Below are 54,855 nucleotides of genomic sequence, written 5' to 3'. Positions count from 1 at the left end.
CACGCCCACCGCCACCACTCCGCTTCGACAGGAGCCCACGCCATGGCCATCGAGGTCCGCATCCCGACCATCCTCCGCACCTACACCGACGGCGCCAAGGCCGTCGAGGGCCAGGGGGACACCCTCGCCGACCTCTTCACGGACCTGGAGAGCCGCCACACCGGCATCCGGGAGCGGATCGTCGACGGCGACCAGCTGCGCCGCTTCGTCAACGTCTACCTGAACGACGAGGACGTCCGCTTCCTGGACGGCATCTCCACCAAGCTCACCGACGGCGACAGCATCACCATCCTCCCGGCCGTCGCCGGCGGCATGAACTGATGCGCTTCGACAGCCCGCTCGCCGCGGTGGGCAACACCCCGCTCGTCCGCCTGCCGCGGCTGTCACCCTCGGACGACGTCCGCATCTGGGCCAAGCTGGAGGACCGCAACCCCACCGGCTCGATCAAGGACCGCCCCGCGCTCCACATGGTCGAGCAGGCCGAGAAGGACGGCCGGCTCACCCCCGGCTGCACCATCCTCGAACCCACCAGCGGCAACACCGGCATCTCCCTCGCCATGGCGGCCAAGCTCAAGGGCTACCGCATCGTGTGCGTCATGCCGGAGAACACCTCCCAGGAACGGCGCGACCTGCTCGCCATGTGGGGCGCCGAGATCATCTCCTCCCCGGCGGCCGGCGGCTCCAACACCGCGGTCCGCGTCGCCAAGGAACTCTCGGCCGAACACCCGGACTGGGTGATGCTCTACCAGTACGGCAACCCCGACAACGCGGGCGCCCACTACGCGACGACCGGCCCGGAGATCCTCGCCGACCTCCCCTCGGTCACCCACTTCGTCGCGGGCCTCGGCACGACGGGCACCCTCATGGGCGTCGGCCGCTACCTGCGCGAACACGTCGAGGGCATCAGGATCGTGGCCGCCGAGCCGCGCTACGACGACCTCGTCTACGGCCTCCGCAACCTCGACGAGGGCTTCGTCCCCGAGCTCTACGACGCGTCGGTCCTGACCACCCGCTTCTCCGTCGGCTCCGCGGACGCCGTCACCCGCACCCGCGAACTCCTCCAGCAGGAGGGCATCTTCGCGGGCGTCTCCACCGGGGCGGCGCTGCACGCCGCGATCGGGGTCGGCAACAAGGCGGTGAAGGCGGGGGAGACCGCGGACATCGTGTTCGTCGTGGCCGACGGGGGCTGGAAGTACCTGTCCACCGGCGTGTACACCGCGCCTACCACGGAGGCGGCGATCGCCGCGTTGCAGGGCCAGCTCTGGGCGTAGCCGTTTCCGGGGGCGCTGCCCCCGGACCCCCGCTCCTCAATCGCCGGAGGGGCTTGATTGTGCCCCCGTTGCCGCAGATCTGCGGCAACGGGGGCTTTTTCATTCGCGCCGCGAAACCCAGCCCGGCTGCGAAACCCAGCCCCGCCGCGAAACCCAGCCCCTCCGGCGTTTGAGGAGCGGGGTCCGGGGCAGCGCCCCGGTTTAGGGAAGGGGCGGGTAGGGGAACAGGCCCGCCGCAGGCGCCCCCACCACCCGAACCGGTGACAGCGCAGGTGAGTTCCCCCACAACGACCCGCCCCAAAGGAGCGACCCGCTCCCCCGCGCCTTACGCTCAACAAACCGCACCGCGAGAACCGCACGAACCCTCCCCGTTCCCACGTCTCGGAGGTTCACGCTCCATGAAGCTCACCGTCGTCGGCTGCTCCGGCTCGTTCCCCTCCACGGGATCGGCATGCTCGAGCTACCTCGTAGAGGCCGACGGCTTCAGGCTGCTCCTCGACATGGGCAACGGCGCCCTCGGCGAGCTGCAGCGCCACGTCGGTCTCTACGACCTCGACGCCATCTTCCTCAGCCACCTGCACGCCGACCACTGCATCGACATGTGCGCGTACTTCGTCGTCCGGTACTACCCGCACGGCGGCGACCGCCCTGCCCGCATCCCGGTCTACGGCCCGGACGGCACGGAGCAGCGGCTCACCACCGCGCACGCGGACACCCCGTCCGACCACGCGATGAGCGAGGTCTTCGACTTCCACACGCTGAAGCCGGGATGGTTCGACATCGGCCCCTTCTCGGTGCGCACGGAGAAGCTCCGCCACCCGGTCGACACGTTCGGCATCCGCATCGAGCACGGCGGCTCCTCGCTCACGTACTCCGGGGACACCGGCACCTGCGAGGCGCTGGACGAGCTGGCCGAGGGCACCGGCCTCTTCCTCTGCGAGGCGTCGTTCGTGCACGGCAAGGAGGACATCCCGGACCTCCACCTCAACGGCCGCGAGGCCGGCGAGGTGGCCGCCCGGGCCGGCGCCGGACGCCTGGTGCTCACCCACATCCCGCCGTGGACCGACGCCGAACGCAACCTCGCCGACGCCCGCGAGGTCTTCGACGGCCCGGCGGAACTCGCGGCGCCGGGCGCGGTGTACGAGATCTGAGCGGTGCCGCTCGTACGCGTACGACGAAGCCCTCACCTTCCGCCGGGAAGGTGAGGGCTTCGGGCTGTCGGGCCGGACCTACTTGGTCAGGTCCTCGACCTCTTCCTCGGGCTCGCGGCCCGGGGTGGTGAGGTTGAACTTGGTGATGGCGAAGCGGAAGACCACGTAGTAGATCACCGCGAAGACAAGACCGATCGGGATGATCAGCCACGGCTTGGTCGCCAGGTTCCAGTTCAGCGCGTAGTCGATGAAGCCGGCCGAGAAGGTGAACCCGGCGTGGACACCCAGGGCCCAGGTGACGGCCATCGAGATCGCGGTGAGGACCGCGTGGATCGCGTACAGCAGCGGCGCGATGAACATGAACGAGAACTCGATCGGCTCGGTCACACCGGTGACGAACGAGGTCAGGGCCAGGGAGACCATCATGCCCATGACGGCCTTGCGGCGCTCGGGGCGGGCGGAGTGCGCGATGGCGATGGCGGCGGCCGGGAGGCCGAACATCATGATCGGGAAGAAGCCCGACATGAACTGGCCGGCGGTCGGGTCGTGGGCGAAGAAGCGGTTCAGGTCACCGTGCACGATGGCGCCGGTGGCGTCAGTGAAGTCACCCAGCTGGAACCACGAGACCGTGTTGACGAACTGGTGCATACCGACGGGGATCAGCGCGCGGTTGATCAGGCCGAAGAGGCCGGCACCGAAGGAGCCGAGACCGGTCATCCACTCGCCGAAGTTGGATATGCCGTCGCCGATGGGCTCCCAGACCAGGCCGAAGAAGACACCGAAGACCACGCCGACGAAGGCCATGATGATCGGGACGAGGCGGCGGCCGTTGAAGAAGCCGAGCCAGTCCACCAGCTTGGTGCGGTGGAACTTCTGCCACAGGATCGCGGTGACGAGACCCATCAGGATGCCGCCGAGGACGCCCGGGTTGTTGTACGTGGCGGCCGTGTCCGCGCCCTTCTGGACCACCGCTTCGGTGACCGGGAAGGCCTTGAGCACATTGCTGTACACCAGGAAGCCGACCAGTGCCGCGAGGGCGGTCGAGCCGTCCGACTTCTTGGCGAAGCCGATGGCGACACCGATGCAGAAGAGCATCGGAAGGTTGTCGAAGACCGCGCCGCCGGCAGTGGCGAACACGGACGCGACCTTGTCCCAGCCGAGACCGTCGTCACCGAAGACGTCGGGCTGGCCGAGGCGGAGCAGAATGCCTGCCGCCGGCAGCACCGCGATCGGCAGCTGCAGGCTGCGACCCACCTTCTGCAGGCCCTGGAACAGGCCGGAGCCCCGCTTCTTCGCGGGGGCCGCCGTAGCGGTGGCCGTACTCATCAACTTCCTCCAGTAAGCAAGGCGCCGCCGGGGACAGGGGGTTTTGGGTGGGCGACGACTCGAGGAACGGGACGCGTAGGCGTCACGTGGTCTGGACCACTGAGTGGTGTAGACCAGTTGTAGCACGGTGAGGGATAGATAAGGAACCTGCGATTTGCGACTACTTCGCAGCAGCCTCCGCATACGCACCGTGACATGCGAAAAGCCCCCGGACCGCATGGTCCGGGGGCCGCGCTCACAAGGTCAGTGACCTTGCATAAAGGCTACTTCGTGAGGTTCCTCTCGATGTCCTCCTCCACCTCCTCGGGCTCGCGGCCCGGCGTCGGCAGGTTGAACTTGGTGATCGCGAACCGGAAGATCACGTAGTAGACGACCGCGAAACAGAGCCCGATCGGGATGATCAGCCAAGGCTTCGTATCGAGGTGCCAGTTGACGACGTAGTCGATCAACCCCGCCGAGAAGCTGAACCCCGCGTGCACGCCCAGCGCCCAGGTGACGCCCATCGACACACCGGTCAGGATCGCGTGCACCCCGTACAGCAGAGGGGCGACGAAGAGGAACGAGAACTCCAGCGGCTCCGTCACACCCGTCACGAACGACGTCAGCGCGACCGACAGCATCAGCCCGGCCACCTCCTTGCGCCGCTCGGGCCGCGCCGTGTGCGCGATGGCCAGCGCCGCCGCGGGCAGCCCGAACATCATGATCGGGAAGAAGCCCGAGGTGAACTGCCCGGCGGACGGGTCCCCGGCGAAGAAGCGGGAGATGTCGCCCTGGACCGTGCCTCCGTCGGCCCCGGTGTAGTCGCCCGCCTGGAACCAGAAGAACGTGTTCAGGAACTGGTGCATGCCGATCGGGATCAGCAACCGGTTCGCGAACCCGAAGATCGCCGCGCCCCACGCACCCAGGTCGATCAGCTGCTTGGCGAACCAGGTCAGCGCGTCGCCCACCGGCTGCCACAGCAGCCCGAACAGCACGCCCAGGATCACGCAGAGGAAGGCCATCAGGATCGGGACCAGCCGGCGGCCGTTGAAGAAGCCGAGCCAGTCGACCAGCTTCGTGCGGTGGTAGCGCTGCCAGACCACGGCCGTCAGCAGACCGATGATGATCCCGCCCAGCACGCCCGGATTCTGCGGCACCCCCTCCGGGACGTCCTTGGTCACCGAACCGTCCACCGGGAACGCCGTCAGCACCCCCCGGTAGACCAGGAAGCCGGCGACGGCCGCGAGCGCGGTCGAGCCGTCCGCCTTCTTCGCGAAGCCGATCGCGACACCGATGCAGAAGAGCAGCGGCAGGCCCAGCTCGCCGTCGAGGATCGCGGTTCCGCCGTTGAGGAGGACCTTCGCGAACTTGTCCCAGAAGGCGCCGTGCAGGGAGGAGTCGAAGAGATTGCCGAGGCTGACCAGCAGACCCGCCGCAGGAAGCACGGCCACCGGCAACTGCAGGCTGCGGCCGACCTTCTGCAGGCCCTGGACCGGCCCGTTCCACCACTTCCGCTGCGGTACTGCGGCCGCGTTCGAACTCATCGGCATCCTCCCGGGACACGCCTGGTTTGGCGGTTGTCGCAAACTGGTGTAGACCAGTCGCGATACGGTGCGGAGCCCGGCCGTGAGGCAGGACGCCGGTGATCGTCATCATTGAGGACCGTGCGGTTGCCCGCCCGTGAAGTTGGGCCAACCGTGCGTTACCGTGACGAAACGGACCCGTGGTGGGCCGTCCCACACACATGAGGAACCAGGGAGAAGGCCATGGCCAGCAAGGCTGAGAAGATCGTCGCCGGGCTCGGCGGAATCGAGAACATCGAAGAGGTCGAGGGCTGCATCACCCGCCTCCGCACCGAGGTCATCGACCCCAGCAAGGTCGACGAAGCCGCGCTCAAGGCCGCCGGCGCCCACGGCGTCGTCAAGATGGGCACCGCGATCCAGGTCGTCATCGGCACCGACGCCGACCCCATCGCGGCCGACATCGAAGACATGATGTGACGACCGCCTGAACCCCGCCCCGCAGGCCCCGCCCACCCCGGACGGGGCCTGCGGCGCACCGGAAAACGAGGCCCCCGCCACCCGATAGGCTCGGCGCCATGTCTCGTATCGACGGCCGCACCCCCGACCAGCTCCGCCCCGTCACCATCGAACGCGGATGGAGCAAGCACGCCGAAGGTTCCGTACTCGTCTCCTTCGGCGACACCAAAGTCTTCTGCACCGCCTCCGTCACCGAAGGCGTGCCGCGCTGGCGCAAAGGCAGCGGCGAGGGCTGGGTCACCGCCGAATACTCCATGCTGCCCCGCTCCACCAACACCCGCGGCGACCGCGAATCCGTACGCGGCAAGATCGGCGGCCGCACCCACGAGATCAGCCGCCTCATCGGCCGTTCCCTGCGCGCCGTCATCGACTACAAGGCCCTCGGCGAGAACACCATCGTCCTCGACTGCGACGTCCTCCAGGCCGACGGCGGCACCCGCACCGCCGCCATCACCGGCGCCTACGTCGCCCTCGCCGACGCCATCGCCTGGGCCCAGGGCAAGAAGATCATCAAGCACGGCCGCAAGCCACTGACCGGCACCGTCTCCGCCGTCAGCGTCGGCATCGTCGACGGCACCCCCCTCCTCGACCTCTGCTACGAGGAGGACGTCCGCGCCGAGACCGACATGAACGTCGTCTGCACCGGCGACGGCCGCTTCGTCGAGGTGCAGGGCACCGCCGAGGCCGAGCCCTTCGACCGTACGGAACTCAACGCACTGCTCGACCTCGCCACCGCCGGCTGCGTCGACCTCGCACGGCTCCAGAACGAGGCCCTGGCCACCACGCTCGGCGCCTGAGCCCGCCTGAACTCACCGCCCGAAAAGGCAAAGAAGCAACCAAGTCCCGGCCGACGGCGTCGATACGCATACGGGCGCACGGATCGAACCGTGCGCCCGTCCGCGTATCCGCACCCGGGGAGGGACCCACCATGGCCACGCGCCACCGGCACCACCGCACCGCACTGGCCGTCACCGCCGCACTCATCACCGTCACCGCGGCGGCGGGCTGCGGCGCCCTCGACAAGACACTCGACTGCGTACGCACCGCCGACGCCATCGCCACCAGCGTCGACAACCTCCGCCAGGCCGTCTCCAACGCCTCCGACGACCCCACCCAGGCATCCGAGGCCCTCGACGACATCCAGAAGGAACTCGGCAACCTCGGCGACAAGACGGACGACGCCGACCTGGGCAAGGCCGTGGACGACCTCCAGGCAGGCGTCACCAACGTCCGCGACGCCATCGACAACGGCGACGCGACCCCGGACATCACCCCCGTCACCGACGCCGCCGGCGAGATCGCCAAGGTCTGCACCCCCTGACGCGAAGAGTCCCGGCGACACATGGCCGCCGGGACACCGACGGGACCTCAGGACGAGGCGAGCCCCTTCCAGAAGACGTAGTGGTGACCGGCCGCGAAGTCCGTCCGCCCGATGTTCCCGGACGCGAGCCGCTGCACGTACTCCCCACCGTTCGTGAACCGCTGCCACGCCGGCAGCCCCGGACCGCCCATCCGCCCGGTGCTCGCGAACCGGCTCCAGTACCCGACCACCGTGTCCGACAACTCCGCCTGCGCCGCGTCCAGCGGCTCGAAGAGCTCGTTCTCGAACAAGTAGGCGAGGTCGGTCATGTGGCTCGTACCCAGGGAGAAGCTCGCCGGACGCGGCACCCCCCGGAAGTACGGAGCCGACTCCTCGGCGAACTCGTACGCGTACACCGACGTATGCCGCGCCAGCGCCCGCTGCGTGTCCAGCGCCGCCGTCGACCACTCCGAATCCGTGAGCGCCGCCGACAACGCCACAGCCGGAGCCGGATACCGCTCCGCCGGGTACTCGGCCAGCACCGCCGGGGCGTCCGCCTTGAACCGCTCCGCCACCTTCTCCGCGTACCTCTCGGCGGTCATCGGCCGGCCCGTCGAAAGCTCCTCCATACCGGCCAGCCCGCTCATCTCGTCACGCGTCGAACCGTGCAGCACCGGCACCCGCGCGAACCGCCCCGCCGCGATCGCCCGCGACGGCGCCTCCGGCACCACCTCACCGTCCACCACCGGCCGGAACCCGTCATGACCCGACGCGGACGCCTTGACCAGGTCGGCCGTCGACAGGCCCCGCAAGCAGGAGTCGACCTCCTCCCCGTCCTTGCACCCGGCCGCCGCGACGACGGCCTCGCCCTGCTCCTCCGCCCGCGCCCGCGTGAACGAACCGTCCGGCCCGACGCACCCCGCGCTCTGCAGGATCGCCTTGTGGAACAGCCCCCGCGCCCCCGGTGACACCATATGGGCGCACACGCTGTAGGCCCCGCCCGACTGCCCCATGAGCGTCACGTTGTCCGCGTCGCCACCGAACGCACCGGCATTGCGCGCCACCCACCGCAACGCCGCCTGCTGGTCGAGCAGCCCCAGATTCGCCGGAGCGCGCAGACCGGGCGCCGACAGGAACCCGAACGCCCCCAGCCGGTAATTGACCGACACCACCACCGCACCCTGCCGCGCGGCCGCCAGCTTCGCCGCGCCGTAGCTCGCCCCGTCCCCGTACGCGAAGCTCCCGCCGTGGATCCACACGATCACCGGCCGGGGCCGCGCCGACCGCCCCGCCGGCGTCGTCACATTCAGATACAGGCAGTCCTCGCTGCCGCCGCCCGCGATCGAGATGGGCTGATCCGTCGGTTGCGCGCACGCGCTCCTCGGGGCGCGGGCATCCAGCGTGGCCGACCACGGCCGGACCGGCTGCGGCTTCTTCCACCGGAGCTCGCCGGTCGGCGGAGCCGCGTACGGGATGCCCTGGAACGTACGCACCGTGCCGGTGACCGTCCCCTGCACGGGGCCTTCGGCGGTCACCACCCGGGAGGGGAGACGGCGCTCCGAGGCGTCGGCGACCGGCGCCAGTGCCGCCGTGGCGAGTGCCGCGCCGACGACGGTCGCGGCGAGGGCGGTGACACGGGACTTCAGGGGACTCATACGGACTCCAGAGCTCGACGTGATCTTCGGTGCGCCAACGGGGCCAACATAGCCAGCAGTTGGGCGAACGTGCAAGACGCTTGTATGAGGCGATCGCGCAAAACGTCTGCGTCAGGCGGTCGCCCCACGCCCTCGGACGGCCCTAGGATGCGGCGCATGAGTATGGGAAACCGGGAAAAGCTGCTGGAAGCGGCCAGGAAGTGCCTCTTCGAGAAGGGGTACGAGCGCACCACCGTCCGCGACCTCGCCTCTGCGGCCGGCGTCAGCATGGCGGCCATCGGCTACCACTTCGGCTCCAAGGAGGCCCTGCTCAACCAGGCACTCTTCGAGGCGCTCGACTCCGGCGGGCAGGCATTCGGGCCGGCCGAGCGGGACGGCGACCCCGGGGCGCTCTGGAGCCGCCTCATCGAGGCGTTCTCAGCCAACAAGACGTTCTGGCTGGCGAACCTGGAGACGATCCTGCGCGCCCAGCGCGACCCGGAACTGCGCGAGCAGGTCGCCGCCGGGCTGCGGCACGGGCGCAGCGGCATGGCGTACGAGGTCACGGGCACGCCCGAGGACGAACTCTCCGAGGAGACCGTGCGCACCCTCGGGTCCGTACAGCTCGCCCTGGTCGGCGGCCTGATGATGCAGCACATCACCGACCCGGAGTCGGCCCCCACCGCCGACGAGGTGCTGGCCGGCATCCGCGCCCTGGCCGCCTGCCTGCCCGACGAGGCGTGAGGCCGGGCCCGGCGATACTGGTCGCATGACCCGTCTCATCCTCGCCACCCGCAACGCCGGGAAGATCACCGAACTCCACGCGATCCTCGCCGACGCCGGCCTCACCCACGAACTCGTCGGCGCGGACGCGTATCCGGAGGTCCCCGACGTCAAGGAGACCGGCGTCACCTTCGCCGAGAACGCCCTGCTCAAGGCCCACGCCCTCGCCCAGGCCACCGGCCACCCCGCGATCGCCGACGACTCCGGCCTCTGCGTGGACGTCCTCGGCGGCGCCCCCGGCATCTTCTCGGCCCGCTGGTCCGGCACCCACGGCAACGACCGCGCCAACCTGGACCTGCTCCTCGCCCAGCTCGGTGACATCTCCGACCCCCACCGCGGGGCCTACTTCGCCTGCGCCGCCGCCCTCGCCCTCCCGGACGGCACGGAACGCGTGGTCGAGGGCCGCCTGACCGGCACCCTCCGCCACGCTCCCGCCGGCGGCTACGGCTTCGGCTACGACCCGATCCTCCAGCCGGACGGCGAAACCCGCACGTGCGCGGAACTGACCCCGGCCGAGAAGAACGCGATCAGTCATCGCGGGAAGGCGTTCCGGGCGCTGGTGCCGGTGGTGCGGGAGCTGGTGGGCTGACGCACTGATGCCCGGCCCCGCGAACGGGGCCGGGCACCTTGCTGTCGGTACGCCCGGTCGGATTCGAACCGACATACACGGCCACCTAAAGGCCGCCGCTCACCGATGGCGTACGGGCGCATACCGTCGCAAGCCTACCGCCTCGGGGTGGCTCAGTGGGTGCGTTTGGAGAATGTCGCTGTTTGGCTGTGGCACGAGGGGCAGAGGTAGCGGAGGTTTCGGAGTTGGTTGTCCGACCTGTCGCCATTGATGTGATCGATCTCCAGGACGAGGCGTTTCCCCCGCCACGACTCGCCGGTTCCGCATACCGCGCAGGCGCGTGGAAGCCCCACGTCGTCGAGCGCGCGTCTCAAGAGGGAAGTCCGGGCTCGGGAGGCGCCGTCCCCCAGGACGAGGATCTCCTCAGCCGGTTTGCGGTTCGGGGAGCGCGTCCCCGCCGAGTGGCCTTGCCCGACGAAATGAGTAGTCGACAGTTGGTATCTCGCGATGTCCCGCTTCAGGCGGATGCGAGCGCCGCCGTTGTCGACGTGTCCCAACGCCTTCAACACGGCGGCGAGGCTCCCGGACTCGGCAACCGCGGTTTCCAGCTGCTCGCGCGGGACGGAGGGCGCCCCGTGCCTGCGCCCGCTGGTGAAGTGGGACGTATCTATGCCGAGTCGATCGAGCTTCGCCCGCACGTATCCGTACGGGCTGTCGCTGGGCGGCAAGCCCATGTACTCGAACATCTCTCTGATGCTGGACGAGTTGGCGGCCGCTTCGGCGAGGAGCGCGGACGTGTAGGCCGTGCGCGCCCGTTCGGGAAGAGGTTCATCCACGAAGTGGGAGGTGTCGATGCCGTAGTGCCGGAGCCGGTCGCGTACGTATCGGCATGTGCGGCTGCCCAGTGGCGCGTCGAGCCCACGTACCAGATCGACAAGACTGGTCGCCGTGGCTGCGGCCTTTTCGAGGACACTGCGTGTGTACTTGCCGCTCACGCCGTCCTCGTCCGGTTGCGTCCGCGGTAAGTATCGGTTGCCGCGTGGCAGTTGGGACACAGGGTGCGGAGATTCGCAGGACGGTTGTCCCACCAGTCGCCGTTGATGTGATCGACTTCAAGTCGAAGTGGCTGACCCTGCCACTCGCCCGGGTTGTCGCACTCTGCGCACGCGTCGATCACCCCCGTGTGTACCAGTTCTCGGCGCAGCCGTTCGCCGGGGGTCCGGCCGTCGTGCGGGTCGCCGAGAACAAGGGGGTTCCCGCGAGCTCCCTTGGGGCGGCGTGGTGGCGTGCGCACGAAGTGGGATGTGTCGATGCGGAGAGCGGCGATGCGGCGGCTGATATGCGTGTGATTTCCCCCCACCGGATTGATGCCGAGACGGCGCACGACCTCCGCCACGCTCGTGGAATTGGCCACCAGATCGCGCAGCCTCTCTTCGGTGTGACGCACCCTCGTGTCGGCGAAGTGCGAGACATCCACACCCCACTCCGCGACCTTCTGCCGCAGGTAGCTCCGCGCTCCCGGAGTCGGCGTTCCGCCGCACCACCGCACGGCGTCATTGATGTTCGTCGTCATGCGCGCCGCCTCTTCAAGCAGCTCGCGCGTGTACCGAACCCGCACGTTCCCCTCCGCATCCGGCCGCCCGTTCGCGGCCTCGTACGGAGTAACGAACCGGTTATCGGAACGTCACGTCCGATATCCGACAAGATGCGGAACGGCCCGTACCGCTTCGAGGGGAAGCCGTACGGGCCGGGCCGCAATTCCTCCCGCGCTGCCGGTTCAGCTCCGCTTCGCCCAGTAGTCCACCAGCATCTCGGTCGGCCAGGCGGGCTCACGGACCACGCCGAGCGGCCCCATCGCGGTGAAGAACGGTGACACGTCGTAGATCTTTGTGCCGACCACCGCGTCCAGATCGGTCACCCGAAGCCGAAGGCCGTCAACTTCCAGCAGACGAGGGAAGCTCTGAGCCAGCTGGTTGGGGCGCCGATGGTTGCGGTGTGCGAACGTTCCCGTGGCCGGCCACTGCGTGTTCCCCCGCGGGCTCCGTGCGTGGTACTCGACATCGTCAGGTGATGCCTGGTCGAAGTGCCACACCACCACCAGGTGGGAGAACTCCTCCAAACCCTGCACGGAGTCGATGGGGAACTCTGTCTTGTCGAGCTGGATCACGGACTCGACACCGCCCCAGTAGTCATCGGTCACCTCGGTTCGGCCAGCGACGACTTCCCCGATCGGAATGATCTCCAAGGCCATGGTCCCGTCCTCTCGACTCGGATGTACGGACGCTGTCGATCAACCTACTTGGGCGAGATACGAGGCCGCGCGGGCGTCGAGGACCCCCACCGCAGGGATGCCGCGTTTGCGGTAGGGCGACAGGAGATGCCGCATGTCGACGACTCTCTGCCTGGCGCGACCGGAGTAGATCCCGTCCTCCATCGCGTCCAGAACGCTGGCCCACGTTGCGCATGCCTCTTCCACGCCGCCCTGGGCGATCTGCGTCGCGCCCATATACCCGAGGGTGACCGCGTGCGTGCGCCGGAACGCAGCACCGCGTGTACGTACGGAACGGCGAAACTCCTTCACTGCCCGCTGGTGGTCGCCCATGTCACGCAATGTGCAGGCCGTCTCATGGGCGAGGGATGCCTCTCCGAAGAAGAACGTCCGGTCAGGCTCCTTGATCCCGTCATGTGCGTTGGAGAGGTCGTCTTCGGCTCGCAACAGAGCCTTAGCCGCCCGGTCGTTGTATCGGTTCGCTGCGAGAGCCCGTGCGTGCACCACGCCCAGGAGCGCTCGTTCTCGCGGGGTGGCGGCTGCGTACCGCTGGCCGTGCACAGAAGCCTGCGCGAGTTGAAGAGCTTCATGACGAAACCCCATGTCGAGCGCTTGGTGGGCCATGGCTCTCAGGATGTGCCCGCTCAAGGGTGCGTCGCCGGATCGGGCTGCCAGTTTCACCGCGATGCTGAATCGCTGGAGGGCAACAGCATGCTCACTGTTGTCGAAGGCCATCCAGCCTGAGACGCTGTTGTCTTTCCGAGTCTGACGACTGTGTTTTCGCTGGTCAGGGGTAGGGCGGCGTTGATGTGGGAGTGATGGGTCGTCGTTTCGTCGCTCTCGTGGAGGTCGCGGATGCCGTCGGTTGTCGGACTGCTGGAACAGCACGAGCTTGCCGCTCGTCGTCGTGTGGACGGGCTGCGTGAGGAAGCCGACCGTATCCAGGCCGAGCTCGCGATGGCCGAGCAGGAGTGGTCGGAGTGGACGATCGCCCGCGAGCGTGTCGGTGCGGTGCTGTCCGCGCCGGGCGGTGACTCAGCCGGCGTGGTCGCCACCGACGTGCCAGAGGGGGCCGTGACGGAAGCCGAGGTGGAGGCGTCTGCGCCTCTGGTGGTGAAGGCGAGGTCACAGGTTCCGGTGTGGCGCGAGGGGCTGGACTGGACGGCACTGTCGGTGGACTACCAGCGCATCCTGGCCGCGCTCGAGGATCAGGTCCGTCTCGGTCAAGGGCCGCTGACCTGTCAGGAACTGGCCGCCGCGTTCGGCATGGATGTGGTGTCGGCCAAGGTGGAGGGCTGCGGTCGAAGGCGAAGCGCCTGGTCGCGCGGGGCTGGCTGGCCGAGCCGGCACCGGGCCGGTTCACCCTCGCGCGGAGCGTGAGCGGGCCAGGCGGCGGGTCATGATCATGGTCATCGACCAGTAGATCATCGCCTCGGAGCTGGTGGTGGATCGTTCGAAGTCGCGTGCCAGGCGGCGGCTTCGCATCAGGTGGGCGAAGAGCCGCTCGACGATCCACCGTTTGGGCAGCACCACGAATCCGCGCATGTCGTCGCTCCGCTTGACGATGGCCAGGACCAGCGCGAGGGCGGTCAGGCAGTGCTTGACGAGGCTGCCGGTGTAGCCGCCGTCGGCCCAGACGAGTTCCAGCCGGTGATGAGCGCCGGCCACCTGGGCGAGTAGTTCCTTCGCGGCAGCGCGGTCGCCGATGTCCGCGCTTGTGACCATCACGCCCAGCAGCAGGCCGAGGGTGTCGACCACCACGTGCCGCTTGCGGCCGTTGATCAGCTTGCCGCCGTCGAAGCCGCGGCTGTCGGCGCCGACGACGGCGTCCGCCTTGACGGACTGCGAGTCGATCACGCCGGCCGTCGGTTCCGCGTCCCGGCCCGCTTCCTCGCGGACCCGGCCGCGCAGCCGGTCGTGGAACTCTCTGACCAGCGCGTGGTCGCGCCAGCGGCGGAAGAACGCATAGACCCGGTCCCACGGCGGGAAGTCGGCCGGCATCGCCCGCCACTTCGTTCCGTTGTCGACCAGATAGCGGATCGCATCCAGTATCGCCCGGTGGCAGTACGCCTCCGGCTGCCCGCCCCGACCTCGCATCCACCCCGGCACCGGCAGCAGCGGCCGGACCACGGCCCACTCCGCGTCCGTCATGTCCGAGGGATACCGCCGAACACGCTCTGGATGGTCGGCCGCATTCCCGAACCGGTGAGCGACACAATCACACGACAGGGCAGCCGAGTTGAACTTCACCGGCGCGAGCACGTACAACTGCGGCAACAGGGTCTCCTGGATCTCGGTTGGCTTCGCAACCCCGAGCTACCAAGAGGCCCTGCCTTCATGCCCACAGCCGGCCACGGTCACCCGAACGAGACGCCCGTTCGACGCCCACCCCTCACGATCGGAACGACAACAGCTACTGACACCCTCGCAAGGCGCTTCCCGCTCGTGGCCCGCCCACGTCCTTCATGTCTTCCACTGCCTCAGCGCATCCAGGCCCTTTCCCTCCTCGCCGACTCCGCGGCAGCTCAAGGCGACCTCGGCAAGGCGTCCACCGTTTACAACCAAGCCGCTTTGGTTGCCTCCGACACCGGTGACACGGACACGGCCCGCGCCTGGTGCCGACAGCATGCTGCGGCCTATCTAAACGCGGCCCCCCTCGGAGCCGCAGACGCGATCCGAGCCTTGGAGCCCGTCGCCAACCTCGCCCGACTTCAACTCCGGACCGGTAACGCAGACGCGGGGTACCAACAACTCGAGTCCCTTTTCGATGCTGTCGCTGCTGGCCAGTCCGCGCCCATTTACGGCGTGACCGTTCCCGCGAACCTCGTGTCCACGGCACAGGACCGCCGCGAAGTCACCACTTGGCTGTGGGCCGTCCTACTGGCCGACGGGACCCGCGCACTGACCAGTGCCGGCCGCTGGGGCGAAGCGCTGTCACACGTTCAACGCCATCGCGGTCTTGGTCGCCGAATGCTCGACGGGCGGCAAGTAGCTGTGCTTACAGCGCTGTTGAACGCGGACACAGCGCACGCCAAGCATCTGCTGATCCACACGGAACCGGGCGACGTCTGGGAAGCCGCTGTCACGGACTGCCTGACGGTCCTCTGCCTCCGCAGCAGCGGCCTGGAATGGCGGCGCTCTCTGCGTAACCTCGTCGACGCCTACCTCGCTCTTCCTGACCATGAAGGGCTGGCAGCCTGCCGATCTCGACTTGGGCTGGTGATTCTGGACTTGGTGGGCTCACCAGAGAACTCCGCTGCCAGGGAGATCGTGGCCGATCTCTGCCGCCGCGCCGCGGGAACCGGGGACGGCTACGCCGCACGCGATGCGCTCTCACACCAGTTCACCCGCGAACTGGCCATGGACGGCGAAATGAAGGCATGCCTTCGGCTCCTCAGCTCCTGCGCGCTCAGTGCCGGAGAACTGCCCGCCCAGGAGCGGGCCCAGCTCGCCGAAGCCGTGCGCCGAGGCGATCGAACGATCCGCGCGCGGTTCAGGTCTGCCAAGACATCGGAGACTCTCTGATGGCCGAGCACCCCGTGCGCGCTCTTCGACGCGGCAACAGCGGGTTCGAGGATTCGTTTCGTCCAGCGGGCACCCTCGCGCTTGAAGCGGCTGGTGTCCACTCCCATCTTTCGCATGCGTTCCCGCAGGTAGGCCCGGGTGCTGCTTCCAGGGGCGATCTCCGCATCCGGCCGCCCGTTCGCGGCCTCGTACGGAGTAATGAACCGGTTATCGGAGAGTCACGTCCGATATCCGACAAGATGCGGAACGGCCCGTACCGCTTCGGGGGAAGCCGTACGGGCCGTGGCCGGGCGGGTCGGGTCAGAACTTCGGGTCGGGGCTCTGGGCGTGGACCAGTTCGGCTGCTTCCTCTTCCGTCTCGACCGACGGCGGGGAGCCGTCCAGCGGTTTGTTCGCCGTCTCCTTCATGCAGGCCACCGCGATCACGCCGACCAGGGCCGCCGCCATCGAGTAGTACGCCGGCATCAGGTTGGTGCCGGAGACGCTGATCAGGGCCGTGATGACCAGCGGGGTCGTACCGCCGAAGAGCGACGCGGAGAGGTTGTAGCCCACCGAGAGGGAGCCGTAGCGGACGTTCGTGGGGAACAGGGCCGGGAGCGCCGCCGACATCGTGCCGAGCATGCAGACCAGGGAGAGGCCCAGCATCGCCATGCCGATGATGATCGCGGGGATGCTGCCCTGGCGGATCAGGAGGAAGGCGGGCAGCGACAGGATCAGGAAGCCGAGCATGCCGGTCATGAGGAGCGGCTTGCGGCCGAAGCGGTCGGAGAGTTTGCCGACCTGGTTGATGATCAGCATCAGGAAGACCATGACGCCGAGCAGGATGAGCAGGCCGTGGGTCTCGCTGTAGCCGAGTTCGTCGGAGAGGTACGTCGGCATGTACGACAGGAGCATGTAGTCGGTGATGTTGTACGCGCCGACGAGGCAGATGCAGAGGATCAGCGTGGGCCAGTAGTCGCGGAAGATCTTGGCGAGGTCGCCCTTGGCCGTGGTCTCGACGCTGTCCGCCGCTTCCGTGGCGTGTGCCGTGCCGCCCTCCAGTTTCTGGAAGGCCGGGGTCTCGTCGAGGCGCAGTCGCAGGTAGAGGCCGACGAGGCCGAGCGGGCCGGCGACGAGGAAGGGGACGCGCCAGCCCCAGGACTCCATCTGGGCGTCGTTGAGGAGGGCGTACAGCAGGGTCACCAGGCCTGCCGCGCCGACGTAGCCGGCCAGGGTGCCGAATTCCAGGAAGCTGCCGAAGAAGCCGCGCCGCTTGTCGGGGGCGTACTCGGCGATGAAGGTCGAGGCGCCGCCGTACTCGCCGCCGGTCGAGAAGCCCTGGAGCATGCGGAAGAAGATCAGCAGGACCGCGGCCCAGACGCCGATGGTGGCGTGGGAGGGGATGAGGCCGATCGCGAAGGTGCCGATCGCCATCAAGATCATGGTGAGGGCGAGGACCTTCTTGCGGCCGATCTTGTCGCCCATCGGTCCGAAGAACATGCCGCCGAGGGGGCGGACGAGGAAGGCGACGGCGAAGGTGGCGAAGGAGGAGAGGAGCTGGGTGGTGTCGCTCCCGGAGGGGAAGAAGACGTCGCCGAGGGTGGCGGCCAGGTAGGAGTAGATGCCGAAGTCGAACCACTCCATCGCGTTGCCGAGGGAGGCCGCCTTGACCGCGCGCTTGACCGCCTGGTCGTCCGTGATGGTGATGTCGGTGCGCCGCAGCTTGGGGTTCTGACGCTTCCGGATGGCACGGAACAGCGCGGGGTGACGTTTGACCGCTTCCGGGTCGGCCACCTGGTGGGGGTCGGAGGCCGCCATGGCCGGTTCCTTTCCTCGGCAACTGTTACAGGAAAGGCTTCTGCGCGGACATGGCGGCCGCAAACCGGTTCAGCGAAGGAATGGGATGTCCATCACATGATTTCGGCCATTCGGCTCAGTGGATGGCTCGTTTCAGGCTGTTCCGTGCGGCTTGTGGACCGGCCCTGCCGCCCCTCAGATCTTGAGGTCCTTGATGATCTTGGCTACGTGGCCGGTGGCCTTCACGTTGTAGAACGCGTGGGCCACCTTGCCGTCCTCGTCGACGACGACCGTGGACCGGATGACACCCGTCACCGTTTTGCCGTAGAGCTTCTTCTCGCCGAACGCGCCGTACGCCTCAAGAGTCTCCTTGGCCGGATCGCCCACCAGTGTGACCTTGAGGCTCTCCTTCTCGCGGAACTTCGCGAGCTTCTCCGGCTTGTCGGGGGAGACGCCGATGACGTCGTAGCCGGCTTCGGCGAGCAGGTCCAGGTTGTCCGTGAAGTCGCAGGCCTGCTTGGTGCAACCGGGGGTAAGAGCGGCGGGGTAGAAGTAGACGATGACCTTGCGGCCCTTGTGGTCCGCGAGCGAGACGTCGTTGCCGTCCGCGTCGGGCAGGGTGAAGGCGGGGGCGGTGTCGCCGGGCCTGAGGCGCTCGCTCATGGTTCTCCTCGTTGGTACGTGGGGTCTACGGGACCGAGAGTAATGGGGGTGCCGCCGGGTGCGGATGCGGCGGAACTGACAGACTGTCGATGAAGGTTTACCGGACGAGGACCACGGAGGCGGCGCGGTGTCGGATGCCAGGACCCCTGCGCAGATCGAGGCGGACATCATCAGCAGGCGCGAGCAGCTTGCGGTGGTACTCGATGAGATCGGGGTGCGGGTGCACCCGAAGACGATCATCGGTGACGCGAAGGCGAAGGTCGCCGGGACCGTGGACCGGACGGCCGGACGGGCGTACGTGGCGGTGAACCGGGCCGTGTCGGACGTGAGGGCCCAGTTCGTGTCGCCGTCGGGCAGCCCGCGCCTGGAGCGCGTGATCCCCGCGGCGCTGCTGGCGGTGGGCGTGGTCGGGCTGGTCGTCGCGTCCTCGCGGCGCGGCAGGCGCTGAGGCCGGGTGCTGGGACCGGGCGTCGAGACCCCCCTGACGCGCGGGCGCCCCGTGGCCCGGTAGGTTGCGGGGCGTGAGCGAGAACACCGACGACAAGCTGCCCATCCGGATGCTGCACGACCGAGTGCTGGTCCGGTCCGAGTCGCCCGAGGGCGAGCGGCGTTCCGGCGGGGGCATTCTGATTCCCGCGACGGCCGCGGTCGGCCGTCGGCTGGCGTGGGCGGTGGTGGTGGCGGTGGGGCAGAACGTGCGGACGGTCGAGCCGGGTGACCGGGTGCTGTTCGATCCGGAGGACCGGGCGGAGGTCGAGGTGCGGGGTGTGGCGTACGTGCTGATGCGTGAGCGCGACCTGCATGCGGTTGCCGCGGACCGGTTCGAGGGTTCGGAGGATTCGACCGGGCTGTATCTGTAGCCGCTGGTCGTATGCGTGGAAGGGCCCGGTGACGGTTGTCACCGGGCCCTTTGTCTGCCCTTTGCTACGGTGGAAATACCCCGACGAGACGCGCCGTACCGGGTTCCGCAAAGACGACGCACCCGTGTTGTTCGCGTGTTCTGTCTCGTCGGAGGTGCTGTCGTGGCGTGGGTTCTGCTGGTCGTCGCCGGTCTGCTGGAAGTGGCCTGGTCGATCGGGATGAAGTACACCGAGGGGTTCACCCGGTTGTGGCCGAGTGTGTTCACGGGCCTGGGGATCGTGGCGAGCATGATGCTGCTGTCGCATGCGGCCCGGACGCTGCCGATCGGTACGGCGTACGGGGTGTGGGTCGGGATCGGTGCGGCGGGTGCCGCGGTCCTGGGCATGGTGGTGCTGCACGAGCCGGTGACGGCGGCCCGGATCTTCTTCGTGTGTCTGCTGCTGGTGGCGGTCGTGGGGCTGAAGGCCACCTCGGGGCACTGAGGCTTCAGGGCCGGGCGCTGGGTGCGCGGGTGCCGGGGGCGCGGGTGCCGCGGGGTCCTTCGAGGAAGCCCTCGTCGCCGCCCGCGTCTCCGCCGTCGCCGTCGGTGTCCCCGCCCCCGTCCTCGTCGCCGGTGTCGGTTCCGCCGTCCGTGGTGCCGCCGGCCGGGGTGTCGGTGGTGCCGGGGGTGGTGCGCGGGGCGGACGGGGTCCGGGACGGTGTCGTGGACGGGGTGCGGCGGGGGGTGGCCGTGGGGGTGCGGCGGCCGGTGTCGCCGGGGGCGGTGCCCTCGTCGGTGGGCAGCGCGGTGTCGTCGGTGCCCTTCTCGACGTCGAGGTCGAAGCTTTGGGCGGGGGTGCCACGCAGGGCGGTCCCTACGTATGTGGCCCAGGTCTCGGCGGGGGCGCCGCCGCCGTTGATGCGGGGGAGTCCGAGGGCGCCGTAGAGGGGTTTCTGGGCGCCGGTGTCGGGGTTCTGGCCCATGACGGCGATGACGGTGGCGAGGTCGGGGGTGTAGCCGGCGAACCAGGCGGCCTTGTCCTCCTCGGCGGTGCCGGTCTTTCCGGCGGCGGGGCGTCCGGCGCCCTGGGCGGCGGTTCCGGTGCCGCCGTCGACGACGCTGCGGAGGATGGAGGTGGTGGTGTCGGCGGCCTGGCGGCTGACGGCCTGTTTGACCGTGCGGCGGGGGAGGGTGACGCTCTCGCCGTCCTTGGTGATCTTGCTGACGAGGACGTGGGCGCCGTGTTTGCCGTGGGCGGCGAGGGTCGCGTAGGCCTCGGTCATGTCGAGGACGCTGGCGGTGGCGACGCCGAGTGCGATGGAGGGGGTGGGGGTGAGGTCGGAGGTGTCCTTGGGGATGCCGAGGCTGATGGCGGTCTGGCGGACCTTCTCGGGGCCGACGTCCTCGGCCATCTGGGCGTAGACGGCGTTGACGGACTTGTCGGTGGCGGTGCGGACGGTGATGGGGCCGTAGCTGCGGTCGTCCTCGTTGGCGGGGTCGTAGCCGGTGGGGCCGTCGGGGCCTTCGACCATGCGTTTGTTGGTGCCGTCGTAGATGGTGCTGGGGGTGATGCGGCGGCCGTCCTGGGTGGTGGAGTCGTTTTCGACGGCGGACGTGAAGACGAACGGTTTGAAGGTGGAGCCGACCTGGTAGTCGCGGCGGGTGGCGTTGTTGACGTACTGGCGGGTGTAGTCGATGCCGCCGTAGAGGGCGACGACGTGGCCGGTGGCGGGGTCGATGGAGGCGCCGCCGACGCGGACGTTGCGGTCGGCCGCGCGGTCGTCGTCGGTCTTCGACATGACGGTGTCGTCGACGGCTTCGACGAGGGCGTCCTGTTTCTTCTTCTGGAGGGTGGTCGTGATGCGGTAGCCGCGGGTGGCGAGGGTCTTCTCGTCGAGGATGTCGTTGTCGACGAGGTAGTCCTCGACGGCCTTGACGATGTAGCCGCGCTGGCCGGAGAGGCTGTTGGCGGGCTTGACGGGGCCGGGTACGGGGAAGGTCGTCGCGGCGCGCTGTGCGGGGGTGAGCCACTTCTCCTTGACCATGCCGTCGAGGACGTAGTTCCAGCGGGCGACGGCGGCGGGTTTGTTCTCGGGGTGGGCGACGACGTCGTAGGCGCTGGGGGCGTTGAGCAGGGAGGCGAGGTAGGCGCCTTCGGCGGTGGTGACGTCGCCGATGTTCTTGCCGTAGTAGGCCTGGGCGGCGGCCTGGATGCCGTAGGCGTTGCGGCCGAAGTAGCTGGTGTTGAGGTAGCCCTCCAGGATCTGGTCCTTGGACTGTTCGCGGTTGAGCTTGATCGAGATGAAGAATTCCTTGGTCTTGCGGACGACGGTCTGTTCCTGGCCCAGGTAGTAGTTCTTGACGTACTGCTGGGTGATGGTCGAGCCGCCCTGTTTGCCCTTGCCGGTGAGGGTGTTCCAGCCGGCCCGGAACATCGCCTTGATGTCGACGGCGCGTTCGGAGTAGAAGTCGCGGTCCTCGGCGGCGAGGACGGCGTGCTGGACGGTGCGGGGGACCTGGGCGAGCTTGATGTTCTCGCGGTTGACGTCGCCGTCGCGGGCGATGACGCTGCCGTCGGCGTAGAGGTAGACGTTGGACTGGGCGGTGGCGCTGGCGTTGGCCGGGGGGATGTCGACGAGCTGGTAGCCGGCGAAGAAGCCGCCGATGACGATCAGGGCGAGGAGCAGGATGCCGCCGAGGGCCATGCGCCAGGTGGGGATGAGCCGTCGCCAGCCGGTGCGCTTGGGGCGCTTGGTCCTGCCGGTCTTCTTCGCGCCGGTGTCGCCGCCTGCCGGGGGCCCTTCACCGGCGGGGGCGGCGGCGTCGGCAGGCAGGTCCCTGGGGGCCCAGCCCGGGGGGTCGGTGTCTCCGTTCTGCTGCTGTGGCTCGTCGCTCATGTCGGTGCAGACTCCTCGGCCGCGGTCAGTTATCCCATAGTGCCCTTTTTCGTCCCATATCCCTTGGATCGACGGCCGAAAAGCGGTCGCGGCGGCCGTTGTCGCCGGACTAGGGTTCTGCGCTTTGGTGTCCACGCGCGGTGCGGCACCCGTTGACGGGGAGGCGGTTGCTGTGCGGCTGTACGCGGTGGTGGCGGCGGGTGGTTTCCGCCGCTATGCCACCTATCGGATCGAGACGGCGGCGGGGGTGTTCACCAACACCGTCTTCGGTTTCATCCTGGCTTACACGTACGTGGCGTTGTGGGACGAGCGGCCCCGGCTGGGCGGTTACGACATGCCGGAGGCGCTCACGTTCGTGTGGCTGGGTCAGGCGTTGCTGATGACGTGCGTGATGATGGGCGGCGGTTTCGAGGACGAGCTGATCGAGCGCATCCGTACGGGCGACATCGCGGTGGACCTGTACCGTCCGGTCGACCTCCAGCTGTGGTGGCTGGCGCAGGACTTGGGACGGGCCGCCTTCCATCTGCTGGGGCGCGGGATCGTGCCGATGGTGCTGGGTGCGCTCGCCTTCGATCTGGCGCTGCCGGGGTCGCCGGGGCCGTGGCTGGCGTTCCTGGTGTCGGTGGCGCTGGGTGTGGTGGTGAGTTTCGGGATCCGCTATCTGGTGGCGCTGTCGGCCTTCTGGCTGATGGACGGGGCGGGTGCGGCGCAGATCTCCTTCCTGGCGGGGATGTTCTTCTCGGGGATGCTGCTGCCGCTGACGCTGTTCCCGGGGTTGCTGGGCGAGGTGGCGCGGCTGTTGCCGTGGTCGACGATGCTCCAGGTGCCGGCCGATGTGTTCCTGGGCAAGCACACGGGCTGGGGTCTGGTGCGGGTGTACGTGTTCCAGGCGTCGTGGGCCGCGGTGTTGCTGCTGGCGGGGCGGATGGTGCAGGGCGTGGCGACGCGGAGGGTGGTGGTCCAGGGTGGCTGAGGTGGTGGAGGCGTCCGTGGCGGAGGCGCCGGGGGCGGTGTTCGTTCCGAGGTCGCGGGCGGCCGAGGGGGTGCGGGCGTACGGGCTGATCGTGTCGATGTGGCTGCGCTCGACGATGGCTTACCGGGCGTCGTTCCTGATGACGGCGTTCGGGAACTTCGCGGCCACGGCGTTCGACTTCGTGGCGATCATGCTGATGTTCGCGCACGTGGATGCGCTGGGTGGTTACACGCTTCCGGAGATCGCACTGCTGTACGGGGCGTCGGGGACGGCGTTCGGTGTGGCGGACCTGCTGATGGGGTCGATGGACCGGCTGGGCCGCCGGGTGCGCGACGGCACGCTGGACACGCTGCTGGTGCGGCCGGTCCCGGTCCTGGCGCAGGTGGCGGCGGACCGCTTCGCGCTGCGGCGGCTGGGGCGGATCACGCAGGGGCTGCTGGTGCTGGGCTACGGGCTGGTGGCCGTGGACATCGACTGGACCGTGGCGAAGGCGGTGCTGCTGCCGTTGATGCTGCTGAGCGGGTCGGTGATCTTCGGTTCGGTGTTCGTGGCGGGCGGGGCGTTCCAGTTCGTCGCGCAGGACGCCTCGCAGGTGCAGAACTCGTTCACGTACGGGGGCAACACGCTGCTGCAGTACCCGCCGACGATCTTCGCTAAGGACCTGGTGCGCGGGGTGACGTTCGTGGTGCCGCTGGCCTTCGTGAACTGGTTTCCGGTGCTGTACGTGCTGGGCCGGGAGCTGCCGCTGGGGCTGCCGGACTGGGTGGCGTTCCTGCCGCCGGTGGTGGCCGCCGCCTGCGCGGCCGGGGCGGGCCTGGCGTGGCGGACGGGGCTGCGGGCGTACCGGAGTACGGGAAGTTGAAGCGGGACGGGAGAGGGAGCGGCATGAGTACGGATACGGAAACGAGTACGGCCGGGCGTACGGGCGCCGGGGCGGCTTTCATCGAGCTGGACCGGCTGGAGAAGGTCTTCGACGTCCGCCGCCGGAAGGGTTTCCTGCGTGGCGAGCGGCGTCAGGTGCGGGCGGTCGACGGGATCAGCTTCCGGGTGGAGCGCGGCGAGATGGTCGGCTACATCGGGCCGAATGGTGCCGGGAAGTCGACGACGATCAAGATGCTGACGGGCATCCTCACCCCGAGCGGCGGTTCGCTGCGTGTCGCGGGGATCGATCCTTCGCGGGAGCGTACGCGGCTGGCGCACCGGATCGGTGTGGTCTTCGGGCAGCGCACGACGTTGTGGTGGGACTTGCCGCTGCGGGACTCGTACCGGCTGATGCACCGGATGTACCGGGTGCCGGACGCGCGGTTCCGGGCGAACCTGGACCGGTGCGTCGAGCTCCTCGACCTGGAGGAGTTGCTGGACGTGCCCGTGCGGCAGTTGTCGCTGGGGCAGCGGATGCGCGGGGACATCGCGGCGGCGCTGTTGCACGACCCGGAGGTGCTGTACCTGGACGAGCCGACGATCGGGCTCGACGTGGTGTCCAAGGCCAAGGTGCGGGGTTTTCTGCGGGACTTGAACGCGGAGAGCGGGACGACGGTGCTGCTGACGACCCATGACCTGACGGACATCGAGCAGTTGTGCAGCCGGGTGATGGTGATCGATCACGGTCGGCTGATGTATGACGGGGCGCTGGCCGGGCTGCACGAGGTGGGGGAGAGCGAGCGGACGCTCGTGGTCGACCTGGAGCGTGAACTCCCCCCGATCCGGCTGGAGTCGGAGCCCTCGGTGCGGACGGTGAAGGTGGAGGGGCCGCGTCAGTGGCTGGCCTTCCCGGCGTCGGCGGCCCCGCTGGTGGCGCGGATCGCCGCGGAGTACCCGTTGGCGGACCTCTCGGTGCGGGAGCCGGACATCGAGGCGGTCATCGCGAAGATGTACGCGCGCGACCGGCCCGGGGAGCCGGTGACGTGAGCACACGCGTTCAATAGGCTGCACGGTATGACGAGCGAACTTCCTGAGATGCGGGCCTCCGACGCCGAGCGTGAACGTGTTGCCGAGATCCTTCGGGAGGCGGTGGCGGAGGGCCGGCTGGAGATGGAGGAGTTCGACCAGCGTCTCGGCAGCGCGTACAAGGCCCGTACGCACGGGGAGTTGGAGCCGCTCGTCCGTGATCTGCCGGCCGTGGGTTCCGCGTCGTCGTCGCCGGCCGTGCGGCCCCGGTCCGGTTCGGCGGCCCGCTGGTCGGAGCGGATCGGGAAGCCGGCCACGTCGAGCGGTGCCTTCGCGTTCTGGGGCGGGTTCGGCCGCCGGGGCAACTGGACGGTCGGCCGGGTCTTCACCGCGTTCGCGATGTGGGGCGGCGGCAACATCGACCTGCGCGAGGCGAACTTCGAGGACCGCGAGACCGTGATCCGCTGCTTCACGATCATGGGCGGTATCCATGTGACGGTCCCGCCGGATCTGCACGTGGACGTCCGGGGCATCGGCATCATGGGCGGCTTCGGGGAGGACGCCAGGGACGAGGCGGTCCCCGCACCGGACGCGCCCCGGGTCCGGATCACCGGGTTGGCGCTGATGGGCGGTGTCGGGGTGGAGCACAAGCGCGGCAAGGCGGAGAAGCAGCGGCTGCGGGAGGCGCGGCGCGAGCGGGGCCGGCTGGAGAAGGGCGACCGGTAGGAGGCCGCCCCCTCCCGCCCCCTCAGAGCGCGTCGGTCGTCGCCCTGGTCCCGAGCAGCGTGTCGACGTCGATCAGCGCCGCCAGTCGCGCGTAGCCGGCGTCGTTCAGGTGCAGGTGGTCGCCGGAGTCGTACGCGGGGCGCAGCCGCTGCGGGTGGGCCGGGTCGCGCATCGCGAGGTCGGAGTCGATGACCTCGTCGAAGATCCCGCCCGCCCGGATCTCCGCGTTGACGCGCTCGCGCACCTCGTTCTGCGCGGGTGCCCAGGTGTGGTAGCCCCGGTACGGCATGAGGGTCGCGCCGATGACCCGCAGGCCGCGCGCGTGGGCGCGCCGGGTGAGGCCGCGCAGGGCGTCGGTGATCCGGTCGGGGTCGGTTTCCTTCGGGTGGGCCTGCACGTCGTTGATGCCGAGCGCGATGACGACCGTCTTCACGCCGGAGACGCCGAGGACATCGCGTTCGAAGCGGTCGAGGGCGCGCGGGCCGGTGTTGTCGTGCAGCAGGCGGTTGCCGCCGATGCCCTCGTTGACCACCGCGTACCGGCCGTCCAGCCGGTCGGCGAGGACGTCCGGCCAGCGGGTGTTCGCGTCGGTGGTGGAGCCGGTGCCCGCCGTGAGCGAGTCGCCGAACGCGACGAGCGTCGCGGTCGCCCTCGCGTCGCCGCGTACGTCCACGGCGGTGAGGTAGCGCCACTGCGTGGTGGACCAGGTGCCGTGTTCGTCCTCGGTGTACGAGGTCTGGTGGCTGTTGGGGTGCGTGGTGACCGGGCCGTCGGCGGTGGGGGTGCGCAGGGTGACCACCAGGTCGGCGTCGGCGGTGACCGGGACGGCGACGGCGTCGCTGACGGTCTGCCCGCCGGCCGCGACGGTGACGGACGGGGCCCCGCGGAACGTCACGGGGCGGGTGTTCACGGTGACGTGGTCGATGAGCAGGGGTGCCGTGCCGAAGAGGTTGGACAGGGTGAGCCGGGCCTCGGCGCCGCCGACGCTGGTGTGGACCACGTTGCGGATGAGGCGCCGGCTCCGGTCCTGCGCCTGTGCCGGGTCGGCGACCCCGAGGACGGGGGCCGCCGCCCAGGTGGCGAGCCAGTGCCCGGAGGCGTGCGCCGGCGCGGCAGGGGTCCGGGCCACGCCCTGTGGGGCGGTGGCTGCGGCGGCCGTCGCCCTGTCCCCGGTGAACAGCAGGGAACCGGCGAACGCCACGGCGGCGGCGAGCACGGCGGTACCCGTCACTAGGGCGATGAGCAGGGCGTACCCCTGGCGCCTGGGCATGGGCGGTGTGTCTCCTTGCGGAAAAGAGGAAAGAGGGGGAGTGGACCGGTTCCCATGATGCGGCAGGGCGCGGGGAACTCGACGTGCGGCCCGGGAGTAGGTCAGGTAGGCACAATGCGTAGCGGTCGCCGGGGGCTGTGCGTACGCGGACGGGTGGAGTGGATGGAACGGATCGATGGGACCGGGCGGACCGAGCGGGGCGAACTGCCCCCGGCGCCCGGTGGGAGGGCGAGGCCCGCGGGCCTCGCCTCGTTCGCGTACACGGCGGCGGACGAGGAGAAGCGTCGTGGCGTACGCCGTATGAAGACCACGGCCACCGGCCTCCTTCTGCTGGTCGCGCTGGTGTACGTCCTCGCCACCTGGGCGAAGAACGAGGGGGTGGGCGGCTGGCCGGGCTTCGTCGCCGCGGCCGCCGAGGCGGGGATGGTGGGTGCGCTGGCCGACTGGTTCGCCGTCACTGCTCTCTTCAAGCGTCCGCTCGGTCTGCCGATTCCGCACACCGCCATCATTCCCACCAAGAAGGACCAGCTGGGGGCCTCCCTCGGTTCCTTCGTCGGCGAGAACTTTCTCTCCGGGGACGTCGTACGTGACCGGATTCACTCCCTGGGCATCGGTGGCCGGGTCGGCGGCTGGCTCGCGGAGCCGGCTCACGCGGACCGGGTCACGGCCGAGCTGGCGACCGCGCTGCGCGGGGCGCTGACCGTCCTGCGGGACGCGGATGTGCAGGCCGTCGTCGGTGAGGCGATCACCCGGCGGGCCGACGCGGCGGAGATCGGCCCCGGGCTCGGCAAGATGCTGGAGAAGGTCGTCGCGGACGGCGGCCACCGCAAGCTCGTCGACCTGGTCTGCGCCCGGGCGCACGACTGGCTCGTGGTGCACGGCGACTCGGTGATGGACGCGGTGCAGGGCGGGGCGCCGGGCTGGACGCCCCGGTTCGTCGACAAGCGGGTCGGGGAGCGGGTCTACAAGGAGCTGCTCCGCTTCGTCACCGAGATGCGGGACATGCCGGGCCACCCGGCGCGCGGCTCCATCGACACGTTCCTCGCGGACTTCGCGGCCGACCTCCAGACCGATTCGGAGACCCGGGACCGGGTGGAGCGGCTGAAGTCGGAGATCCTGGGCCGCGGCGAGGTCCAGGACGTCATCGCCTCCGCCTGGGCGTCGGTGCGCGCGATGGTGATCGCGGCGGCGGAGGACGAGCAGAGCGAGCTGCGGCTGCGCGCCCGGGCCTCCCTGATGTCGCTGGGCGCCCGCCTGGCCACGGACGACCGGCTCCAGGGGAAGCTGGAGGGCTGGCTGGAGGACGCGGCGGTGTACGTCGTGACGACGTACCGGGCGGAGATCACGTCGCTGATCAGCGACACGGTGGCCGGCTGGGACGCGGATCAGACGTCCCGCAAGATCGAGGCCCACATCGGGCGTGACCTGCAGTTCATCCGGATCAACGGCACGGTGGTGGGGGCGCTGGCGGGCCTGGCGATCTACACGGTGTCGCGGGCGCTGTGGGGGTGAGGGGGCCGCGGGGCGGGGCCGCGTGAGGCGGCGGGGCCTCGGAGGCGGGCGGCCCGGGGTCGTGGGCGGGCGCCTTGGGGTCGTGGGCGGGCGGCCCGGGTGCGTGGGCGGGCGGGCCGTTCAGGTCCGGCCCGCCCCGTCACCGCGCCCGGAGGGCGCCCCGGCTCAGGCCGCCCGGCGGGTGACTGCCCAGGACGCGGCGGCGATCGTGCCGGCCACGGTGAAGACGGCGGGCCAGGCGCCGACCTTCTTGGCCAGCGGGTGCGAGCCCGCGAACGCGGCCACGTACGCGGTGGTCAGCGCGGCGGCGGCGCGCGGGCCCGCCTGCCGGTTCCACTCGTACGCGGCGACGCCGCCCGCCGCCGCGAGCGCGACCCCGCCCAGCGGCCGCTTGCGGGTCCACCGCGCGACGGCGTAACCGCCGACCAGTCCGCCCGCCGCCACCGCCGCTGCCGGCACCTTCGCCATCGCAGCCACCTCCGCCTTCGTCCACGTCATGGGGCGCGCCCGCGCGCACGCGTACGCGCCGGTCGCCTGGCGCCGCACCGGCGCCCGGATCGAGGCTAACTCGCGCCCCCGCCCTCCCGGTGCCGAGGGGGTGCACAAGCGTTTACCCTGAGGGGTGAACAACCGTGCACCCCCTCCCTCGTCGCCGAGCCCGCAACGGAGAACCATGCCCGCGGACATACCCGCCCCCGCGCCCCCCGCGACCCAGGCCCCGCACCCGCGCTTCGCGATGGGTGTGCTGGCCTTCTGCGGGGTCGTCGTCGCGGTCATGCAGACGATCGTCGTCCCCCTCCTCCCGCACATCCCCGAGCTGACCGGCGCCACCCCGGCCGCCGCGAGCTGGCTGGTCACCGTCACGCTGCTCACCGGTGCGGTGTTCACGCCCGTCCTCGGCCGGGTCGGCGACATGTACGGCAAGCGGCGGGTGCTCGTCGCCTCGCTCGCGGTGCTCGTGGTCGGCTCGGTGCTGTGCGGGGCGAGCTCCCACATCGGGGTGCTGATCACGGGCCGCGCGCTCCAGGGCGCCGCCATCGCCGTCGTACCGCTGGGCATCAGCATCCTGCGCGACGAACTGCCGCCCGAGCGCGTGCTGTCCGCCGTCGCCCTGATGAGCTCCACCCTCGGCATCGGCGCCGCCGTCGGCCTGCCGATCGCCGCGCTGGTCGTGGAGAACTTCGACTGGCACACGATGTTCTGGGTCTCCGGCGCCATCGGCGTCCTCGACATCGTGCTCGTGCTGATGTACGTACCCGAGTCCCCGCTGCGCAGCCGCGGACGCTTCGACGCGCTCGGCGCCCTCGGCCTGACCGGCGCGCTCGTCTGCCTGCTGCTCGCGGTCACGCAGGGCGGCGACTGGGGCTGGACCTCGGGCCGGACGCTCGGACTGCTCGTGGCGGCCGTCGTGGTGGCGCTGCTCTGGGGGGCGTACGAGCTCCGCGTCGCGACGCCCATGGTCGACCTCAGGATCTCCGCCCGGCCGGCGGTCCTCCTCACCAACATCGCGGCCCTGCTCATCGGTTTCGCCTTCTACGCGAACTCGCTGGTCACCGCCCAGATGGTGCAGGAGCCCAAGGCCACCGGTTACGGGCTCGGCGCCTCGCTCGTCGTCAGCGGTCTGTGCCTGCTGCCGGGCGGTGTCGCCATGGTGGCGCTGTCCCCGGTCTCCGCCCGGATCTCCGCCAAGCACGGCCCCAAGGTCAGCCTCGCGCTCGCGGCGGGGATCATCGCCGCCGGTTACGGGGTGCGGTACTTCACCAGCCACAGCCTGTGGCTCATCATCGCGGGCGCCACGGTCGTCGCCTCCGGCACGGCCATCGCGTACTCGGCGCTCCCCGCCCTCGTGATGCGCGGCGTCCCGGTCAGCGAGACCGGGGCGGCGAACGGCCTGAACACCCTCATGCGGTCGATCGGCCAGGCGTTCTGCAGCGCGACGGTGGCCGCCGTCCTCGCCAACATGACCTTCCAAGCCGGGGGCAGGACCGCCCCGACGCTCCACGCGTACCAGCTGGTCTTCGTGATCGCGGCGGGCGCCGCGCTGCTGGCCCTGCTGGTCACGCTCATGCTGCCGGGCGGCAGGCCCGCCGGGGCGGGTACGGTCGAGGAGAGCCGCAAGGCGCCGGGCACCCTGACGGGCGGTGCGCGGCCGGCGGGAATCCAGGAGGGCGCATGACCGGCGGCCAGGCCACCGCGACGACCCCGGCCACGGACAGCGGCACGGGCCGCGACGCCATCCTCCGCTCGGCCCGTCGGGCGTTCACCCAGCGCCCGTACGCGGAGGTGACGATCCGGGGGATCGCGGCGGACGCCGGGGTTAGCCCGTCCCTGGTGGTCAAGCACTTCGGCCGCAAGGAGGAGCTGTTCAACACGGTGGCCGACTTCGGACCGGCCGCGGCGGTGCTCTTCGACGCCCCGCTCGACGTCCTGGGCCGGCACATGGTGGTCACCCTGATCACGCGGCGCCGGGCGCTCCAGTCGGACCCGTTGCTGCGGGTCGTCTTCTCCCTCGGCAACCAGGACGAACGCTCCCTGCTCCGCGACCGCTTCCACGAACAGGTCACCGACGCGCTGACCGCCCGCCTCCCCGGCGAGGACCGCGCCCTGCGCGCGGAGCTCCTGGCCGGGCACCTGCTGGGCCTCGGCGCGACACTGAGCCTCCACCGCGAGGGGGCGGGGGCATCCGCGACACCGGAGCGCATCGCGGACCTGTACGCGCCCGCGCTCCAGAGCCTGATCACGGGCTGACCCCGCGCGGTAAGGTCTGGGCCAACCGATCAGGGGGGGTCGCATGCCTGTCCGTACTCGTACCCGTGCCCGCATACGCGCGAGCCTGGCGGTGACCGCCGTACTCCTGGCGACCGCCACGGCCTGCTCGGAGGCGACGCCCTCGCAGGGCCCCGGCGCCGACGTCCCGTACGTCGCCCCGTCGGTGAACGCCGCCGCGGCCGACGCGCAGGCGGACGCGGCCCGTGCCCAGGAGGAGGCGGAGGAAGCGCCGAGGACGGACCCGCCGAACCCCGGCCCCGAGGCCGTGCGGGACGCCTTCGCCGGCCTCCAGGCCACGTACTACGACAGCTGTGAGCCGGGGCACGACTGCGCGTACTTCCTGGGCCGGATCAACTCCGAACTGACCGGGCTGGCCGTGTCGATGAAGGCAGATAACCCGGCGCACTTCAGCGAACCGCTGAAGTGGCTCGCCGCCCTGGACAAGGCGGTGGCCGACGACACGACCAGCCTGGAGGACGACCGGGACGAGCTGATCGGCACCCGTGACCGGATCAACCAGTGGATGCAGGGGCATCCGGAGGACTATCGCTGACCCGGGGGACCGGGTTCCGGGGATCGTCGATGTCGACCGCGAGCTCGAACTCGGCGGTCGAGTGGAACGTGGCCACGTTCCCCGACACCCGGACCCGGTCGAACGGGTTGGAGTCCGAGAAGAACACCGCCCAGACCAGCTTGCGGTCGGCGGTCAGACGGGCGAGGAAGCCGTCCGCGCCCATCCCGCCCTCGCCGCCCCACAGCAGCCCCCCGTCTTCCAGTTCCACAACGGCGAGCACGCCCACCGCGGTGACCCAGGACGGGTCCTCCGCCAGCATCGCGTCGACGTCGAAGGGTTCGAGCACCGTGAGGCCCGCAGGCGCTCCAGGAGTAATGTCCACGTCGTACGCGCGCCCGTCGGCGAAGTAGAGCCCGTCCTCGGCGGGAAGCTCGTAATCCCCTTCCCACAGCCGTTCGATCGTGGTCATTTCTTCTTGCACTCTCCGTTGCGCACGTGCCGCGGCCTTTCTTTCAGTCCGGCGAGGGGAGTTGGATCGCCGAATTCGTTTTGGAGCACCGCATGCGGCTGATCGGTACGCGTGACCGGATCAACCAGTGGATGCAGGGGCATCCGGAGGACTATCGCTGACCTGGGGGACCGGGTTCCGGGGATCGTCGATGTCGACCGCGAGCTCGAACTCGGCGGACGAGTAGAAAATAGCGACGTTCCCCAACACTCGAATCCGGGTGAATGGATTGGACTCCGCGAAGAAAATCGCCCAGATCAGCTTACGGTCGGTAGTCAGACGGACGATGAACCCCTCCGAACCGTACGACCCCTCGCCGCCCCACAGCAGCCCCCTGTCCCCCAGGTCTGCGACGGCGCGCCCGTCGACCGAGGACACCCAGGCCGGGTTCTCCGCCAGCATCGCGTCGAGATCGAAGGGATCGAGCACCGCGAGGCGGGCCGGCGCCCCGGAGATGAGGGCGACCTCGTAGGAACGCCCGTCGGCGAAGTGGAGCGCGTCCTCGATGGGAAGCTGGTAGTCCTCCTCCCACAGCCGTTCGATCGTGGTCATTTCTTTTTGCACCTTCCGTTGCGCACGTGTCGTGGCCTCTCCTGGAGTCCGGTGGGGGGAACCGGCTCGCCCAGTTCATTTCTGTTTATCCCCTTATTCATACGTCTTCTGAACTGTTCCGCCCACGTCCGGCCGGTGGTCGATTCGGGGTGGGGCGCGTTGGGGTCGACGCGCTCGATGATGACCGGCCGCCCCACTTCGCGTGCCGCGTCGAGCCGTCGGTTGTCGTACGACACCAGCTGACCGTCCACTTCCATCACCTTCAGCGCCGTACCGGGACGCCGCCAGTCCCACTCGCCGGAGCGCATCTGCTCCACGTAGTCGTTCGGTGACACCGTACGTTGGGAGAAGTTGATGTCGTCCGGGTTGGCCCACTCCGGGTCGCCCGAAAGCCCCAGGTGGTCGGTCCAGCTGTGGGGGTTGCGGACGTAGGCCGCCGCGTTGGGCGCCGGTGCCAGTCCGAGCGGGTCCGGTGTGGTGTAGCGGGCGGTTTCCGGGTCGTAGTGCCGGAAGTAGTTGTAGTGGAGGCCGGTTTCCTCGTCCGCGTACTGGCCGGGGAAGCGCAGCAGGCAGTCCACCTCGCCGCCCGAGGCGGGCAGGGGGGTGCCCCAGAGGGTGGTGCGGGCCTGCCAGGCGAGGGTGCCGTCCGGCGTGACCAGTTCGACGGGCGTACCGACCAGGTCCGTGACGATCGCGAAGAAGCGGGCGTCGTACTCGGACTGGGGGATGGTGTCGGCCTCGGCCGGCCGGTGGACGGACTGGGCCATCGGGCGGTGGGTGCCGGGCGCGTAGTCCCAGGTGGTCGTCGTGTCGTCCGGGGCGGACTGCTCGGCCAGGGCCGTGCCGTCCCAGGTGAAGGCGAGGACGGTTCCGTCGGGTCCCGTCTTGGAGACGCGGCGGCCCAGGGGGTCGTAGGCGTAGGTCCATTCCTCGCCGCTGGGAGTGGTGGCCCGGGTGAGGCGGTTCTCCCCGTTCCACGTGTATGTCCAGGTGCGGGTCTGGCCGTTGAGGAGCTTGCGGGTTCTGCGGATCAGCCGGCCGGCGGCGTCGTGTTCGTAGGTGGTGCGGCCCGCCCGGCGGATGAGCGCGCCGTCGTAGCTCCGCTCTCCGGTCGTGGGGTGGTGCGGTGCGTCGGCGTGGGTCTGGTTGCCCGTCCTGTCGTACGCGTATCTCTCGCTCCACCCGTGTGCCTGGACGTCCGTGACCCGGCCTATGGGGTCCAGCGCGAACCGCCGTGTTCCCGTGGTCAGTTCGCGTATCTCGGTGAGGTAGCCGTCCGGGCGGTAGGCGTAGGTGCGCTGCTGGAGGATCCGGTCCGCCTCGCTGCCGTCGTGGGCGGCGAGGGTCTGGGTGGTGAGGCGGTTGCCCTTGTCCCACGCATGGGTGAGGGTGGTGGCGTCTCCGATGCGGCGCTCCGTCTCACGACCCGCGGCGTCGTAGGCGAAAGCGAGAGCGCCGTCGCCCCGGCTCAGTCCGGTGGGACGGCCCGCCGGGTCGTAGGACCATTCCGAGCGCACACCGGCGGGTGTGGTGCGCGAGGTGCGGCGGCCCACGGTGTCGTACGTGTACGTGCTGGTGCGGCCGTTGACCGACTCCGATATGACTCGGCCGACCGCGTCGTGCTCCCGGGTCACCGCCGCGTCCGCGTTGTCCGCGTGGAGCAGGGCACCGTTCGCGGCGTACGCGTAGGACGTCACCTCACCGGTGGACTCGTCGAGCTGGGCGGTCATGCGTCCGAGCGCGTCGAGGGTGAAGCGCAGTGTCTGGCCCACCGCGTTCGTCTGGGCCGTGAGGCGGCCCGCCGGGTCGCGTTCGTAGGTGCGGGCGGCACCGTCGAAGTCGGTCTCCGCGACCAGGTGGCCCGCCGCGTCGTAGGTGTAACGCCAATGCCGGCCCTGCGGGTTGGTGACCTCGGTCAGGCGCAGCTCGGTGTCGTAGGCGAAGGTGTGGTGCGCCCCGTCGGGGTCGGTCCTCGTGGCGGGCTGGTCGAAGTGGGTGTACGTGTAGGTGGTGGTGTTGCCTGCCTCGTCGGTGTGCAGGACCAGGTTGCCCTCGGTGTCCCACTGCCACTCCTCGCGGGCGCCGTCCGGTCCCTCGCGCCAGGCCGGCATGCCCTCGATCGTCCAGCCGTGACGCGTGGTCCGGCCCAGGGCGTCGGTGACGGCGGTGACCTGGCCGTGCGGGCCGCGGCGCATCCGGAGGGTGGAGCCCACCGGGGTCGTCGTCTCGACGGGGAGGCCCGCGGCGTCCGTGACGAACCGGGTGGTGTGTCCCAGCGGGTCGGTGACGGAGGTGAGGTGGCCCAAGCCGTTGTAGCCGTAGTGGGTGACGGCGCCGCCGGGGTCGGTGGTGGACGTGTGGGAGCCGCGCTCGTCATAGGTGTGGCGCCACACCGCGCCGCCCGGCTCCCGGGTCTCCAGCGGCAGGCCGCGGTCGTCGTAGACGGTCCCGGCCACCGTGCCGTCGGGCCGCTCGACGGTGACCAGCCGGCCTTCGTCGTCGTAGCCGTAGCGCGTGGTGCGGCCCAGGGGGTCGGTGACGGCGACGGGATGCCGGCTGTCGTCGTCCCACTCCGTGAGCGTGGTGCTTCCCAGCGGGTCCGTGTAGGAGACGATCTTGTACGCCTCGTTGCAGACGTACACGGAGGTGTTGCCCTGCGAGTCGGTGTAGCGGGAGGTGCGGGCGGTCTCGTCGTAGTGCATGCGGCCCGACAGGATGCCGTCCGGCCCGATGCCCCGCAGTACACGGCCCTGCCGGTCGTAGACGTAGCCGTACGAGGTGCCGTTGCGGTCCGTCCACGACGTGATGCGGTGCTCCGCGTCGTACCGGTAACGCATGGCCTTGTTGGTCGAGTTGAAGACCTGCGCCAGGTTGCCGGCGGCGTCGTAGGAGTAGGAGACGAGCGTGGTGCTGTGCTCGCGCCGTGCGCCGTGCAGGAGGCGCAGGGCGGTGATCCGAGGTATCCCGGGATCGGTGTCGATGGCGATGCGGTAGCCGCCGGAGTGCCTGATCTCCTTCGGTGTGCCCTCGGTGTCGTAGACGACGTCGATGCGGTCGCCGTCGCCGTCGCCGTTCCGGTCGGTGATCGCGGTCAGCGCCAGCTCGCGGCCGCTCACGGGCAGCGGGGCGAAGTGGAGCGTGCGGTTGCGGTCCGGGACGACGATGCGCATGGTGCCGGCCGGGTCGCCGTCCCAGTACAGCGGCCAACGGGGCCCCGAGGTGGGGAGCGTGGCCTCCCCGGGCGTCGGCACCGGGTACGTCAGCAGCATGCCACCGTCTGTGATGTAGACGATGCCCTTGCCGTCGATCTCCAGCCGCTGGTCGAGCGTGCCCGCCCAGGTGGGGCCGAACCAGCCCCCGCACGGGTGCCCCGAGACGTAGTGCCGCTCCAGGACCACCGGAAGGGCGCCGGGCAGCGTGACGTCGGTGGCGGACATGAGCATTTCGCCCGTCGCCACGTCGATCGGCTCACCGGTCGTCGGGCGCTCCTCGTTGGGCGTGGTGTTCCTGTCCGGGTGGCTGTCCGTCCGCGCGCGGGCGCTGCCGTCCCGGCGCAGGCCCTCCACCCGGCCGCGCAGGCGCTGCGCGGCGTTCTTGGCGACGGAGGCCCCGCGCCGCGCCGCGCCGGTGCCGCCGGTGGCGAGGGCGAGGAGGACCTCGGGCGTCAGCAGACCGGCCGCCCTGGCCGGGTTGCGCTGCCATTCGTCCCAGTGGACGACGGCCTTGGCGAACTCCTGGGGGTGCTGCACGGCGTACGACGCGCCGTCCACCATGCCCGCAAGGTGCAGCCCGAGGCCGTCCGGGCCGTCGTTCACGAGGTCGTCGAACCCCTCGTACCAGCCGCGCATGGTGTCGCCCGCGCCGCCGAAGAAGTCTCCGGCCCCCTTCTGGAACTTGTCCCATCCCTTGCGGGGCGGCGGCTTGTCGGGGGCTTCCTCCGCGGCGTTGTCGAGCTTGCGCTTGGCCGCGACGATGACGGTGTCGAGCTCGCTCTCCAGCTTGTCCAGGCGGCCGTAGCAGTCCTGCAGCGCGGCGAGGCCCGGATCGTCGTCCGGCGGACGCTCCGGCAGCGGGTCTTCCTTGCGTTCCAGGGCGGCGTTGTAGTCCGTGACCCGCTTCCAGTACTTCTTGGAGGTCGCCCGGGCCTCGTCGGCGTCGTCGATGATCGGCCTGACACGCGTGTGGACCGAGCGCAGCGTGTACGCGTAGGAGTCCAGGGCCTTCCCGGAGGCCTCGAAGTACTGCTGTGCCGACTCCAGTTCCTGGGGGAGCTTGCGGGTGGCCTCCTTGAACCCCTCCGAGCCGGCCCCGGTCCAGTCCATCAGGGACAGGTCGCCGAGCTTGTCCAGGCCGTCCTTGAACGCCCCCGCGTAGGCGAGGAGTTTCAGGGCGAGTCCGTCGACGACCTCCGGGTCGCCGTAGATGACGTCGTCGGGCTTGGCGTGCGGAGGTATGCGCTCGCGCTCGCCGCCCTCCATGGCATCACGGCTCGTCATATCACCGGCCCCTTGTTCGATCCGCCGTCCACTTCCCAGCCGCCGTCCACCCGCAGACGGGGGTGCCGGGGCACATCCTGGTAACTGCCGGAGTCGCCGTCGTCCAGCCACGGCTCCTGGTAGATCTCGGGCGGCGGGTCGAACTTCGGCCGCGACCCCTCCTGCCAGGCCTTCATGCCCTCTTCCCCGAACGGCAGCTTGGCGATGTTGGCCGCGGTCGGCGAGAAGTTCTCGATGCACAGCAGATCGGCCAGCACGTAGGCGGCGAGGACCACCCGCAGCGTCTCCACCACGACATCCGTGTCCTCGGCCACCCGCCCCATGCCGAAGCCCCATTTCTCGAGCATCGTCCGGGTCGGGCCGACGATGTCGAAATCGGCCGACTCCGAGATCTCCGCGGACAACGTGTTCCAGTCCCGCTTGATCTTGTGCGCGGCGACCACGGACTCCTCCAGCGGAGCGAGCACCTTGCGCACCGAGTCGATCTCGATCCGGTACCCGTCTCCCGGGGCCGGCCCCGGCCCCGTCGGCGTCCTTCCGGCCTCAGGATCCGCCATCGTGCGCCTCCCGCGTCTCCGCCGCTTCGAGCGTATGCGCGTCCAGCACGAGCGGCCGCCGGCCCAGCGGGTCCACCAACGCCCGTACGCCCGGAGGCAGTAGCTCCACGAGGTCCTCTACGGTGGTGGACGCCCACCCGCAGGCCCCGGCGAACAGGCCCAGCGCCTCGACGGAGGTGAAGACCGGCACCACCGGCCCTTCCTCGGTCTCGCTCACCAAGAAGCCGGGGGAGTCCGGGCGTTGGAAGTACAGGCGGGCGGAGCGTAAGGACGCCATCTGCTCGGAGCGGGACATCGACGCGAACATCTCGTCGCGCAGCAGGTCACGCAGCGACATGTCTCCCCCTGGTTTGCTCTCGCTATCGCCCAGGAGAAGTTATCGCACGCGCGTGCCAGTTCTCAGTGAATATGGCAGGGGTGTGCGGAACCCCACTCACACAGGGTTCCGCCACGGCGCCCGCCCCAACGCGAGCCCTACCGCGCCGCGTTGCGCCACACCGTCACGTCGATCGTGACGTAGTCGCTCGGGGAGTCCTCCGGCGAGTGCCCCTGGTACGTCAGCAGCGCCATGTGTCCTGTGCCCGAAGTGACGCAGATCTGGCGCCCCTTGGACAGGATCTCCATCGGGATGGTGTCGGCGAACCGGGTCTCCGCACGGCAGACGTCCAACGAGCCATCCTGGCCCGGGTCGAGCAGGGTGAGGCGACCGTCCTCGCTCTCCGCGTCGAAATAGCCGGACTCGTAGGTCAGGTCGTACCCGTTGTCCGCGCCGCTCTGCGGCCGGACCTCCGGGTCGCCGAACGTCAGGTGGTACCCCTTCGTGAGGTTGATGCCCGGGAAGTCCTCGGGATCCGGGCTCGACGTGGCGGAGGGCATCGGGTTCGAGTCCTCCGGGGTGCTGCCGTCGTCGTCCGTGTCCGTGGCGCTGGGCTCGGGGCTCGGCTTCGCACTCGGCTTCGCGCTCGCCTTCGGGACGGGCGTGTTCTTGTCCTGGGCGGACGCGCTGTCCTTGGTGTCCTTGTCGTCGCCGTTCATCAGGAAATACGCCGTACCGCCGCCCGCGACGCCGAACAGCAGCGCCGCGACGATCGCGATGGCCGCCACCTTGCCGCGACGGCGCTTGGGCGGGGTCGGCGCGCCGGCCTGCGGCGTCGGCTGAGTGACGTGCGGCGGCGCGCCCCCGCCGGAGTACGCGGGCGCCGGACCCGGGTATCCGTAGGACGCCTGCTGCGCCGGGTACCCGTAGGCCGGGGTCTGCCCCGACGGCGGACCGAACGCCCCCGGGCTCACCGGCGCGGGCCCCTGCCCCGGCGGCGGCGTGACCGGCGGGCCGTACCCGGGCGGCGGGGTGCTGGGTGCCGGGGTCATGGGCGAATACGCGGCCGGGGCGGCGGGGGCAGCGGGCTCGGGCTCGACCGGCTGCGTGACGGGCGTGGCCGGCGCGGACGACGGGGGCGGCGGCGTCTGCACGGGGGCCGGTGCGGCGGCCCGTACGGTGATGTCGGCCGCGACCGGCTTCGGCAGCCAGTCCTCGGGCCGCCGCAGCACCGTCTCCGCGTTCGCGGTCTGGCACAGCTGGATCACCTCGGCGACCGACGGCCGGTCCTCCGGGTTCTTCGCCAGGCAGCGCCCGACCAGCTCCATCAGCCGCTCCGGCACACCGGTGAGGTCCGGCTCCTCGTGCACGATCCGGTAGAGCACCCCGTGCGAGGTCCCCTCACCGAACGCGGGCGACCCGGTGGAGGCGAACGCCGCGACCTGGCCGAGCGCGAAGATGTCCGTCGCCGCGGTGACCTTGCGCCCGGCGGCCTGCTCCGGCGCCATGAACGACGGGGTGCCGATGGTGACCCCGCTGCCCGTGAGCGACGTCGCGTCGGCCGCGTACGCGATGCCGAAGTCGATGACCCGGGGCCCGTCCGCCGCGAGCAGCACGTTCGACGGCTTCAGGTCACGGTGGACGATCCCCGCCCCGTGGATGACGTGCAGCGCCTCGGCCATGCCCGCGATCAGCAGCAGCACCGCCTCGACGGGCAGCGCGCCGTGCTCCACGACCGCGTCGGCGAGCGAGGGGCCCGGCACGTACGCGGTGGCGAGCCACGGCTGCGCGCCCTTGGTGTCGGCGTCGATCACCGGCGCGGTGAACAGCCCCTGCACGCGCTGCGCGGACTGCACCTCCTGCGCGAACCGCCGCCGGAACTCCGCGTCCTCGCCGAACTCGGGCCGGATCACCTTGATGGCGACGGGCCGCCCGCCGGGCGTGTACGACAGGTACACCTTGCCCATGCCGCCCGCGCCGAGCTTGGCGGCCAGCCGGTAGCCGGCGATGGTGGTGGGGTCGTCGCCCGAGAGGGGCTGGAAGACCTGCGAGTTGCCGTCTCTGCGTGGCTGCTGACCGCTCATGAACTCGTAACTCCCCCGGAGAGCGCTGCTGTAGAAACGGCACTTTATCCAAATGCCGGGGGCGAGGGGCCCCTGCGGAGCTACCGGAGCCGTAACGTTCAGCGGTTCGGGGGAAACGCGAATCGCACACCCGTGGCCCGCTCCGGCACACCGCCCCCGGGGTCCGGCCGCTGAGCGCCTCCTGAGGTGTCGGAGGGCCGCACTAGGCTGTAGATCATGTCGGACGACCCCCCTCTCATACAGAGCCTGCGCACCGCTGTCGCCGCCGCCCCCGCCGACGTGCCCCTCCGGCTCCACCTGGCCCAGCACCTGCTGGAGGCGGGCCGGGCCGACGAGGCCGTCACCGAGGCGGCCGTGGCCCTCCAGCACGCACCGGGCGACATCCAGGCCCGGGAGCTGATGCTCCGTGCGATGGGCGCGCCGCCCGCTGCCCCGTCCCCGCCCCCGGCCCCGGCCCAGTCCTCTTCCCCGGAGCAACCGCCGGCCCCGCGCACCGGGTTCGACTGGAAGGCCGCCGAGAACCAGGTCGGGGACGTCGTCCCGCCACGGTTCGCCGAGACGCCGGTCCGTGCGGACGGGCAGGACGATCCGGGCGACGCCGAGGCGTGGGACGTGGAGCAGCCCGGCACCGTACGACTGGCCGACGTCGGCGGCATGCAGGACGTGAAGGACCGCATGGAAGCCGCCTTCCTCGCCCCGCTCCGCAACCCCGAACTGCGCAAGCTGTACGGGAAGAGCCTGCGCGGCGGGCTGCTGCTGTACGGCCCGCCCGGCTGCGGCAAGACGTTCATCGCGCGGGCGGTGGCCGGTGAACTCGGCGCCGCGTTCCTGTCCGTGTCCGTGAACGACGTGCTCGACATGTGGATCGGCAACTCCGAGCGCAACATGCACGAGGTCTTCGAGACCGCCCGCCGCCAGGCGCCCTGCGTGGTCTTCCTGGACGAGCTGGACGCCCTCGGCGCCAAACGCAGCCGCACCGCGCACAGCGGCATGCGCAACGTGGTCAACCAGCTGCTCAGCGAGTTGGACGGCATCGACTCGGCGGCGAACGAGGGCGTCTTCGTGCTGGCCGCCACCAACGTGCCCTGGGACGTGGACAACGCCCTGCGCCGCCCCGGCCGCCTGGACAGGACCATCCTCGTACTCCCGCCCGACGGGCCCGCCCGGGAGGCGATCCTCCGCTACCACCTGCGGGACCGGCCCATCGAGAACGTCGACGTGGGGAAGCTGGTCAAGGCCACCGACGGCCTGTCCGGCGCGGACCTGGCCCACGTCTGCGAGGGGGCGGCCGAGCGGGCCCTGCTGGACTCGGTGCGGTCCGGAACCGTGCGGATGATCAACACGAAGGACCTGCTGGCCGCCGCGAACGAGACCGTTCCCTCCGCCGAACCGTGGTTCGCATCCGCGCGCAACGTGGCGATGTTCGCCAACGAGGGCGGCGCGTACGACGACTTGGTGGCGTACCTGAAGAAGAGGCGCAAGCTGTGACCACCTCCCTGCACCCCGCCGTGGAGCGGGCCGACCTGCTCACCGGCCTCAAACGGTACGAGGAGGCCAGGGAGCTGCTGGCCCGGCGGCTCGCCGAGGACCCCGAGGACATCCGGGCCTGGATCGAGCTCGCCCGGACCCATCTCGGGGACAAGGAGAACGGCGCCGAGGCCCTGGCGGCGACCGAACGGGCGCTCGCCCTGAACCCCGAGCACATCGGGGCGCTCCTCACGCACACGAGCGCCCTGCGTATCGGCGGCCGCTTCCCGGAGACCGAGGGCGTGCTGCGCGAGGTGATACGCCTGGCCCCCGACTACTGGTTCGGCTACGCACGGCTCGCCGACTGGCTCTGGCGCCTCCGGATGCTCAGCTCCGGAAAGTCCAACGGCGGCCAGATCCAGCGCGAGGACATGACGGCCGGGCTGCGGGAGGCCGACCTCATCGCCCAGGAGGCCATCCGGCTGGGCCCCGAGGAGGTGTACGCCTACGAGGTGGCCTGGCTCATCGCCGACATGTCCGGTGACCACGCCGCCGCCGCCCGGATGGACGAGGCCATCCTCCGGCTCGACCCGCAGCACGAGCGCGCCCTGGCCCGCCGGACCCGGAAGGCGGCGACCGCCCCCGGCGTCAAGGCGGCCGAGGCCGCCACCCTGTACGCCGACGCGCTCGCCTCCACGCCGGACTCCACGCCGATGCGGCAGGGCCTGGACGCGGCCTCGTACCGACTGCTGCGCGGCCTGCGCTGGCTCGCCCTGCTCTGCCTGGCCCTCGCCGCCGCGGGCATCGACCTGTTCCAGACGGACGGCGAGACGCAGCGCGAGCTGCCCCTGGTCCTCGGCCAGCGGCTCTGGGACCTCGTCCCCATGGCGGTCATCTGGGGTCTGGGCGCCCTGCTGCGCTACCGCCGCCTGCGTGCCGGGGTCAGGGTCAACCTGCTCTCGCTGATCCGGCGGCTGGCCTGGGCCCGCGTCGTGCTGGGGCAGGCGGCGTGGGCCATGCTCTGCGCGCTGCTCATCACCCAGGTCCCCTGGACGGAACGCACGGTCCCGATCGTGCTCTTCTGGGCGGGGCTGGTGCCGTCGTTGGCGACGATGTGGTTCGACCGGCCGAGGAACGGCTGAACCGGGCCCGGGGTAACGGAAGTCCGCAACCCGGTTGCCCCTGGAACGCCCGCTCGATCATGGCGGACAGCGGCCCCGGGACCGGAGGCCGCTCCCGGACGTAGGGCGCCGGCCGGCCAGGGCGTGAGCCCCCGCCGGCCGGCTCCGTGTCACGCGGTCGCGCAGGCCGCGCCGCTGAGGGTGAACGCGGCAGGGGCCGCGTTCGTGCCGCTCCGGTTGCCGGTGAAGCCCACGGTCACCGTGGAGTTCGGGGCGATCGTGGAGGTGTACGAGGCCGGCGTCACGCTCACCGAACCGCCGGTCTGCTCGGGCGTGCCGCCCCACATGTTGGTGATCGTCTGGCCGTTGGCGAAGGCGAAGCCGAGCGTCCAGCCGTCGATGGCGGCGGTGCCGGTGTTGCGGATGGTGATCTCGCCCTGGAAGCCGCTCTGCCAGTCACCGACCACCTTGTAGCCGACCGAGCAGCTGCCGGCCGGCGTGGTGGACCCCTCGTCCGTGGTGACGCCCACGGCTGCCGACCGTGCCGAACGGTTGCCGGCCGCGTCCCGGGCGTAGACCGCGAAGGAGTACGCGGTGTCGGCGCTCAGGCCCGTGACGGTGACGCTCGTCGTGGTCGAGGAGGCGACCTTGGTCTCCGTGCCGCCGCTGACGCGGACGACGTCGTAGCCGGCGACGGCAACGTTGTCGGAGGACGCGGCCCAGGTCAGTGTCGCGGAGGTGTCGGTGACGGCGGAGGCGGCCGGGGTGCCCGGGGTGGTCGGGGCCTCGGTGTCGTCCTCGGTGGCGCCGCCGTAGACCGTGGCCTCGTGGGAGGTCTGGGCGATGCCGTCGGCGCCGTGGAAGATGCGCTCGCCCCAGGAGCTGAGCTGCGCCGGGTCGAAGCCGATGGTCAGGTCGAGGATCGGGTCGGTGTTGCCGCTCCAGGACCAGGCGATCCAGCCGAGCCCGAGCCGCTGGGCCTCGGACATCATGGTGTCCTCGTCCGGGTCCCCGTACTGGTCGGCGGGGCCGCCGAACTCGCCGATGACCAGGGGCAGTCCGGCGTCCACGAACGCGTTCAGGTAGTCGGTGACCTTCTGGGCGGTGTTGTAGACGCTGTACATGTGGATCGAGAAGAGCAGGTTGCCGGTCGGGTCGGCGTCGTAGACCGCCTGGGCGTTGTCCCGCATGACGTTCTGCCAGTCCTGGCCCCAGTTGGGCGCGTCCACCATGATCGTGTGCGCGAAGCCGGCGGCCCGCAGCTTCTTGATCGCGGCGGTGGTGGGGGCGGTCCAGCCGGCCGGGTCGGTGTTGCCCCAGGGCTCGTTGCCGATGTTGATGACGACGTAGTCCTCCTGGCCCGCGAGGACGTCCTTGAGCCCGATCCAGTAGTCGGCCGCGTGGTCCAGCGTGCCGGCGGCGGAGTCCTCCCCGTACCCGGTGGTGTCGTGCACCTCCAGGACGCAGATCAGCCGGTTCGCCTTGCAGTCGGCGATGACGGCGGCGACGTCGTCCGGCCCGTTCTTGCTCCAGCGGTAGCCGTCGGACAGCACGACGCGGACGGTGTTGGCGCCGGTCGCCTTGATGTCGGCCAGCGACTGTGTCTCGTTCGGGTACCAGGTGTGCGCGTGGTTGACCCCGCGCATGATGAAGTCGTTGCCGTTGCCCTCGACCAGCCGGCCGTCGCTGATGTGCAGGCCCGTACCGGCGGCGGCCCGCGCCGGGGCGAGGCCGCCGAGCGCGAGGAACCCGAGCAGGGTGGCCAGGACGGTGAGGATGACGGTGGCGGGACGCTTCGCCGTATGTCTCGCTGTACTCACTGCGGCTCCAGATGGGGGAGGAGGAGGGGCGGACCACCCGTGTGGGAGCGCTCCCACACCGGTGCGCATCCATGAAGCCATTCAGTCAGGGGCACGTCAAGAGATCCGACGACTCGGCTTGACGGAGGCCGGCTTCAAACTTTTCCCGTCGGACTGTCGGAATCGGTGGACACCGTTCGTCGTCTTCATGAAACGTTCGGCACGGCAGCAAGGAGAACGGTCATGGAGTACGTGTTGTTCATCGCCACGGACCCCGCCGGGGAGCGCACCGACGAGAGCCCGGAGGCGTGGGTCGAGAAGTGGAACGGGCGCGGCGTCCGGCTGGAGGGAATGCCGCTCAAGTCCGTCGCGGAGACGACCACGGTCCGCGTCCGGGCCGACGAGGTCCTGGTCACCGACGGCCCGTTCGCCGAGACGGCCGAGTGGATCGCCGGGTACGACCTCCTGGAGGCCGCCGACCTGGACGAGGCGATCGAGGTCGCCGCCTCGCACCCGATGGCGACCGCCGGCCGCATCGAGATCCGCCCGGTCGAACCGGTCGACCACGGCCCGGGCACGGACAACGTCCCGCACGAGGGCGACGCCCCTGCCTCCCGCTTCCTCGCGATCGTGCGCACGGACCCGGCCGCGCCGCCGCATACCCCGGACCCGGCCGCGGTTGCGGAGTGGGTACGGGACGGCCTCGCGTCCGGCCGCTACCTGGGCGGCGAGCACCTGAGCCCGGTCGAGGACGCGACGCTCGTACGGCGGCGCGGGGGCGAACTCCTGGTCACCGACGGCGGATACGCGGACGTGCCGGAGTGGGTCGCGGGGCTCGTGTTCGTCGACGGGGACCGGGAGCAGGCGCTGGAGTACGTGGGGCGGTGCCCGATGGCCCGGTCGGGGATCGTTGAACTGCGTGAGTTCTGGCGGGACTTCGGGTGAGTACGGGGGCGGGGCTCGCCGGTGACACCGCACCGGCAGCCGTACGCGCGGCGCTCGCCGCCGCCCACCGTGCCGAGTGGGGCGTCGTGTTCGGCACGCTCGTCCGCCTCACCGGTGACTGGGAACTGGCCGAGGACTGCGCGCAGGACGCGTTCGCCCGTGCCCTGCCGGCCTGGGAGCGCGACGGGTTGCCGCGCCGCCCGGGGGCGTGGCTGGTGACCGCCGCCCGGCGCCGCGCCGTCGACGTACTGCGCCGCCGTACGACGGAGCGCGACAAGATCGCGGAGGCGGCGGCGCTGGAGGAGGCGTACGAGCCGGCGCCGCCCGGCGACGAGCGGCTGCGGCTCATCTTCACCTGCTGCCACCCGGCGCTCCCGCTCGAAGCCCGGGTGGCACTCACCCTGCGCGCGGTCGGCGGGCTCACCACGCGCGAGATCGCCCGCGCGTTCCTGGTCGGCGAGGACACCGTCTCGCAGCGCGTCCTGCGCGCCAAGCGGAAGATCGCGGCGGCCGGCATCCCGTACCGCGTGCCGCCCCCCGGCGCGCGCGCCGAACGGCTGGGCGGGGTCCTCGCCGTGCTGTACCTGATCTTCACGGAGGGCTACGCGCCGAGCGACGGCAGCACCACCCGCGACCGGCTCGCCGAGGAGGCCATCCGCCTCGCCCGCCTGGTCACGGCCGAGACATCGGACGAGCCGGAGGCGCGCGGCCTCCTCGCCCTACTCCTGCTCCAGCACTCCCGCCGCGCCGCCCGGCTCGACGCGGACGGCGGCCTGGTCACGCTGGAGCACCAGGACCGGTCGCTGTGGGACCACGCGCTGATCGCCGAGGGCGCGGCCCTGGCCCGGGAGGCGCTTCCCGGTCCCGTGGGGGACGGCTCCCCGGCAGGCGGGACGCGCCCCGGGCCCGCCCGCGTCGAGGGCGCCACCCTGGCCCGCGCCGCGTTCCCGGCCGACCCGCGCCCCGGGTCCGCCCGCGTCGAGGACGCCACCCTGGCCCGTGCAGCGTTGCCGGCCGACGGCCCCTACGTCCTCCAGGCCGCGATCGCCGCCCAGCACGCCCTCGCCCCGGACGCCGCCGCGACCGACTGGGCGGCGATCGTGGCCCTGTACGACCGCCTGCTCGCCCTGCGTACGAACCCGGTCGTCGCCCTCAACCGGGCCGTCGCCCTCGGCATGCGCGACGGCCCGCAGGCCCAGCTCGACGCCGTCGACGCGCTCGGTACGCCGAAGGAGCTGGCCGGCCACCACGCCCTGGCCGCCGTCCGCGCGGACGCGCTGCGCCGCCTCGGCCGTACGCGGGAGGCGGCGGCGGTGTACGAGGAGGCGCGGGCGGCCGCCCCGAACGGGGCGATCGCCCAGGAGTACGCTCGCCGGCTCACCGAGCTGGGACACCCGACGAAGGGAACACCGCGCGATGGCTGACGCCGACCACGCCGACCACGCCGACCACGCCGACCGCGACGAGATACACGCCCGGATCGCCAAGGGGCTCGTCTACACCGAGACCGAGGCCGCGTTCCTGGCCACCCGCCGCCGCGAGGACGAGATCTTCGCGTACAACCACACGCCCCCGGGCGACACGGAGCGACGCCGGGAGCTGCTCGTCGAGATCTTCGGCTCGGTCGGCGAACGCACGGTCCTCCAAGCCCCGTTCCACGCGGCGTTCGGCAGCAACGTCCACATCGGCGACGATTTCTTCGGCAACGTGAACCTGACGTTCGTCGACGACGTGGACATCCGGATCGGCAACGACGTCATGATCGCCCCGAGCGTGACGCTGACGACGACCGGACACCCGCTCCACCCCGCGCGCCGCGCGGACTTCGGCCGGTTCTCGGAGCCGATCGTGATCGAGGACAAGGTGTGGATCGGCAGCAACGTCGTGGTCCTGCCCGGCGTCCGTATCGGCTACGGCTCGGTCATCGGCGCGGGCAGCGTGGTCAGCCGCAGCGTCCCCGCGATGAGCGTCGCGCTCGGTACGCCGTGCCGGGTGGTCCGGCCCATCACGGACGAGGACCTCACCACCCGCGCCTAGGGCCTGTCCGGCGGATCGTGGTCGGGGCGCGACGCCTGGCACGGCACCTCGCCGCGTTGCCGAAACGCCCGAATGGCTCCGCTATTAGGACGCTCCGGCGCCTTGCGATGCACCACGCCAGACGCCGCGCCCTGTTCGACCCTGATCCGCCGGACAGGCCCTGACCGACCGCCTACCAGACGCCGTGGTACTGGACGCCCAGGACCAGGGCGGCGATCGCGGTGGCCAGGAACACGATCCCGCCGACGATGTTGCGGGAGCCCACCCGCAGATGGGCGATGATCGCGCCGATGAAGTAGAGGATCAGCCCGCAGGCCGCGAGCGTGCCGAGGGCCTGCACGGCGAGCCCGGCCGCCAGCCCGATGGTGCCCGCGGCCAGCAGCATCCCCAGGACCGGGACGTACTTGCGCGGGATCCCCTTCATGTCGGCCTGGGACTTGGGGTATTCGTGGCCGATGAGGTAGGTCACGGCTGCGGCGCCGTTGAAGAAGATGCCGAGGATGGTGACCGTGAGGTATGCGGTGCGCACGTTGTCTCCGCTTCTGAGGGGCCGTTGCGTCGGCGGCCCCAGGAGGCCGCTCCACGACTTGACGATTGACGCCCCCGTTCTGTGAGGTCACCGGCAGGACGGGCGTACGCGACGACGGGCGGGCTCGTGCGAGCCCGCCCGTTGGCCTCGGGGTACTGGCCGAGGAGCGGATGCCGGAGCGGATCGAGCGCCGACGAGCGGGTCCGTCCCGTGCCGCCCCGCGCGCGTCGCTAGTGCCGCGACGGGGCAAAGTTTGCCGGGAGGGGCACTAGCCGATCGGTCCGGCCCCGGTGGCCGCTACGGACAGCTCCCAGAGCCGTGCGGCCGAGGCCGGATCGACGGCGTAACCGCGGACCCAGCCGTCGTCCATCGGCCCGTCCTCGTCGGTGACCCGTGCCACCTCGCAGTCCTCCAGATAGAGGCCGCCGCGGTCGGCGAGGAGCGGGGAAGTCGCCGCCCACAGGCCCGTGGCGGCCCCCTGCGACGGGGACTTGAAGCCCTCGCCGATCACCGTTCCCCGCTCGTCCAGCCAGCCCATGTCGACCTGCTCGCGGTGCGTCAGCTCCCGCTGGAGGCCGGTGATGATGCTGCCCGGGTGGAGCGCGAACGCCCGGACCCCGTCGCCGCGGCCGAGGGCGTCCAGGTGGACGGCGAACAGGACGTTGGCGGTCTTGGCTTGCCCGTACGCCTGCCAGCGGTCGTAGCCGGTACGGAAGTGCGGGTCGTGCCAGCGGAAGTCGGTGATGCCGTGGGCCCCGGAGCTGTAGACGACGACGCGGGCGCCCGGGGCGGCGCGCAGGAGCGGGTACAGCTCGCTCACCAGGGTGAAGTGCCCGAAGTGATTGGCGGTGAGCTGGTACTCCCAGCCGGGCCCGGCACGTCGCTCCGGCGTGACCATCACCCCGGCGACGGTCATCAGGAGGTCGAGCCGGCCGGCCGTCTCCCGGATGTGCGCGGCGGCGGCCCGGACGCTGCCGAGGTCGGTGAGATCCATGGGCACGACCTCGCAGGCGGCGCCTGGAAGTCCGGCGAGTGCCTTGCGGGCGGCCTCGGGGCGGCGGGCGGGGACGATGACCCGGGCGCCTGCCGAGGTCAGGGCCCGCACGGTCTCCAGCCCGAGGCCGGAGTAGCCGCCGGTGACGACGGCGGACCTGCCGGAGAGGTCGACCCCGGCCATGACGTCCTCGGCGGTGGACTTCGCGGAGAAGGGGGAGTCGACGGGTTGCTGCACGGTGTCGGTACGAGTGCTCATGCCGGGAAGCTACGAGCTGGAGCAGGGTCTAGATCAAGCCCTAGGCTGACCCGCATGGCGACGACCAGGACCTCCCCCACCGAATCGCTCGGCATCGGCGAGGTCGCCGACCGCACCGGCCTGAGCGTCCACGCCCTGCGCTTCTACGAGCGCGAGGGCCTGCTGACCGGCCCGGTCCACCGCAACGCGGGCGGCCGCCGGCGCTACAGCCCCGCCGACGTCGGCTGGCTGGGGATCTGCGTCCGGCTGCGGGAGTCCGGCATGCCCCTCGCCGAACTGAAGCGGTTCGCCGAACTGGTCCGGGAGGGAACGGGCAACGAACCCGAACGCCTGCGGCTCCTCGACGCCCACCAACGGCGCGTCGAGGACCGGATTCGCGCACTGCAGGAGTGCCACTCCATCATCGCCCTGAAGGTCGACGTCTACGCGGAACACGTGGCACGCGGCACAGCCGCCGGACTGTGGGACCCGACGGCTGTCGACAAAGAGACGGGTGCGCCGTCCGAAGCCTGATCCCTCCGCTGTCCGCGTGATCGCACGCGGTGACGCCGTACGCCCCTACCGGACCCGCTGGGAGCCGCACTCCAGGGTCGTGGCGTCCTCCCGGGCCACACGCGCGCCGGGCGGGCCGACGGCCGGGACCTGGCGGCGGCCCGGCAGGTCAGGACTGCTGCTTCTGCTGACCAGCCTGCTTGACGACCTTGTCCGTCACGTCGACGGTGTCCCCGGCGGCGGGCGCGTCGACGTCGACGTCGGTCCCGAAGTCGCTGAAGTCCATGACGACCTTGACCTTGCCCTGGTTCGCCGACCCGGAGTCCTTGGCGCCGCCGGTGGGCTGCGCGGTCATCTCGATCTGCTGGCGCCGGGTGATCCCCTTGCCGTCGATCCACAGGTCCACCGGCACCGTCTCGCCGAGCTGCTCGCGCAGCTTCTTCGCCTGCGCGGCGTCGCCCTTGGCGAGCTTGTCGATGTCGAGGCCGACCTTGTAGTGCGTCGTCCGGACGCCGCCCAGGTCCTCCGTACCGACCTTCTTCACGTCCTTCTCGGACAGCGCCTTGGAGTACGCGAAGGAGTCGGACGGGTCGCTGACCTGGCCGTTCCCGGCGACCCCGGAGGTGCGCAGCTTCTCGATGTCGATCTTCATCCAGCTCTTGCCCCCGGGCAGCCCGCCCTGCCCCTTCGGCGGCTTCTGGTAGATCACCTCGTCCACGACCCGCTGCTCCAGCCGCTGCCCCGACTGCTCCATGGCCAGCTTGCTCTCCCCGTCCTCGAAGTCCATGACCCCCGAGCCGGTGACGGTCTGGCTCTGCCCCTTGGCGCTGACCGAGGTCGTGATCTTCACACGTGCGGACCCGGCCTCGGTGGTGTTCTTGTTGGTCGCCTGCACGACCTGCGTGGGCGACTTGCCGGCGTCCCGGCCCGCCCCGGAGGGCTTCGCCTCGGACGCGGAGCCACCCTTGTCGTCGGACCCGCACCCCGCCAGCGCGGCAGCGGCCAGCAGACCGGCCACCCCGTACGCGGCCGCCTTCGTCCCCCGGAACTTCGCATTCGCCATCACAGCAGCCTCCCCAAGTAGAAACCGTTACGTCCGGTATGCGCCCGGTGCCCGGGGGGCGGTTCCGCATGCGAAGCGGTGCGCGTTCTACGTCAGGCGCAGTAGGGCGCGTCCAGGCGGAACCCGCGTGGCGCGGGTGGCCGGCGGTGCGTCGGTTCTACGAGGCGTAGGGGAAAGGCGGTGCGCCGGGCGGGAGCGTTGGCTTAGGCTGCCGTGTGTGCCTGACATGGGGGTCTTGGGGTGGCTATGCCGGACTCGACGAAAGTGGTCGAAGGCGGAGCCGACGCCAGGGGAACCCGCAGGTCGGGAAGTCTGCTCCCCGCATGCGCGGGGATGGTCCCCGCCGGCCTGGACCGCGCCGGTCGACACCGACCTGCTCCCCGCATGCGCGGGGATGGTCCCCCCTTGGCGGCGTGTCTTCCTGAGGCCCCATCTGCTCCCCGCATGCGCGGGGATGGTCCCGTGACGAACGAACAGGCGGAAGGCCGACTCCACTGCTCCCCGCACGCGCGGGGATGGCCCCCGGCCCCTCCCTCCCACGCCAGCAGCAGGCTCCCGCCTCGTAGGCCGCCCGCAGCCCCACCTTCCCGGGAGGAGCCTTTTTGGGGCCCGGGGCGGTGGCCGATCCCGTGTGCAGCCTGACGGAGCCGGTCGTACGAAAGCCCCACCGCGTGCGAAGCGGTGGGGCTGCGTATCGGTTAACCGGTCAGATGCCACCGGTCCGGACGCCAGCGACGAACGCGGCGAAGGCGTCGGTGGAGACGTTCACGATCGGGCTCGTCGACTGCTTGGAGTCACGGACGGGGACGATCCCGGCTGTTGCGGCGACGTTGGCGGCGATCTCGATGCAGTTGCCGCCGTTCGAGCTGTACGAGGACTTGTACCAACGGGGGGATTCGGTCGTCACGGGGTGCCCTTTCGCAACTGGCTGATCATGGCCAACGATGCCGCCTGCGACAGCGTCTCGCCCTGGAGTTGATGGTAGGCCGTGAGCATCGGCACGACGGACGACGGTTCCCGGTCGACGTACCCCTGCACTTGGGACTCGGCGTACCCGACGACAGATCTGTCAGCGAGTGTGAGCAGGTTGACGGGCATGTCGAACGCCCGCCGAGCCCCAATGGCAAACGGTGCAACGTGCACAAACCAGTTGGGGAGCGCGGCCAGCTCCTCCAACCGTTGCAATTGGGCGTTCAAGACCCTTTGGCCGCCGACGGCCTGAAGCAGGCAGCTTTCGTCCATGACGACGAACACCATCGGCGGCCGGTGCCTCACCAGTGCGGTCTGCCGCTCTAGCAAGTACGAGACCCGCTCATCGGCCTGCTCGGGGGTGATTGAGCCGCGTTCAAGATCGCCGTTGGCCACTGCCCGCGCATACTCCGGTGTCTGCATCAGACCTGGGATGATGCCGATTTCGAACAGCCGGATCTCCACTGCCCGCGCCTCGTATCCCACGTACTCAGGGAAGCCCTCCAGCAGGCTGCCGTGCCTCATCTCCCGCCACTCGCGCTCGAACGAATCGGGTGAGCCGACGAGTTCGAGAGCGACGTCCAGTTTTCGAGAGAACGGCAGGGTTGCGGATTTGCGACCAGTTTCAATTGCGGAGATGTGCCGACCGGTGCAGCCGACCATCGTGGCGATGTGATCCTGAATCCAGCCGCGCGCCTCCCGCATCCTGCGTAAACGTGCCCCGTAGGCCGCCTGCGGCGATGCGTCCGGGTTCAGTTCCTTGATGTTGACCAATGTGCCCTCCCTGACTGCCACGTTGCTGACCTCGTGAGGCTAGGCCACGCTGAGTGCGCTTGGTAGTGAAACCGCTACGGAGGGACACGAAAGCGTGCCTGTCGAAGAGCATGAAACCGCCCCGGCCCCCGGCCCGACCGCCACCCGAGCCGGCGAGGACGCCGTCAACGGCGAACCGCGCGGGCGCCCGGACCTCGCGCGCTACGCATCGCTCGCGGAGTTCCCTCCGTGCCGTTGCGGAGCGGAGGTCTGTCCGGACGGCCCGGCTACGCCGGAAAGCGCGGCGGACGGCATTCGGGAGCGCGTACGCGAGACGAACGCGATGCGTGCGAAGTTCCGCCTGTAGCGCGCCCGTACACCGCATCAACCACTCACCTCACCGAAAGGACGGACGGATGAACACCCTCACGACACACGCGGACGGCGGCGGGGACGGCCTGCCCGGAACCCCGTGGCCCGGCCCCAAGGACCCGCCCTCGCCGGACGGCGGGCCGGGTGTCCCGAACCCTCCGAAGAACGTGCCGGAAGCATGAGCGGGCAGACGACACCGGCTTACCCCACCCGCGAGGAGACGGGGTACGCCCTCGCCAGCGGCGGCGCCCTGAAGGCGGAGTGGATGGACGCGTACGCGCACGTACCGCGCGAGGCGTTCCTGCCGGACACGATGTGGCCGTTCGACATGGCGACCGGGATGACGGTCCACGTATCGCGGACGGAGGACGCGGAGGCGTGGCGCGGGTACGCGAACGCGGACGTGCCGATCGTCACGCAGTGGGACGACGGAGCCCACGAGGGCCGCGACCCGGGCAACATGCCGACGTCGTCGGCCTCGATGCCGAGCGTGGTCCTGCGGATGCTCGACGCGCTGACGGTCGACGACTACTGCCGCGTCCTGGAGATCGGCACGGGGACGGGCTGGAACGCGGCGCTCCTCGCGCACAAGGTCGGTGAGGAGAACGTGGTGAGCGTCGAAGTGGACGAGGCGGTGGCGTCGCGCGCCCGCTACACCCTGGACCACTTCTTCGGCGCTCCGGTGGAGGTCATCCACGGAGACGGCGGCGCGGGCGCTCCGGGCCGGGGCACGTTCGACCGGGTCATCGCGACGTGCGGCGTACGCCGACTCCCGTACGCCTGGGTTGAGCAGACGCGCCCCGGAGGGATCATCGTGGCGCCGTGGGGCACGGACTTCACACACGGGGACGGCATCGTGCGGCTGAGGGTGGACGAGTCGGGGGAGAGCGCGAGCGGTCGCTTCACGGGCCCGGTCGAGTTCATGAAACTCCGGGCACACCGGGCGGCCCCGATCGACCATGAGGCGTACGCCGCGCAACTCCCGGATGTGCCTGCGACGATGGAGCCGACCGATGCGGCGAGGGCCTTGGCGTCGGCCGACCGCTTCAGCGCCCTGACGTTCGCCCTGGGCCTTCGGGTGCCCGCCTGCACGTACGTGGCTGCGGCGAAGCGCGGGGGAGCCCAACCCCACTGGTTCTACAGCCGGAATGACCGCTCGTGGGCGTGTGCGTTGGTGGCGGATGGGGCGGACGGCGCCCGGGTGTGGCAGCAGGGGGCGCGGCGGTTGTGGGACGAGGTGGCGTCTGCGTACGGCTGGTGGGTGGGACTGGGTCGGCCGGGGTGGTCGCAGTTTGGGCTGACGGTGAGCGGGGCGGGGGAGCGGGTTTGGGTGGATGGAGGGTGACGGCTGGGGGCGGGGTGAGCGGCTTGGGCGGTAGGGTTGTCGACCTGGACTGCGTTGTATGTCAGCTGTGTGGGCGTTGAGGTGGTTATGCCGGACTGTGCGAAAGTGGTCAGAAACTGCACTCGCGCGGTGTAAAGCCGCAGGTCGCGAAGCCTGCTCCCCGCACGCGCGGGGATGGTCCCATGTGCCCGCAGGCCGGGCAGGTGGCGTGCGGCTGCTCCCCGCACGCGCGGGGATGGTCCCTGCGCCTGGACGGCCTGCTCCGACGTACGACCCTGCTCCCCGCACGCGCGGGGATGGTCCCGTGTCCGGGGTCGTGTCCGTGTCGTACGCGGACTGCTCCCCGCACGCGCGGGGATGGTCCCTCGACGACGTCCTGGTCGTCGTGGGCGAGTCCCTGCTCCCCGCACGCGCGGGGATGGTCCCGTCCAGATGAACGCGGCGGTGCAGGCCGTGACCTGCTCCCCGCACGCGCGGGGATGGTCCCGACCACGGCGACCCGGGCGCGTTCCCGATGGTCTGCTC

The 54,855-nt window shown here is 70.6% G+C and carries 54 protein-coding genes, 1 tRNA gene, 1 CRISPR repeat array and 1 riboswitch (1 of these 57 running past the window's edge); of the genes, 29 read left to right on the top strand and 26 right to left on the bottom strand.

Features of this window, described 5'->3' with window-relative positions; all coding sequences use genetic code 11:
• The first annotated feature begins 42 nt into the window (after nt 1-42).
• From OG242_RS10960 to OG242_RS10950, 3 genes are all read left to right on the top strand, one after another.
• Complete coding sequence (locus OG242_RS10960) at nt 43-321, top strand: MoaD/ThiS family protein (RefSeq protein WP_405897975.1); 279 nt, start codon at nt 43-45, stop codon at nt 319-321.
• Entirely contained in the window at nt 321-1,271 is a 951-nt protein-coding gene (locus tag OG242_RS10955) for a PLP-dependent cysteine synthase family protein (RefSeq protein ID WP_405897974.1), read from the top strand. Before OG242_RS10960 ends, OG242_RS10955 begins: the two co-directional genes overlap by 1 nt.
• Before the next feature lie 398 nt (nt 1,272-1,669).
• Nucleotides 1,670-2,422 (top strand): MBL fold metallo-hydrolase, encoded by a 753-nt coding sequence (locus tag OG242_RS10950; RefSeq protein WP_405897973.1) that lies wholly within the window; start codon nt 1,670-1,672, stop codon nt 2,420-2,422.
• Between the two features lie 78 nt (nt 2,423-2,500).
• Here OG242_RS10950 and OG242_RS10945 read toward each other — a convergent pair whose 3' ends face one another.
• Nucleotides 2,501-3,748, bottom strand: a complete 1,248-nt coding sequence (locus OG242_RS10945) for a PTS transporter subunit EIIC (RefSeq protein ID WP_405897972.1) — start codon at nt 3,746-3,748, stop codon at nt 2,501-2,503.
• A 263-nt stretch (nt 3,749-4,011) separates the two neighbouring features.
• Entirely contained in the window at nt 4,012-5,271 is a 1,260-nt protein-coding gene (locus tag OG242_RS10940; RefSeq protein WP_405897971.1) for a PTS transporter subunit EIIC, read from the bottom strand.
• 222 nt (nt 5,272-5,493) lie between these two features.
• Here OG242_RS10940 and OG242_RS10935 point away from each other — a divergent pair, with 222 nt between their 5' ends.
• The 3 genes from OG242_RS10935 to OG242_RS10925 all read left to right on the top strand — a co-directional run bounded on the left by OG242_RS10935 (nt 5,494) and on the right by OG242_RS10925 (nt 7,087).
• Nucleotides 5,494-5,727: a glucose PTS transporter subunit EIIB gene (locus tag OG242_RS10935; RefSeq protein WP_018517946.1), complete on the top strand. Its 234-nt coding sequence runs from the start codon at nt 5,494-5,496 to the stop codon at nt 5,725-5,727.
• A 98-nt stretch (nt 5,728-5,825) separates the two neighbouring features.
• Entirely contained in the window at nt 5,826-6,563 is a 738-nt protein-coding gene (gene rph / locus OG242_RS10930; RefSeq protein WP_405897970.1) for a ribonuclease PH, read from the top strand.
• A 131-nt stretch (nt 6,564-6,694) separates the two neighbouring features.
• Nucleotides 6,695-7,087 carry a hypothetical protein gene (locus OG242_RS10925; RefSeq protein ID WP_405897969.1) on the top strand — a complete coding sequence of 131 codons (393 nt, stop codon included), beginning with the start codon at nt 6,695-6,697 and terminating at the stop codon, nt 7,085-7,087.
• Nucleotides 7,088-7,134: 47 nt separating this feature from the next.
• On the opposite strand, the gene OG242_RS10920 is transcribed toward OG242_RS10925, so the two are convergent.
• Nucleotides 7,135-8,721, bottom strand: a complete 1,587-nt coding sequence (locus tag OG242_RS10920) for a carboxylesterase/lipase family protein (RefSeq protein ID WP_405897968.1) — start codon at nt 8,719-8,721, stop codon at nt 7,135-7,137.
• 156 nt (nt 8,722-8,877) lie between these two features.
• On the opposite strand from OG242_RS10920, the gene OG242_RS10915 reads away from it, so the two are divergent.
• Entirely contained in the window at nt 8,878-9,444 is a 567-nt protein-coding gene (locus OG242_RS10915) for a TetR/AcrR family transcriptional regulator (protein WP_405897967.1), read from the top strand.
• A gap of 25 nt (nt 9,445-9,469) precedes the next feature.
• Nucleotides 9,470-10,072: an RdgB/HAM1 family non-canonical purine NTP pyrophosphatase gene (rdgB, locus tag OG242_RS10910; RefSeq protein ID WP_405897966.1), complete on the top strand. Its 603-nt coding sequence runs from the start codon at nt 9,470-9,472 to the stop codon at nt 10,070-10,072.
• 48 nt (nt 10,073-10,120) lie between these two features.
• On the opposite strand, the gene OG242_RS10905 is transcribed toward rdgB, so the two are convergent.
• The 5 genes from OG242_RS10905 to OG242_RS10885 form a co-directional block, all read right to left on the bottom strand.
• Nucleotides 10,121-10,192, bottom strand: a tRNA-Leu gene (locus OG242_RS10905).
• Between the two features lie 32 nt (nt 10,193-10,224).
• Complete coding sequence (locus tag OG242_RS10900; protein ID WP_405897965.1) at nt 10,225-11,046, bottom strand: HNH endonuclease; 822 nt, start codon at nt 11,044-11,046, stop codon at nt 10,225-10,227.
• A complete protein-coding gene (locus OG242_RS10895) occupies nt 11,043-11,624 on the bottom strand; it encodes an HNH endonuclease (RefSeq protein WP_405897964.1) in 582 nt (193 codons plus the stop codon). Before OG242_RS10895 ends, OG242_RS10900 begins: the two co-directional genes overlap by 4 nt.
• Nucleotides 11,625-11,828: 204 nt before the next feature.
• Nucleotides 11,829-12,302: a TrmO family methyltransferase gene (locus OG242_RS10890; protein ID WP_405897963.1), complete on the bottom strand. Its 474-nt coding sequence runs from the start codon at nt 12,300-12,302 to the stop codon at nt 11,829-11,831.
• A 39-nt stretch (nt 12,303-12,341) separates the two neighbouring features.
• Nucleotides 12,342-13,055, bottom strand: coding sequence for a hypothetical protein (locus OG242_RS10885; RefSeq protein WP_405897962.1), 714 nt, complete (start codon nt 13,053-13,055; stop codon nt 12,342-12,344).
• Between the two features lie 120 nt (nt 13,056-13,175).
• Between OG242_RS10885 and OG242_RS10880 the strand changes: the two genes are divergently transcribed.
• A complete protein-coding gene (locus OG242_RS10880) occupies nt 13,176-13,700 on the top strand; it encodes a hypothetical protein (protein ID WP_405897961.1) in 525 nt (174 codons plus the stop codon).
• On the opposite strand, the gene OG242_RS10875 is transcribed toward OG242_RS10880, so the two are convergent.
• The gene (locus tag OG242_RS10875; RefSeq protein WP_405897960.1) at nt 13,680-14,471 is read right to left on the bottom strand and encodes an IS5 family transposase; all 792 of its coding nucleotides are present in this window, start codon (nt 14,469-14,471) and stop codon (nt 13,680-13,682) included. The genes OG242_RS10880 and OG242_RS10875 overlap by 21 nt on opposite strands.
• A 654-nt stretch (nt 14,472-15,125) precedes the next feature.
• Here OG242_RS10875 and OG242_RS10870 point away from each other — a divergent pair.
• On the top strand, nt 15,126-15,845 hold the full coding sequence (locus OG242_RS10870) for a hypothetical protein (protein ID WP_405897959.1): 720 nt from the start codon (nt 15,126-15,128) through the stop codon (nt 15,843-15,845).
• Between the two features lie 300 nt (nt 15,846-16,145).
• Here OG242_RS10870 and proP read toward each other — a convergent pair whose 3' ends face one another.
• Nucleotides 16,146-17,642 carry a glycine betaine/L-proline transporter ProP gene (proP, locus tag OG242_RS10865; RefSeq protein ID WP_405897958.1) on the bottom strand — a complete coding sequence of 499 codons (1,497 nt, stop codon included), beginning with the start codon at nt 17,640-17,642 and terminating at the stop codon, nt 16,146-16,148.
• A gap of 174 nt (nt 17,643-17,816) precedes the next feature.
• Nucleotides 17,817-18,284 carry a thioredoxin-dependent thiol peroxidase gene (bcp, locus tag OG242_RS10860; RefSeq protein WP_405897957.1) on the bottom strand — a complete coding sequence of 156 codons (468 nt, stop codon included), beginning with the start codon at nt 18,282-18,284 and terminating at the stop codon, nt 17,817-17,819.
• A 127-nt stretch (nt 18,285-18,411) separates the two neighbouring features.
• On the opposite strand from bcp, the gene OG242_RS10855 reads away from it, so the two are divergent.
• The 3 genes from OG242_RS10855 (at nt 18,412) to OG242_RS10845 (ending at nt 19,627) form a co-directional block, all read left to right on the top strand.
• The gene (locus OG242_RS10855; RefSeq protein ID WP_147974571.1) at nt 18,412-18,732 is read left to right on the top strand and encodes a DUF3618 domain-containing protein; all 321 of its coding nucleotides are present in this window, start codon (nt 18,412-18,414) and stop codon (nt 18,730-18,732) included.
• Nucleotides 18,733-18,805: 73 nt separating this feature from the next.
• Nucleotides 18,806-19,144 (top strand): co-chaperone GroES, encoded by a 339-nt coding sequence (locus OG242_RS10850; protein ID WP_018105628.1) that lies wholly within the window; start codon nt 18,806-18,808, stop codon nt 19,142-19,144.
• Nucleotides 19,145-19,202: 58 nt separating this feature from the next.
• Nucleotides 19,203-19,267: riboswitch (guanidine-III (ykkC-III) riboswitch) on the top strand.
• Between the two features lie 39 nt (nt 19,268-19,306).
• Entirely contained in the window at nt 19,307-19,627 is a 321-nt protein-coding gene (locus OG242_RS10845) for a multidrug efflux SMR transporter (RefSeq protein ID WP_018105629.1), read from the top strand.
• A 4-nt stretch (nt 19,628-19,631) separates the two neighbouring features.
• Here OG242_RS10845 and OG242_RS10840 read toward each other — a convergent pair whose 3' ends face one another.
• Nucleotides 19,632-22,022 (bottom strand): transglycosylase domain-containing protein, encoded by a 2,391-nt coding sequence (locus OG242_RS10840; RefSeq protein WP_405897956.1) that lies wholly within the window; start codon nt 22,020-22,022, stop codon nt 19,632-19,634.
• A gap of 172 nt (nt 22,023-22,194) precedes the next feature.
• Between OG242_RS10840 and OG242_RS10835 the strand changes: the two genes are divergently transcribed.
• From OG242_RS10835 to OG242_RS10820, 4 genes are read left to right on the top strand one after another with little or no spacing between them, the layout of a single operon-like run.
• A complete protein-coding gene (locus OG242_RS10835; protein WP_405897955.1) occupies nt 22,195-22,995 on the top strand; it encodes an ABC transporter permease in 801 nt (266 codons plus the stop codon).
• Entirely contained in the window at nt 22,988-23,857 is an 870-nt protein-coding gene (locus OG242_RS10830) for an ABC transporter permease (protein ID WP_405897954.1), read from the top strand. Before OG242_RS10835 ends, OG242_RS10830 begins: the two co-directional genes overlap by 8 nt.
• A 23-nt stretch (nt 23,858-23,880) precedes the next feature.
• The gene (locus OG242_RS10825; protein ID WP_405897953.1) at nt 23,881-24,903 is read left to right on the top strand and encodes an ATP-binding cassette domain-containing protein; all 1,023 of its coding nucleotides are present in this window, start codon (nt 23,881-23,883) and stop codon (nt 24,901-24,903) included.
• Nucleotides 24,904-24,951: 48 nt separating this feature from the next.
• Nucleotides 24,952-25,608 (top strand): DUF1707 domain-containing protein, encoded by a 657-nt coding sequence (locus OG242_RS10820; protein WP_405901574.1) that lies wholly within the window; start codon nt 24,952-24,954, stop codon nt 25,606-25,608.
• 22 nt (nt 25,609-25,630) lie between these two features.
• On the opposite strand, the gene OG242_RS10815 is transcribed toward OG242_RS10820, so the two are convergent.
• On the bottom strand, nt 25,631-26,878 hold the full coding sequence (locus tag OG242_RS10815; RefSeq protein ID WP_405897952.1) for an SGNH/GDSL hydrolase family protein: 1,248 nt from the start codon (nt 26,876-26,878) through the stop codon (nt 25,631-25,633).
• Nucleotides 26,879-27,040: 162 nt separating this feature from the next.
• Between OG242_RS10815 and OG242_RS10810 the strand changes: the two genes are divergently transcribed.
• Nucleotides 27,041-28,390 (top strand): DUF445 domain-containing protein, encoded by a 1,350-nt coding sequence (locus OG242_RS10810; RefSeq protein ID WP_405897951.1) that lies wholly within the window; start codon nt 27,041-27,043, stop codon nt 28,388-28,390.
• Nucleotides 28,391-28,555: 165 nt separating this feature from the next.
• Here the strand turns inward: OG242_RS10810 and OG242_RS10805 are convergent, their stop codons facing one another.
• Nucleotides 28,556-28,888: a hypothetical protein gene (locus OG242_RS10805; RefSeq protein ID WP_405897950.1), complete on the bottom strand. Its 333-nt coding sequence runs from the start codon at nt 28,886-28,888 to the stop codon at nt 28,556-28,558.
• A 175-nt stretch (nt 28,889-29,063) separates the two neighbouring features.
• On the opposite strand from OG242_RS10805, the gene OG242_RS10800 reads away from it, so the two are divergent.
• The 3 genes from OG242_RS10800 to OG242_RS10790 are packed head-to-tail and all read left to right on the top strand — an operon-like array spanning nt 29,064 to nt 31,712.
• Nucleotides 29,064-30,566, top strand: coding sequence for an MFS transporter (locus tag OG242_RS10800; RefSeq protein ID WP_405897949.1), 1,503 nt, complete (start codon nt 29,064-29,066; stop codon nt 30,564-30,566).
• Nucleotides 30,563-31,138 carry a TetR family transcriptional regulator gene (locus OG242_RS10795; RefSeq protein ID WP_405897948.1) on the top strand — a complete coding sequence of 192 codons (576 nt, stop codon included), beginning with the start codon at nt 30,563-30,565 and terminating at the stop codon, nt 31,136-31,138. The genes OG242_RS10800 and OG242_RS10795 overlap by 4 nt, the downstream gene beginning before the upstream one ends.
• 43 nt (nt 31,139-31,181) lie before the next feature.
• Entirely contained in the window at nt 31,182-31,712 is a 531-nt protein-coding gene (locus tag OG242_RS10790) for a hypothetical protein (protein WP_405897947.1), read from the top strand.
• Here the strand turns inward: OG242_RS10790 and OG242_RS10785 are convergent.
• The 6 genes from OG242_RS10785 to OG242_RS10760 all read right to left on the bottom strand — a co-directional run bounded on the left by OG242_RS10785 (nt 31,672) and on the right by OG242_RS10760 (nt 40,186).
• Nucleotides 31,672-32,142 carry a hypothetical protein gene (locus OG242_RS10785; RefSeq protein ID WP_405897946.1) on the bottom strand — a complete coding sequence of 157 codons (471 nt, stop codon included), beginning with the start codon at nt 32,140-32,142 and terminating at the stop codon, nt 31,672-31,674. The two genes, OG242_RS10790 and OG242_RS10785, sit on opposite strands and share 41 nt — an antisense overlap.
• A gap of 120 nt (nt 32,143-32,262) precedes the next feature.
• Nucleotides 32,263-32,733: a hypothetical protein gene (locus OG242_RS10780; protein ID WP_405897945.1), complete on the bottom strand. Its 471-nt coding sequence runs from the start codon at nt 32,731-32,733 to the stop codon at nt 32,263-32,265.
• A complete protein-coding gene (locus OG242_RS10775) occupies nt 32,730-37,229 on the bottom strand; it encodes a putative T7SS-secreted protein (protein WP_405897944.1) in 4,500 nt (1,499 codons plus the stop codon). Before OG242_RS10775 ends, OG242_RS10780 begins: the two co-directional genes overlap by 4 nt.
• A complete protein-coding gene (locus tag OG242_RS10770) occupies nt 37,226-37,786 on the bottom strand; it encodes a hypothetical protein (protein WP_405897943.1) in 561 nt (186 codons plus the stop codon). The genes OG242_RS10775 and OG242_RS10770 overlap by 4 nt, the downstream gene beginning before the upstream one ends.
• Entirely contained in the window at nt 37,773-38,123 is a 351-nt protein-coding gene (locus tag OG242_RS10765) for an SseB family protein (protein ID WP_405897942.1), read from the bottom strand. The genes OG242_RS10770 and OG242_RS10765 overlap by 14 nt, the downstream gene beginning before the upstream one ends.
• Before the next feature lie 137 nt (nt 38,124-38,260).
• Nucleotides 38,261-40,186, bottom strand: a complete 1,926-nt coding sequence (locus tag OG242_RS10760) for a protein kinase domain-containing protein (RefSeq protein ID WP_405897941.1) — start codon at nt 40,184-40,186, stop codon at nt 38,261-38,263.
• 216 nt (nt 40,187-40,402) lie between these two features.
• Here OG242_RS10760 and OG242_RS10755 point away from each other — a divergent pair, with 216 nt between their 5' ends.
• Together OG242_RS10755 and OG242_RS10750 are read left to right on the top strand one after the other, a co-directional pair.
• Nucleotides 40,403-41,674 carry an ATP-binding protein gene (locus OG242_RS10755; protein WP_405897940.1) on the top strand — a complete coding sequence of 424 codons (1,272 nt, stop codon included), beginning with the start codon at nt 40,403-40,405 and terminating at the stop codon, nt 41,672-41,674.
• On the top strand, nt 41,671-42,795 hold the full coding sequence (locus OG242_RS10750) for a tetratricopeptide repeat protein (protein WP_405897939.1): 1,125 nt from the start codon (nt 41,671-41,673) through the stop codon (nt 42,793-42,795). The genes OG242_RS10755 and OG242_RS10750 overlap by 4 nt, the downstream gene beginning before the upstream one ends.
• Nucleotides 42,796-42,944: 149 nt before the next feature.
• Here OG242_RS10750 and OG242_RS10745 read toward each other — a convergent pair whose 3' ends face one another.
• The gene (locus tag OG242_RS10745) at nt 42,945-44,594 is read right to left on the bottom strand and encodes a cellulase family glycosylhydrolase (RefSeq protein WP_405897938.1); all 1,650 of its coding nucleotides are present in this window, start codon (nt 44,592-44,594) and stop codon (nt 42,945-42,947) included.
• Nucleotides 44,595-44,816: 222 nt separating this feature from the next.
• Here OG242_RS10745 and OG242_RS10740 point away from each other — a divergent pair, with 222 nt between their 5' ends.
• From OG242_RS10740 to OG242_RS10730, 3 genes are read left to right on the top strand one after another with little or no spacing between them, the layout of a single operon-like run.
• Nucleotides 44,817-45,518: a YciI family protein gene (locus tag OG242_RS10740; RefSeq protein WP_405897937.1), complete on the top strand. Its 702-nt coding sequence runs from the start codon at nt 44,817-44,819 to the stop codon at nt 45,516-45,518.
• Nucleotides 45,515-46,942 (top strand): RNA polymerase sigma factor, encoded by a 1,428-nt coding sequence (locus OG242_RS10735; protein ID WP_405897936.1) that lies wholly within the window; start codon nt 45,515-45,517, stop codon nt 46,940-46,942. The genes OG242_RS10740 and OG242_RS10735 overlap by 4 nt, the downstream gene beginning before the upstream one ends.
• The gene (locus OG242_RS10730; RefSeq protein ID WP_405897935.1) at nt 46,935-47,555 is read left to right on the top strand and encodes a sugar O-acetyltransferase; all 621 of its coding nucleotides are present in this window, start codon (nt 46,935-46,937) and stop codon (nt 47,553-47,555) included. The genes OG242_RS10735 and OG242_RS10730 overlap by 8 nt, the downstream gene beginning before the upstream one ends.
• A gap of 172 nt (nt 47,556-47,727) precedes the next feature.
• Here the strand turns inward: OG242_RS10730 and OG242_RS10725 are convergent, their stop codons facing one another.
• Complete coding sequence (locus tag OG242_RS10725; RefSeq protein ID WP_405897934.1) at nt 47,728-48,084, bottom strand: DoxX family protein; 357 nt, start codon at nt 48,082-48,084, stop codon at nt 47,728-47,730.
• Between the two features lie 268 nt (nt 48,085-48,352).
• Complete coding sequence (locus OG242_RS10720; RefSeq protein WP_405897933.1) at nt 48,353-49,336, bottom strand: oxidoreductase; 984 nt, start codon at nt 49,334-49,336, stop codon at nt 48,353-48,355.
• Between the two features lie 54 nt (nt 49,337-49,390).
• Here OG242_RS10720 and OG242_RS10715 point away from each other — a divergent pair, with 54 nt between their 5' ends.
• A complete protein-coding gene (locus OG242_RS10715; protein WP_405897932.1) occupies nt 49,391-49,849 on the top strand; it encodes a MerR family transcriptional regulator in 459 nt (152 codons plus the stop codon).
• 148 nt (nt 49,850-49,997) lie between these two features.
• Here the strand turns inward: OG242_RS10715 and OG242_RS10710 are convergent, their stop codons facing one another.
• The 3 genes from OG242_RS10710 to OG242_RS10700 form a co-directional block, all read right to left on the bottom strand.
• The gene (locus OG242_RS10710) at nt 49,998-50,891 is read right to left on the bottom strand and encodes a hypothetical protein (RefSeq protein ID WP_405897931.1); all 894 of its coding nucleotides are present in this window, start codon (nt 50,889-50,891) and stop codon (nt 49,998-50,000) included.
• Nucleotides 50,892-51,597: 706 nt separating this feature from the next.
• Nucleotides 51,598-51,798, bottom strand: coding sequence for a DUF397 domain-containing protein (locus tag OG242_RS10705; protein ID WP_405897930.1), 201 nt, complete (start codon nt 51,796-51,798; stop codon nt 51,598-51,600).
• Entirely contained in the window at nt 51,795-52,634 is an 840-nt protein-coding gene (locus tag OG242_RS10700) for a Scr1 family TA system antitoxin-like transcriptional regulator (protein WP_405897929.1), read from the bottom strand. The genes OG242_RS10705 and OG242_RS10700 overlap by 4 nt, the downstream gene beginning before the upstream one ends.
• Before the next feature lie 395 nt (nt 52,635-53,029).
• Here OG242_RS10700 and OG242_RS10695 point away from each other — a divergent pair, with 395 nt between their 5' ends.
• Both OG242_RS10695 and OG242_RS10690 read left to right on the top strand, forming a co-directional pair.
• On the top strand, nt 53,030-53,167 hold the full coding sequence (locus OG242_RS10695) for a hypothetical protein (RefSeq protein WP_405897928.1): 138 nt from the start codon (nt 53,030-53,032) through the stop codon (nt 53,165-53,167).
• Complete coding sequence (locus tag OG242_RS10690) at nt 53,164-54,330, top strand: methyltransferase domain-containing protein (protein ID WP_405897927.1); 1,167 nt, start codon at nt 53,164-53,166, stop codon at nt 54,328-54,330. The genes OG242_RS10695 and OG242_RS10690 overlap by 4 nt, the downstream gene beginning before the upstream one ends.
• A gap of 153 nt (nt 54,331-54,483) precedes the next feature.
• Nucleotides 54,484-54,855: a CRISPR direct-repeat array (repeat unit 29 nt; unit sequence CTGCTCCCCGCACGCGCGGGGATGGTCCC) (it continues 446 nt past the right edge of the window).

The organism is Streptomyces sp. NBC_00727 (genome assembly GCF_045161745.1).
GTDB lineage: Bacteria > Actinomycetota > Actinomycetes > Streptomycetales > Streptomycetaceae > Streptomyces.
The sequence above is the reverse complement of the archived record's forward strand: the minus strand, read 5'-3'. Positions and strand labels throughout refer to the sequence as shown.

What these genes read in the sequence shown, in the direction of transcription:
- OG242_RS10715 (WP_405897932.1), top strand. Translation starts at nt 49,391, where the DNA reads ATGGCGACGACCAGGACCTCCCCCACCGAATCGCTCGGCATCGGCGAG.
- OG242_RS10820 (WP_405901574.1), top strand. Translation starts at nt 24,952, where the DNA reads ATGCGGGCCTCCGACGCCGAGCGTGAACGTGTTGCCGAGATCCTTCGG.
- OG242_RS10810 (WP_405897951.1), top strand. Translation starts at nt 27,041, where the DNA reads ATGGAACGGATCGATGGGACCGGGCGGACCGAGCGGGGCGAACTGCCC.
- rdgB (WP_405897966.1), top strand. Translation starts at nt 9,470, where the DNA reads ATGACCCGTCTCATCCTCGCCACCCGCAACGCCGGGAAGATCACCGAA.
- OG242_RS10805 (WP_405897950.1), bottom strand. Translation starts at nt 28,888, where the DNA reads ATGACGTGGACGAAGGCGGAGGTGGCTGCGATGGCGAAGGTGCCGGCA.
- OG242_RS10690 (WP_405897927.1), top strand. Translation starts at nt 53,164, where the DNA reads ATGAGCGGGCAGACGACACCGGCTTACCCCACCCGCGAGGAGACGGGG.
- OG242_RS10940 (WP_405897971.1), bottom strand. Translation starts at nt 5,271, where the DNA reads ATGAGTTCGAACGCGGCCGCAGTACCGCAGCGGAAGTGGTGGAACGGG.
- OG242_RS10780 (WP_405897945.1), bottom strand. Translation starts at nt 32,733, where the DNA reads ATGACCACGATCGAACGGCTGTGGGAGGAGGACTACCAGCTTCCCATC.
- OG242_RS10785 (WP_405897946.1), bottom strand. Translation starts at nt 32,142, where the DNA reads ATGACCACGATCGAACGGCTGTGGGAAGGGGATTACGAGCTTCCCGCC.
- OG242_RS10960 (WP_405897975.1), top strand. Translation starts at nt 43, where the DNA reads ATGGCCATCGAGGTCCGCATCCCGACCATCCTCCGCACCTACACCGAC.
- rph (WP_405897970.1), top strand. Translation starts at nt 5,826, where the DNA reads ATGTCTCGTATCGACGGCCGCACCCCCGACCAGCTCCGCCCCGTCACC.
- OG242_RS10890 (WP_405897963.1), bottom strand. Translation starts at nt 12,302, where the DNA reads ATGGCCTTGGAGATCATTCCGATCGGGGAAGTCGTCGCTGGCCGAACC.
- OG242_RS10875 (WP_405897960.1), bottom strand. Translation starts at nt 14,471, where the DNA reads ATGACGGACGCGGAGTGGGCCGTGGTCCGGCCGCTGCTGCCGGTGCCG.
- OG242_RS10770 (WP_405897943.1), bottom strand. Translation starts at nt 37,786, where the DNA reads ATGGCGGATCCTGAGGCCGGAAGGACGCCGACGGGGCCGGGGCCGGCC.
- OG242_RS10825 (WP_405897953.1), top strand. Translation starts at nt 23,881, where the DNA reads ATGAGTACGGATACGGAAACGAGTACGGCCGGGCGTACGGGCGCCGGG.
- OG242_RS10730 (WP_405897935.1), top strand. Translation starts at nt 46,935, where the DNA reads ATGGCTGACGCCGACCACGCCGACCACGCCGACCACGCCGACCGCGAC.
- OG242_RS10885 (WP_405897962.1), bottom strand. Translation starts at nt 13,055, where the DNA reads ATGGCCTTCGACAACAGTGAGCATGCTGTTGCCCTCCAGCGATTCAGC.
- OG242_RS10815 (WP_405897952.1), bottom strand. Translation starts at nt 26,878, where the DNA reads ATGCCCAGGCGCCAGGGGTACGCCCTGCTCATCGCCCTAGTGACGGGT.
- OG242_RS10925 (WP_405897969.1), top strand. Translation starts at nt 6,695, where the DNA reads ATGGCCACGCGCCACCGGCACCACCGCACCGCACTGGCCGTCACCGCC.
- OG242_RS10945 (WP_405897972.1), bottom strand. Translation starts at nt 3,748, where the DNA reads ATGAGTACGGCCACCGCTACGGCGGCCCCCGCGAAGAAGCGGGGCTCC.
- OG242_RS10755 (WP_405897940.1), top strand. Translation starts at nt 40,403, where the DNA reads ATGTCGGACGACCCCCCTCTCATACAGAGCCTGCGCACCGCTGTCGCC.
- OG242_RS10760 (WP_405897941.1), bottom strand. Translation starts at nt 40,186, where the DNA reads ATGAGCGGTCAGCAGCCACGCAGAGACGGCAACTCGCAGGTCTTCCAG.
- OG242_RS10790 (WP_405897947.1), top strand. Translation starts at nt 31,182, where the DNA reads ATGCCTGTCCGTACTCGTACCCGTGCCCGCATACGCGCGAGCCTGGCG.
- proP (WP_405897958.1), bottom strand. Translation starts at nt 17,642, where the DNA reads ATGGCGGCCTCCGACCCCCACCAGGTGGCCGACCCGGAAGCGGTCAAA.
- OG242_RS10795 (WP_405897948.1), top strand. Translation starts at nt 30,563, where the DNA reads ATGACCGGCGGCCAGGCCACCGCGACGACCCCGGCCACGGACAGCGGC.
- OG242_RS10775 (WP_405897944.1), bottom strand. Translation starts at nt 37,229, where the DNA reads ATGACGAGCCGTGATGCCATGGAGGGCGGCGAGCGCGAGCGCATACCT.
- bcp (WP_405897957.1), bottom strand. Translation starts at nt 18,284, where the DNA reads ATGAGCGAGCGCCTCAGGCCCGGCGACACCGCCCCCGCCTTCACCCTG.
- OG242_RS10740 (WP_405897937.1), top strand. Translation starts at nt 44,817, where the DNA reads ATGGAGTACGTGTTGTTCATCGCCACGGACCCCGCCGGGGAGCGCACC.
- OG242_RS10840 (WP_405897956.1), bottom strand. Translation starts at nt 22,022, where the DNA reads ATGAGCGACGAGCCACAGCAGCAGAACGGAGACACCGACCCCCCGGGC.
- OG242_RS10800 (WP_405897949.1), top strand. Translation starts at nt 29,064, where the DNA reads ATGCCCGCGGACATACCCGCCCCCGCGCCCCCCGCGACCCAGGCCCCG.
- OG242_RS10915 (WP_405897967.1), top strand. Translation starts at nt 8,878, where the DNA reads ATGAGTATGGGAAACCGGGAAAAGCTGCTGGAAGCGGCCAGGAAGTGC.
- OG242_RS10695 (WP_405897928.1), top strand. Translation starts at nt 53,030, where the DNA reads ATGAACACCCTCACGACACACGCGGACGGCGGCGGGGACGGCCTGCCC.
- OG242_RS10950 (WP_405897973.1), top strand. Translation starts at nt 1,670, where the DNA reads ATGAAGCTCACCGTCGTCGGCTGCTCCGGCTCGTTCCCCTCCACGGGA.
- OG242_RS10955 (WP_405897974.1), top strand. Translation starts at nt 321, where the DNA reads ATGCGCTTCGACAGCCCGCTCGCCGCGGTGGGCAACACCCCGCTCGTC.
- OG242_RS10765 (WP_405897942.1), bottom strand. Translation starts at nt 38,123, where the DNA reads ATGTCGCTGCGTGACCTGCTGCGCGACGAGATGTTCGCGTCGATGTCC.
- OG242_RS10895 (WP_405897964.1), bottom strand. Translation starts at nt 11,624, where the DNA reads ATGACGACGAACATCAATGACGCCGTGCGGTGGTGCGGCGGAACGCCG.
- OG242_RS10880 (WP_405897961.1), top strand. Translation starts at nt 13,176, where the DNA reads ATGCCGTCGGTTGTCGGACTGCTGGAACAGCACGAGCTTGCCGCTCGT.
- OG242_RS10935 (WP_018517946.1), top strand. Translation starts at nt 5,494, where the DNA reads ATGGCCAGCAAGGCTGAGAAGATCGTCGCCGGGCTCGGCGGAATCGAG.
- OG242_RS10920 (WP_405897968.1), bottom strand. Translation starts at nt 8,721, where the DNA reads ATGAGTCCCCTGAAGTCCCGTGTCACCGCCCTCGCCGCGACCGTCGTC.
- OG242_RS10710 (WP_405897931.1), bottom strand. Translation starts at nt 50,891, where the DNA reads ATGGCGAATGCGAAGTTCCGGGGGACGAAGGCGGCCGCGTACGGGGTG.
- OG242_RS10720 (WP_405897933.1), bottom strand. Translation starts at nt 49,336, where the DNA reads ATGAGCACTCGTACCGACACCGTGCAGCAACCCGTCGACTCCCCCTTC.